Annotated in this window: 36 protein-coding genes and 3 pseudogenes; 11 read left to right on the top strand and 28 right to left on the bottom strand. The window is 72.5% G+C overall.

All coding sequences use genetic code 11. The annotated features are described in order from the left end of the window. The 3 genes from ABT232_RS35455 to thpD all read left to right on the top strand — a co-directional run. Positions 1-410, top strand: a 410-nt coding sequence (locus tag ABT232_RS35455; RefSeq protein ID WP_351848112.1) for an aminotransferase class III-fold pyridoxal phosphate-dependent enzyme, incomplete at its 5' end; no start/stop codon positions are given. Positions 411-458: 48 nt separating this feature from the next. Then, entirely contained in the window at positions 459-863 is a 405-nt protein-coding gene (locus ABT232_RS35450; RefSeq protein WP_351848110.1) for an ectoine synthase, read from the top strand. 7 nt (positions 864-870) lie between these two features. Next, complete coding sequence (thpD, locus tag ABT232_RS35445) at positions 871-1,761, top strand: ectoine hydroxylase (RefSeq protein ID WP_351848108.1); 891 nt, start codon at positions 871-873, stop codon at positions 1,759-1,761. Positions 1,762-1,901: 140 nt separating this feature from the next. Here the strand turns inward: thpD and ABT232_RS35440 are convergent, their stop codons facing one another. The 5 genes from ABT232_RS35440 to ABT232_RS35420 form a co-directional block, all read right to left on the bottom strand. After that, the gene (locus ABT232_RS35440; RefSeq protein WP_351848105.1) at positions 1,902-2,963 is read right to left on the bottom strand and encodes an aminotransferase class V-fold PLP-dependent enzyme; all 1,062 of its coding nucleotides are present in this window, start codon (positions 2,961-2,963) and stop codon (positions 1,902-1,904) included. A gap of 98 nt (positions 2,964-3,061) precedes the next feature. Beyond that, a complete protein-coding gene (locus ABT232_RS35435) occupies positions 3,062-3,775 on the bottom strand; it encodes a DsbA family oxidoreductase (protein WP_351848103.1) in 714 nt (237 codons plus the stop codon). 79 nt (positions 3,776-3,854) lie between these two features. Then, positions 3,855-4,367 carry a GNAT family N-acetyltransferase gene (locus ABT232_RS35430; protein WP_351848101.1) on the bottom strand — a complete coding sequence of 171 codons (513 nt, stop codon included), beginning with the start codon at positions 4,365-4,367 and terminating at the stop codon, positions 3,855-3,857. A 50-nt stretch (positions 4,368-4,417) separates the two neighbouring features. Continuing rightward, on the bottom strand, positions 4,418-5,026 hold the full coding sequence (locus ABT232_RS35425; RefSeq protein WP_351848099.1) for a DUF1349 domain-containing protein: 609 nt from the start codon (positions 5,024-5,026) through the stop codon (positions 4,418-4,420). 36 nt (positions 5,027-5,062) lie between these two features. Then, positions 5,063-6,592, bottom strand: coding sequence for an aldehyde dehydrogenase (NADP(+)) (locus tag ABT232_RS35420; protein ID WP_351848096.1), 1,530 nt, complete (start codon positions 6,590-6,592; stop codon positions 5,063-5,065). A 133-nt stretch (positions 6,593-6,725) separates the two neighbouring features. Between ABT232_RS35420 and ABT232_RS35415 the strand changes: the two genes are divergently transcribed. From ABT232_RS35415 to ABT232_RS35405, 3 genes are all read left to right on the top strand, one after another. Continuing rightward, positions 6,726-7,499: an IclR family transcriptional regulator gene (locus tag ABT232_RS35415; protein ID WP_351848094.1), complete on the top strand. Its 774-nt coding sequence runs from the start codon at positions 6,726-6,728 to the stop codon at positions 7,497-7,499. Positions 7,500-7,502: 3 nt separating this feature from the next. Continuing rightward, positions 7,503-7,976, top strand: a complete 474-nt coding sequence (locus ABT232_RS35410; protein ID WP_351848091.1) for a GNAT family N-acetyltransferase — start codon at positions 7,503-7,505, stop codon at positions 7,974-7,976. 243 nt (positions 7,977-8,219) lie between these two features. Beyond that, the gene (locus ABT232_RS35405) at positions 8,220-9,668 is read left to right on the top strand and encodes a peptidoglycan D,D-transpeptidase FtsI family protein (RefSeq protein ID WP_351848090.1); all 1,449 of its coding nucleotides are present in this window, start codon (positions 8,220-8,222) and stop codon (positions 9,666-9,668) included. A gap of 39 nt (positions 9,669-9,707) precedes the next feature. Here the strand turns inward: ABT232_RS35405 and ABT232_RS35400 are convergent, their stop codons facing one another. Then, a complete protein-coding gene (locus ABT232_RS35400) occupies positions 9,708-11,165 on the bottom strand; it encodes an NCS2 family permease (protein ID WP_351848088.1) in 1,458 nt (485 codons plus the stop codon). A 225-nt stretch (positions 11,166-11,390) separates the two neighbouring features. Between ABT232_RS35400 and ABT232_RS35395 the strand changes: the two genes are divergently transcribed. From ABT232_RS35395 to ABT232_RS35385, 3 genes are all read left to right on the top strand, one after another. Further along, positions 11,391-11,957, top strand: a complete 567-nt coding sequence (locus tag ABT232_RS35395) for a SigE family RNA polymerase sigma factor (RefSeq protein ID WP_351848085.1) — start codon at positions 11,391-11,393, stop codon at positions 11,955-11,957. Further along, complete coding sequence (locus ABT232_RS35390) at positions 11,954-12,835, top strand: hypothetical protein (protein WP_351848082.1); 882 nt, start codon at positions 11,954-11,956, stop codon at positions 12,833-12,835. Before ABT232_RS35395 ends, ABT232_RS35390 begins: the two co-directional genes overlap by 4 nt. Before the next feature lie 144 nt (positions 12,836-12,979). Then, positions 12,980-13,813: a pectate lyase gene (locus ABT232_RS35385; protein ID WP_351848080.1), complete on the top strand. Its 834-nt coding sequence runs from the start codon at positions 12,980-12,982 to the stop codon at positions 13,811-13,813. 175 nt (positions 13,814-13,988) lie between these two features. Here the strand turns inward: ABT232_RS35385 and ABT232_RS35380 are convergent, their stop codons facing one another. Beyond that, positions 13,989-15,143 carry a right-handed parallel beta-helix repeat-containing protein gene (locus tag ABT232_RS35380; RefSeq protein ID WP_351848078.1) on the bottom strand — a complete coding sequence of 385 codons (1,155 nt, stop codon included), beginning with the start codon at positions 15,141-15,143 and terminating at the stop codon, positions 13,989-13,991. Positions 15,144-15,337: 194 nt separating this feature from the next. Between ABT232_RS35380 and ABT232_RS35375 the strand changes: the two are divergent. Then, positions 15,338-17,452, top strand: a pseudogene (locus tag ABT232_RS35375) (glycoside hydrolase family 43 protein); the annotation flags it as partial. Between the two features lie 3 nt (positions 17,453-17,455). Here the strand turns inward: ABT232_RS35375 and ABT232_RS35370 are convergent. The 20 genes and pseudogenes from ABT232_RS35370 to ABT232_RS35275 form a co-directional block, all read right to left on the bottom strand. Further along, a complete protein-coding gene (locus ABT232_RS35370) occupies positions 17,456-18,541 on the bottom strand; it encodes a dienelactone hydrolase family protein (protein WP_351848073.1) in 1,086 nt (361 codons plus the stop codon). Next, positions 18,534-19,556: a pectinesterase family protein gene (locus ABT232_RS35365; protein ID WP_351848071.1), complete on the bottom strand. Its 1,023-nt coding sequence runs from the start codon at positions 19,554-19,556 to the stop codon at positions 18,534-18,536. Before ABT232_RS35365 ends, ABT232_RS35370 begins: the two co-directional genes overlap by 8 nt. Before the next feature lie 2 nt (positions 19,557-19,558). Next, positions 19,559-20,689, bottom strand: a complete 1,131-nt coding sequence (locus ABT232_RS35360; RefSeq protein ID WP_351848068.1) for a pectinesterase family protein — start codon at positions 20,687-20,689, stop codon at positions 19,559-19,561. Positions 20,690-20,800: 111 nt separating this feature from the next. After that, a complete protein-coding gene (locus ABT232_RS35355; protein ID WP_351848065.1) occupies positions 20,801-22,123 on the bottom strand; it encodes a pectate lyase family protein in 1,323 nt (440 codons plus the stop codon). Between the two features lie 31 nt (positions 22,124-22,154). Continuing rightward, positions 22,155-22,955, bottom strand: coding sequence for a rhamnogalacturonan acetylesterase (locus ABT232_RS35350; protein ID WP_351848063.1), 801 nt, complete (start codon positions 22,953-22,955; stop codon positions 22,155-22,157). A gap of 119 nt (positions 22,956-23,074) precedes the next feature. Beyond that, entirely contained in the window at positions 23,075-24,418 is a 1,344-nt protein-coding gene (locus ABT232_RS35345) for an ABC transporter substrate-binding protein (RefSeq protein ID WP_351848060.1), read from the bottom strand. 277 nt (positions 24,419-24,695) lie between these two features. Further along, positions 24,696-25,886 (bottom strand): annotated as a pseudogene (locus ABT232_RS35340) (pectate lyase family protein); the annotation flags it as partial. 33 nt (positions 25,887-25,919) lie between these two features. Further along, positions 25,920-27,431, bottom strand: coding sequence for a glycoside hydrolase family 43 protein (locus tag ABT232_RS35335; protein WP_351848058.1), 1,512 nt, complete (start codon positions 27,429-27,431; stop codon positions 25,920-25,922). Continuing rightward, the gene (locus tag ABT232_RS35330) at positions 27,428-28,273 is read right to left on the bottom strand and encodes a DUF6807 domain-containing protein (protein ID WP_351848056.1); all 846 of its coding nucleotides are present in this window, start codon (positions 28,271-28,273) and stop codon (positions 27,428-27,430) included. The genes ABT232_RS35335 and ABT232_RS35330 overlap by 4 nt, the downstream gene beginning before the upstream one ends. Beyond that, on the bottom strand, positions 28,270-29,427 hold the full coding sequence (locus ABT232_RS35325; RefSeq protein ID WP_351848053.1) for a Gfo/Idh/MocA family protein: 1,158 nt from the start codon (positions 29,425-29,427) through the stop codon (positions 28,270-28,272). Before ABT232_RS35325 ends, ABT232_RS35330 begins: the two co-directional genes overlap by 4 nt. Further along, positions 29,424-30,719: a pectate lyase family protein gene (locus tag ABT232_RS35320; protein ID WP_351848050.1), complete on the bottom strand. Its 1,296-nt coding sequence runs from the start codon at positions 30,717-30,719 to the stop codon at positions 29,424-29,426. The genes ABT232_RS35325 and ABT232_RS35320 overlap by 4 nt, the downstream gene beginning before the upstream one ends. Then, positions 30,716-31,612, bottom strand: a complete 897-nt coding sequence (locus tag ABT232_RS35315) for a carbohydrate ABC transporter permease (protein ID WP_450872009.1) — start codon at positions 31,610-31,612, stop codon at positions 30,716-30,718. Before ABT232_RS35315 ends, ABT232_RS35320 begins: the two co-directional genes overlap by 4 nt. Continuing rightward, positions 31,609-32,544, bottom strand: coding sequence for a carbohydrate ABC transporter permease (locus tag ABT232_RS35310; protein ID WP_351848047.1), 936 nt, complete (start codon positions 32,542-32,544; stop codon positions 31,609-31,611). The genes ABT232_RS35315 and ABT232_RS35310 overlap by 4 nt, the downstream gene beginning before the upstream one ends. A gap of 123 nt (positions 32,545-32,667) precedes the next feature. Continuing rightward, a complete protein-coding gene (gene araD, locus ABT232_RS35305) occupies positions 32,668-34,401 on the bottom strand; it encodes an L-arabinonate dehydratase (protein ID WP_351848045.1) in 1,734 nt (577 codons plus the stop codon). Next, positions 34,398-35,306 carry a dihydrodipicolinate synthase family protein gene (locus ABT232_RS35300; RefSeq protein WP_351848043.1) on the bottom strand — a complete coding sequence of 303 codons (909 nt, stop codon included), beginning with the start codon at positions 35,304-35,306 and terminating at the stop codon, positions 34,398-34,400. The genes araD and ABT232_RS35300 overlap by 4 nt, the downstream gene beginning before the upstream one ends. Beyond that, entirely contained in the window at positions 35,303-35,971 is a 669-nt protein-coding gene (locus ABT232_RS35295) for a GntR family transcriptional regulator (RefSeq protein WP_351848041.1), read from the bottom strand. The genes ABT232_RS35300 and ABT232_RS35295 overlap by 4 nt, the downstream gene beginning before the upstream one ends. A 130-nt stretch (positions 35,972-36,101) precedes the next feature. Then, entirely contained in the window at positions 36,102-36,854 is a 753-nt protein-coding gene (locus tag ABT232_RS35290; RefSeq protein WP_351848038.1) for an MBL fold metallo-hydrolase, read from the bottom strand. Positions 36,855-37,158: 304 nt separating this feature from the next. After that, positions 37,159-37,749 carry a TIGR03086 family metal-binding protein gene (locus ABT232_RS35285; RefSeq protein WP_351848036.1) on the bottom strand — a complete coding sequence of 197 codons (591 nt, stop codon included), beginning with the start codon at positions 37,747-37,749 and terminating at the stop codon, positions 37,159-37,161. A gap of 939 nt (positions 37,750-38,688) precedes the next feature. Continuing rightward, on the bottom strand, positions 38,689-39,855 hold the full coding sequence (locus tag ABT232_RS35280; RefSeq protein ID WP_351848033.1) for a hypothetical protein: 1,167 nt from the start codon (positions 39,853-39,855) through the stop codon (positions 38,689-38,691). Continuing rightward, a complete protein-coding gene (locus tag ABT232_RS35275) occupies positions 39,852-40,793 on the bottom strand; it encodes a 5-dehydro-4-deoxyglucarate dehydratase (protein ID WP_351848032.1) in 942 nt (313 codons plus the stop codon). The genes ABT232_RS35280 and ABT232_RS35275 overlap by 4 nt, the downstream gene beginning before the upstream one ends. 234 nt (positions 40,794-41,027) lie before the next feature. Here ABT232_RS35275 and ABT232_RS35270 point away from each other — a divergent pair, with 234 nt between their 5' ends. Then, positions 41,028-41,837, top strand: a complete 810-nt coding sequence (locus ABT232_RS35270) for an NAD-dependent epimerase/dehydratase family protein (protein WP_351848030.1) — start codon at positions 41,028-41,030, stop codon at positions 41,835-41,837. Between the two features lie 44 nt (positions 41,838-41,881). Here ABT232_RS35270 and ABT232_RS35265 read toward each other — a convergent pair. Beyond that, positions 41,882-41,960, bottom strand: a pseudogene (locus tag ABT232_RS35265) (superoxide dismutase, Ni); the annotation flags it as partial.

The raw sequence follows: 41,960 nt of genomic DNA, 5'->3' as shown, positions 1-41,960 counted from the left end.
AGCTGGACGTGTGGGAGCCGGGCGAGCACAACGGCACCTTCCGCGGCAACAACCCGGCGTTCGTCACCGCCACCGCCGCCCTGGAGATGTACTGGACCGACGGCTCCGCCATGGAGAAGCAGACCCGGTCGCGCGGCGAGCAGGTCGAGCAGGCGCTGATCTCCATCACCGAGGAGAACCTGGCCGACGTCAAGGAGTACCGCGGCCGGGGCCTGGTGTGGGGCCTGGAGTTCCACGAGAAGGGCCGGGCCGAGCGGATCGCGCGGCGCGCCTTCGAGCTGGGCCTGCTGATCGAGACCTCCGGCCCGGAGAGCGAGGTCGTCAAGCTGCTGCCCGCGCTGACCATCACCCCGGACGAACTGGACGAGGGGCTGACCATGCTGGCCCGCGCCGTCCGCGAGACCGCCTGAACCACCACCGCGATCATCCGATCCGCTAGCTAGGAGGCATCGCAGCACGTGATTGTCCGTTCCTTCAAGGACATCGAAGGCACCGACCGGCATGTGAAGGCCGCGTCCGGGACGTGGGAGAGCAAACGCATCGTCCTCGCCAAGGAGAGGGTCGGCTTCTCCCTGCACGAGACGATCCTGTACGCCGGCACGGAGACCTCCATGTGGTACGCCAACCACATCGAGGCCGTGGTCTGCGTCGAGGGCGAGGCCGAGCTGACCGACCACGAGACCGGGCAGGCCTACACGATCACGCCCGGCACCATGTACCTCCTGGACGGCCACGAGCGGCACACGCTCAAGGTCAAGGAGGACTTCCGCTGCGTCTGCGTGTTCAACCCGCCCGTCACCGGCCGGGAGGACCACGACGAGAACGGCGTCTACCCGCTGCTCACCGAGCCCGAGGAGGTGTGACATCACCATGACCACGACCGTCACCGATCTCTACCCCACCCGAGGCACCAGCGAGGTGCTGATCCCCCGCCAGGACCCGGTCGTCTGGGGCGCGCCGGACGCGCCCGGCCCGATCGACCCGACCGGCCTGGAGTCCTTCGAGCGCGACGGCTTCCTCGCCATCGACCAGCTGATCACCGAGGACGAGGTCGCCGTCTACCGGCAGGAGCTGGAGCGGCTGGTCACCGACCCGGCGATCCGCGCCGACGAGCGCTCGATCGTCGAGCCGCAGTCGAAGGAGATACGTTCCGTCTTCGAGGTGCACCGGATCAGCGAGGTGTTCGCGAAGCTGGTGCGCGACGAGCGGGTCGTCGGCCGGGCCCGGCAGATCCTCGGCTCGGACGTCTACGTCCACCAGTCGCGGATCAACGTCAAGCCCGGCTTCGGCGCCAGCGGCTTCTACTGGCACTCCGACTTCGAGACCTGGCACGCCGAGGACGGGCTGCCGAACATGCGGACGGTGTCCGTCTCGATCGCGCTGACCGAGAACCACGACACCAACGGCGGGCTCATGATCATGCCCGGGTCGCACAAGACCTTCCTGGGCTGTGCGGGCGCCACGCCGAAGGACAACTACAAGAAGTCGCTCCAGATGCAGGACGCGGGCACGCCCTCCGACGAGGCGCTGACCAAGCTGGCCTCCGAGCACGGCATCCGGCTGTTCACCGGCAAGGCGGGCTCGGCGACCTGGTTCGACTGCAACGCCATGCACGGTTCCGGCGACAACATCACGCCGTTCCCGCGCAGCAACGTCTTCATCGTGTTCAACAGCGTGGAGAACGCGGCCGTCGAACCGTTCGCGGCGCCGGTACGCCGGCCGGAGTTCATCGGCGCGCGGGACTTCTCGCCGGTGGGCTGAGGTAGAACCGGCCGGGGGTGCGGGGGTGGGTTGCCCCCGGAAGACACAGCATCGGCGCGCGGGACTTCTCGCCGGTGCGCTGAGGCGTCATCACACGGGAGCGGGCGGTGCCTTCGGGCACCGCCCGCTCCCGTGTGCGCTCAGTCCGCCAGGGCGTCCAGCAGACGGTCCACGTCGGCGGCCGTGTTGAACAGGTGGAAGGCGGCGCGCAGATGGCCCGCGCGGTCGGAGACCTCGATGCCCGCCTCGCTCAGCTCCGGCTGCCGGGAGCCGAGGCCGGGCACCGAGACGATCGCCGAGCCGGGGGCGGGCACGGGCTGGTGGCCGAGTGCCGCGAGCCCGTCCCGGAACCGGTCGGCGAGCGCCACGTCGTGGGCGTGCACGGCCTCGGGGCCCAGTTCCTCGATCAGCTCGAGCGAGCGGCGCAGCCCGGCGAAGGTGAACAGGGCGTGGGTGAGGTCGAACCGCCGCGCGCTGTGGGCCAGTTCGGCCACCGGGCCGTAGCAGCTGTCCCACGGCTTCTCGGCCGCGACCCAGCCCGCGAGCCACGGGGTCAGCCCGCCGAAGTCCTCGGGCACGACGAGGAAGGCCGTGCCGTGCGGGCCGAGCAGCCACTTGAAGGAGACCGAGGCGGAGAAGTCGTGGGCGCCGGCGTCCATCGGCAGCCAGCCGGCGGCCTGGGAGAAGTCGACGTAGGTGCGCGCCCCGTGGGTGCGGGCCGCCTCGCGCAGCGCGGCCAGGTCGGCGATCCGGCCGTCGGCCGACTGGACGGCGCTGACCGCGACCAGCGCGGTGCCGGGGCGGACCGATTCGGCGATCCGCTCCAGCGGGACGGTGCGGACCTTGAGGTCGCCGCGGACGTGGAAGGCGTTCAGCACGGAGGTGAAGTCGTCCTCGGCGGTGAGCACCTCGGCCCCGGCCGGCAGGGCGGCGGCGATCACTCCGGTGTGCGCGGCGACCGACGCGCCGACCGCGACCCGGGTCACCGGGACGCCGGCCAGCCGGGCGTAGGCGGCGCGGCAGGCCTCGACGTCCTCGTACAGCGGGGTGAGGGGCCTGCCCTCGGCCCGCAGCAGCGCCGCCTCGTGCAGGGCGGTGACGGTGCGGGCGGGGAGCAGGCCGTTGCTCGCGGTGTTCAGGAAGGTGGACTTCGGGGTGAACTCGGCGCGGACGAGGCGGTCGAACGTCTCCGTGGTCTCCATGGCTCCACTGTGCGGCCCGGTGACCTCGCAGTCCATCGCGAATTTCTGAGGACGACGTCTCAGGAACGCTTATACATCCGCTCCGGCCTGCGGTTTCGTCAGGACTGCGGGACCGCGCACCCGTCCGGACCGCAGACGTCGGCGTCCCCCTGGTCGAGGAGGGTGAGCGGCGAGCGCTCGCCCCACGCCTGGGTGAGGGCCTGCGTGAAGACCTCGGCGGGCTGGGCGCCGGAGACGCCGTACTTCCGGTCGAGGACGAAGAACGGCACGCCGTTGGCGCCGAGGTCGGCGGCCTCCTGCTCGTCGGCGCGGACCTCGGCGGCGTAGGCCTCGGGGTCGGCGAGCACGGTGCGGGCCTCGTCGGCGTCCAGGCCCGCGGCGGCGGCGATCTCCACCAGCCGCTCGGTGTCGTCGAAGACGGACCGCTCCTCGGCGAAGTTGGCCTCGTACAGCAGCTGGATCAGCTCGCCCTGGCGGCCGTACTCCTTGGCGTGGTGGAGCAGGCGGTGCATGTCGAAGGTGCTGCCGTGGTCGCGGCCGTGGGTGCGGTACGCCAGGCCCTCGGCGGCGGCCTGGGTGCCCAGGTTGTCCTCGGCTGCCTGGGCCTGGGCCTCGGACATGCCGTACTTCCGCGCGAGCATCGGGATCACGGGGCCGGTGTCCCCCTTGGCGCGGCCGGGGTCCAGCTCGAAGGAGCGGTGCACCACCTCGACCTGGTCGCGGTGCGGGAAGGCCGCGAGCGCCTTCTCGAAGCGGGCCTTGCCCACGTAGCACCAGGGGCAGGCGATGTCGCTCCAGATCTCGACGCGCATGTTCTCGGCTCTCCAGGTCGTGCGTGCTCGGTGCGGAGCGTTCCTCCGCGAAGGTAGGTGAACCTTCAACCGGCCGGATTCATTCCCCGCCGACCGGGAACCGCAGCCGCAGGTGGTGGCCGGGCGGGTCCTCCGGGTCGGGTGTCCAGCCCTGGCGGGCGTAGAAGGCCTGGGCGCCGGCGTTGCCGGTGTGGACCTCCAGGACGGCCGTCCGCCGGCGCTCGGCCCGCCACTGCTCGACGCAGGCGGCGTGCAGCGCGGTGCCGACGCCGGTGCGCCAGTGGCCGGGGTCGACGTGGAACTGGAACAGCTTGACCGTTTCCGCACCGGCGCCCTCCGGGGTGCGGAAGGAGGCGAGGCCGACCACCCGCCCGTCCGTGACGGCGCACAGCACCTGTCCGTCGGGCCGCTCGATGGCGGTGCGCCAGGCGGCGGTCCAGTCGAAGCCCTCGTCGGGGAACCCGTCGGGGTGGTAGGTCGCGCGGGCCCGGGCGTGCAGCGCGGCGACGGTCTCGGTCTCGGCGGGCACGGCGGTGCGGATCACCAGGCCGGTCCGGGTCGGCGGCCCGGTGCGGGCTCGATCGCTGGTCATACGTCGGAAGACGTGATTCCGCAGGGCCCGGTTTCAGCCGCCGTCCGGTTTCAGCTCCCGTCGCGCAGGTCGCCCGGCCATGCCGCCCGGAACTCCAGGTGGTCGTAGGTCACCACGCACCCCTCCCCCAGCGGCGACTGCGTCATGAAGCCGACGAGCGCCGCCCCGGTCTCCTTCTCGTCGCCCAGCGTGAACAGCCGGACGAAGGTCCACCGCTCGCCGTCGCGGGAGGCGTGGAAGGCGAAGGCCCGGCCGGTGCGGCTGACCCTCAGCCACACCGACGTGCCGTCCACGGTGAAGGAGTTGGCGTCGTCGGAGTGTCCCCGGGTGACCACCGTGCAGACGGTGGGCACGTCCGGGGAGTACTCCAGGCAGAGCTTGGCCCAGGCCCGCTCGCCGACGTGGACGTAGAGCACCCCGGCGTCGAACGCCCCGTTGAACCCCACGGTCACCCGGGCGATCAGCTGGAAGTCGCCCTCCGGCGCCCCGAGCAGCCGGGGCGCGTCGGCGGCCGGGTCCAGCGCCTCCCCGGTGGGCGGCACGAACCGGTCCTGCCGCGGCCCGGCCCACCCGGTGAGCACCCCGTCCTCGTAGGACCAGTGCCCGTCGGGGCCGTAGGTGCGGAGCGGGAACGGCAGTTCGGGAAGTTCGGTGTCCATGGCCGGCATCCTCTCAGGCCCGGGCAGAAGCCCCGGCTAGCGCTCCAGCACGCCGTTGAAGCGGCGGGGCAGCCCCAGCGGGTTGTCGTCGCGCAGCTCCGCGGGAAGCAGCGCCTGCGGCGTGCCCTGGTAGACCACGGGCCGCAGCCACCGCTCGATCGCCGTCCCGCCCACCGAGGTGGAGGTGGAGGTGGTCGCCGGGTACGGACCGCCGTGGTGCTGTGCCGGCGCGACGGCGACGCCCGTGGGCCAGCCGTTCACCAGCACGCGGCCGGCCAGCGGGGTCAGCTCGGCGAGGATCTCGGCGCCCCGGCCCTCGCCGGCGGCCTCCTCGGACGACAGCTGGACGGTCGCGGTGAGGTTGCCCGGCAGCCGCGACAGCACGGCCTTCGCCTCGTCCTCGTCCTGGTAGCGGGCGACGACGGTGACCGGTCCGAAGCACTCCTCCAGCAGCAGGTCGTGCTCGCCCTCGCGCGCCAGCTTGCCGGCCGGCACGGTCAAAAAGCCCGGGCTGACGGTGTGCTCGTCGCCCGCGCCGGGCGTCACCGGCGTCTCGACGTCCGGCAGTCCGGCGCGCTCGGCGACCCCGGCGACGAAGTTGTCCCGCATCCGGTGGTCGAGCAGCACCCCGGCGTCGACGGCGCTCACCGCGTCGGCGAGGGTCTTGACCAGCTGGTCGCCCGCGGCGCCGGCCGGCGCCAGGACCAGGCCCGGCTTCACGCAGAACTGCCCGACGCCCAGGGTCATCGACCCGGCGAGCCCGGTGCCGATCGCCTCGGCGCGCTCGGCCGCCGCGGCCTCGGTGACCAGGACCGGGTTCAGGGAGCCCAGCTCGCCGTGGAACGGGATCGGCACGGGGCGCGCGGCCGCCGCGTCGAAGAGGGCGCGGCCACCGCGGACGGAGCCGGTGAAGCCGGCGGCCGAGACCAGCGGGTGCCTGATCAGCTCGATGCCGGCCTCGAAGCCGTGCACGAGACCCAGCACGCCGGCCGGGACGCCGTGTTCGGCGGCGGCCTCCCGCAGCACCTCGGCGACCTGCTCGGACAGGCCCGGGTGGTCCGGGTGGGACTTGACGACGACCGGGCAGCCGGCGGCCAGCGCGCTCGCCGTGTCGCCGCCGGCGACGGAGAAGGCGAAGGGGAAGTTGGACGCCGAGTAGACGGCCACGACGCCGAGCGCCACCTTGTAGCGCCGCAGGTCCGGGACGGGCGGGGTGGCGGTGTCGTCGGGGTGGTTGATGACGACGTCCAGGAAGGCGCCCTCGTCGACGATGTCCGCGAACGCCCGCAGCTGGTAGCAGGTGCGGGCGAGTTCGCCGGTCAGCCGGACCGTGCCGAGCGCGGTCTCGGCGTCGGCGGTCGCCACGAGCCGTTCCTTGGCGGCGTCCAGCCGCTCGGCCGCGGAACGCAGGAAGGCGGCGCGGACCGTGCGGTCGGCCAGGGCGCCGCGGGCCTCGTGCGCGGCGCGGACGGCGCTGTCCACCTCCTGGGCTGTGGCCTCCACCGCAACCTGCTCACGCTGCTTCCCGGTACGGGGGTCGACACTCCAGACTGGTGCTGCTGCCACCGCGGGTCCCTCCACACATGTATTGCCGCAGTACTGGGGTCATCCACCAGGGCGTTCGATATACTGAACGCTGTCTCTGATGATGAATACGCTGTCGGAGACTATTTCCCGTCGAACGAAGGGGTCAAGGGCGATGTCGGCAGGCGAGACGGGCGGCGGGGCGCAGGTCAAGTCGGCGGTGAGAACGGTCGAACTGCTCGAATACTTCGCCGGACGCCCCGGGATGCACTCCCTCGCGGCCGTTCAGGAGGCCGTGGGGTATCCCAAGTCCAGCCTGTACATGCTGCTGCGCACCCTGGTGGAACTGGGCTGGGTGGAGACCGACGCGACCGGCACCCGGTACGGCATCGGCGTACGGGCGCTGCTGGTCGGCACCTCCTACATCGATGGCGACGAGGTGGTCGCGGTGGCCCGGCCCACGCTGGACCGGCTGTCCGACGACACCACCGAGACCATCCACCTGGCCCGCCTCGACGGCACCAACGTGGTCTACCTCGCCACCCGCCAGTCCCAGCACTACCTGCGCCCGTTCACCCGGGTCGGCCGCCGCCTCCCGGCGCACTCGACCTCCCTGGGCAAGGCCCTGCTGAGCACCTACACCGACGAACAGGTCCGCAAGCTGCTCCCGGAGACGCTGCCCGCGCTCACCGAGCACACGATCACCGACCGGGAGAAGCTCATCGAGGAGCTGCACCAGGTACGGGAGCAGGGCTACGCCGTCGACCGCGAGGAGAACACGCTGGGCCTGCGCTGCTTCGGCGTGGCGGTCCCCTACCGCACCCCGGCCCGCGACGCGATCAGCTGCTCCATCCCGGTCGCCCGCCTCACCCCGGCGCACGAGCAGATGGTGAAGGACGCCCTGTTCGACGCCCGTGACCGGCTGACGCTCGCCACCCGGAGGCTCTGAACCGTGCAGATCGTCCTCCGCCCCGTCCACGACAGCGACCTGCCCGTCTTCTACCGGCAGCTCAACGACCCCGAGTCCCTGCGGATGGCCGCCTTCACCCCCGAGGACCCGGCCGACCGGGACGCCTTCGACGCCCGCTGGCGGGCCATACGCGCCTCCGCCGACGTCCACGCCCGGACCGTGCTGCTCGACGGCGACGTGGTCGGGAACGCCGCGGTGTACGGCGTGCCCGGCGAGCGCGAGGTCACCTACTGGGTCGACCGCGCCTACTGGGGCCGCGGCGTGGCCACGGCCGCCCTGCGCTCCCTGCTCGCCGAGGTCCCCGAGCGCCCGCTGTACGCCCGCGCGGCGGCCGACAACGCCGGGTCGCTGCGGGTGCTGGAGCGGTGCGGATTCCGGCAGACCGCGTGGGAGCGCGGGTACGCGCAGGCGCGCGGCGAGGAGATCGACGAGGTCGTCCTGCGGCTGGAGGGGTGACGCCCCGGCTCCCGCCCCGGCTCCACCGCACGGCGGAGCCGCGCACCGGGGCCGCGACGCCTGGGCCGCCGGCCGGGTGACACGGCTCGCGGTCCGGCGGAGCGAGGTGCCGCGGCACAGGAGGGACGGGCTCACCCAGGCCGAGACCGTCCGGCGACGGTGCGTCCGGGCCGTCTGAGAACGGGATGAGAAAACGGGTGGAAGGGAACGATCCGGTCGCCTTCGCTCGTCTCTCAGAGCGCGATGAACAAGACGATCAGGCGCGCGTCGGTCTTCACGCTGCTCCTGGTGCTCGCCCTGCTGGTCAGGGCCACCTGGGTGCAGTTCTACCAAGGCCAGGCGCTCGCGGACGACAAGGACAACCGGCGGAACGCGATCGAGCTGTACAGCGAGCCGCTCGGCAACATCGTCGTGGGCGGTGAGTCGGTGACCGGCTCGAAGCGCACGAAGAGCGGCGACCTGAGGTACAAGCGGACCTACGAGGACGGCGAGCTGTACGCGGCGGTCACCGGCTACAGCTCGCAGGTGTACGGCGCCACCCAGCTGGAGGGCATCTACCAGGACCTGCTGGACGGCACCGACACCCGGCTGAAGACGGTGATGGACACGGTCACCAGCAAGCGCTCCGACCCCGGTGACGTGATCACGACGATCGACCCGGACGTGCAGCGGGCGGCCTACGAGGCGCTCGGCGACAAGAAGGGCGCCGCCGTCGCGATCGACCCGTCGACCGGCAGGATCCTGGCGGTCGTCTCCACCCCCTCGTACGACCCGTCGCGGATCACCGCGGGCGACTCGGAGGCGTGGACGCAGCTGACCGAGAACGCCGACAAGCCGATGACCAACCGGGCGCTGCGCCAGCCGCTGCCGCCGGGCTCCACCTTCAAGCTGGTGGTCGCGGCGGCCGCGCTGGAGGACGGGTTGTACGCGTCGGTGGACGAGCGGACCGACAGCCCCGACCCGTACCCGCTGCCGCAGTCCTCCGACGACCTCACCAACGAGAACCCGAACGCGCCCTGCGAGAACGCCTCGATCCGGGTCGCGCTCCAGTACTCCTGCAACAACGTCTTCGGCAAGATGGCCGTCGACCTGGGCCAGGACAAGGTCCGCGCGACGGCGGAGAAGTTCGGCTTCAACGACGCCGAGCAGGACGTCCCGGTGCGCGCCTACGAGAGCGTCTACCCGAAGGACATGGACGAGGCGCAGACGGCGCTGTCCGGCATCGGGCAGTTCGACGTCACCGCGACACCGCTGCAGATCGCGATGGTGTCGGCCGCCCTTGCAGGCGGCGGCGAGCTGGTCGAGCCGCACATGGTTGCGCAGATCACCGATCACAGCGGCGATGTGCTGGAGGACTACGACGACCGCGCCTCCGGCAAGCGGATCGTCAGCTCCGAGACCGCCGAGCAGCTGCGGTCGGCGATGGAGACGGTCGTCGAGGAGGGCACCGGCACCAACGCGCAGATCTCCGGTGCCACGGTCGGCGGCAAGACCGGCACGGCCCAGCACGGCGAGAACAACAGCAAGACGCCGTACGCCTGGTTCACCTCGTTCGCGAAGTCCGACACATCCGACCGGCAGGTGGCCGTGGCGGTCGTGGTCGAGCAGTCGGACGCGGCGCGCTCCGAGGTCAGCGGCAACGGCCTGGCCGCGCCGGTCGCGAAGGCCGTCATGGAGGCCGCCCTGCGGTAGGCGCGCGGGGGCGGCCCGGCCGGGGCCGCCCCCGTGGTGTCACCTCACGCCCAGCAGCTGTTCGACGGGGTCGATCGCGAAGTACACCAGGAACAGCGCCGAGGTCCCCCACAGCAGCCAGTGGACCTCCTTCGCCTTGCCGAGCACCGTCTTGATCAGCACGTAGGCGAGGAAGCCCGCGCCGATGCCGTTGGTGATGGAGTAGGTGAACGGCATCACGGCGATGGTGAGGAAGGCCGGGACGGCGATCTCGTAGCGGTCCCAGTCGATCTGCTTGACCTGGGTCATCATCAGGAACCCGACGGCCACCAGGGCCGGGGCCGCCGCCTGGAGCGGGACCATGGTGAGCAGCGGGGTGAAGAACAGTGCGAGGGCGAACAGGCCGCCGGTGACGAGGTTGGCGAAGCCGGTACGGGCGCCCTCGCCGACGCCGGCGGCCGACTCGATGTAGGAGGTCGCCGAGGAGGCCGAGGCGGCGCCGCCCGCGACCGCCGCGGCGCCGTCGACGAGCAGCACCCGGCTCAGGCCCGGCACCTTGCCGTCCTCGTCGAGGAGTCCGGCCTCGGTGCTGACACCGACGACCGTGCCCATGGTGTCGAAGAAGTCGGACAGCACCAGGGTGAAGACCAGCAGGACGACGGTGATCACTCCGACGCCGGGCGCGCCGAACGCGCCGAAGAGGCTGAAGTCGCCGACGAGCCCGAAGTCGGGGGTGTCGACGACCCGGTCGGGCCAGGCGGGCGTGGTCAGGCCCCAGCTGTCGACCTCGGCCAGCGAGTCGATGACGATCGCGACGACCGTCATGGCCGCGATGCTGATGAGCAGGGCGCCCTTGACCTTGCGGGCGAGCAGTCCGATGGTCAGCAGCACGCCGAGACAGAAGACGAGGACGGGCCAGCCGCCGAGGCTGCCGGTGCCGCCGAGCTGGACCGGCACGGTGGTGTTCGCGGCGTCGGGGACGCGGCTGACGAAGCCGGCGTCGACGAAGCCGATGAAGGCGATGAACAGGCCGATGCCGACGCTGATGGCCTGCTTGAGCGGCTGCGGGATGGCGTGCATGACGGCCTCGCGCAGCCCGGTCAGCACCAGCACGCAGATCAGCAGTCCTTCGAGGACGACCAGGCCCATCGCGTCGTCCCAGCTCATCAGCGGGGCGATCTGGAAGGCGACGACGGCGTTGAGGCCGAGTCCGGCGGCGAGGGCGAGCGGCAGATTGCCGGCGACGCCCATGACGACCGTCATGACCGCGGCCACCAGGGCGGTGGCGGTGGTGAGTTGGACGGCGTCGAGGTGGTCGCCGTTCCGGTCCTCGGCGCTGCCCAGGATGATGGGGTTGAGCACGAGGATGTAGGCCATGGTGAAGAACGTGGCGAGGCCGCCGCGTATCTCCCGACCGACGGTGGACCCTCGCGCGGTGATCCGGAAGAACCGGTCGACGCCGTTCGCCGCCGGTGGTGGGCCACTTGGCCGGTCGGCCGCCTTCTGCACTGTGGACACGACGGACACTCCTCGCTGCCTGGTGATCGGTGCGGATGCTGGCTGGATTGTTCCCTCGTCGAACCGGGTTCAGGTTTTCGCCGTGTTACGGAATCGGGCCGCGGGATCCGGTTCGGTCCGCCACACGGCATTCGAAACCCCGTACGACTCGCTGGTACAGTTCCGAAACTCGTCCTGGCGTACGGCTGTTCGACGCCGGGGAATCGCTGCGAGGAGAGACCGCCCGTGGGCACAGTCGTCGACGACGCCGCCTCCGTGGAGTTCCATGCCTTCTTCGAGCGCCATTACGCCGAACTCGCCCGGCTCGCCCATCTGTTGACGGGTGAGGCGGACGCCGCCGACGATCTCGCGGCGGACGCGCTGCTGGCGCTGTGGCATCGCTGGGACCGGGTGCGGGCGGCCGACCATCCGGTGGCGTACGCGCGCGGGGTGGTCGCCAACCTGGCCCGCACCCGCATCCGCAGCGCGGTCCGCGAGCGGCGCCGGGTCGCCCTGTTCTGGGCGCGCGGCGAGGAGCGGACCGAGAACCCGGACGTGGCGGGGGTGGTCGACGTCCAGGGCGCGCTGCGCCGGCTGCCGTTCCGCAAGCGGGCCTGTGTGGTGCTGCGGCACGCCTTCGACCTCTCGGAGAAGGACACCGCGCTCGCCCTCGGTGTGTCGGTGGGTACGGTGAAGAGCCAGACCTCGAAGGGAATGGCCGAGCTGCAGAAGCTGCTCGGCTCACAGCGGGCTCCGCTGACGGTGCACACGGCCATGGCCCGCACCGGCCAGTCCGCGGGAAGGGACCGATGACGATGCGGCGGGACGTGCACGACGAACTGCGCGCCCGGCTGCACGAGGCGGCCGAGGCGCACCAGCCGGACCGCGCGCGCATGCTGGCGCGGATCGAGCGCGGCATGACCGGGGAGGCCCGCGGCTCCGGCCACCGGGCCCAGCAGCCGCCGGTGTGGGGCTGGCTGCGGGTGGCGGGGGCCACGGCGGCCGTCGCGGGCATGCTGGCGGTCGGCGGGTACGCGGTCGCGTCCGCGGTGAAGTCGGACGACGCTCCTGCGCAGGGCACGGTCACGGTCACCGGGACGCCCACGCCGTCGCCGGAGGCGACCAGCAGGCCGTCCGTCTTCCCGGTGGACCCGACGCCCGGCACCACGCCCACCCGGCGCGACGAGCCGAGTTCACCGCCGCCGTCGTCGCCGAGCGGCCGTCCCTCGGCGTCCGCGCCCGTGCGGCCGTCCGCCGGTGCCGGCGCCGGCGTGGAGGACGGCCCGCTGTGGTCGGACGGCTCGGTCGACCCGCACAGCAACGAGTTCTGGGCGCAGAGCAACATCACCTTGAAGACCTCCGAGCAACTGACCTCGCTGACCGTGGAGTTGAAGGTGGCGCAGACCGGCGGGGTGTCCAGCACGGGCGCCTGGCGCTCGCTGCCGGAGGAGGACTTCGCGCTGACGGTCGGCGAGCGGGACGGCTTCCTCGTCTACACCTGGCAGCTCAAGGAGGGCCGTACGGTCCCGGCCGGTGAGTGGGTGTTCGCGGGGCAGTACGACCATGAGCGCGGCGGCCGCGACGCGAAGGACGACGGCTACGCGGCGACCGCCCGGACGGGTGGTCAGGAACTGTCCGTGTCCGGCGACTTCGCCCGCCACGACGACGAGGGGGCCGGGGACGACTCCTGACGGACGCAGGGCAAGCCGCCGGGAGAACCGCCGAAGGACCGCCGAAGGACCGCCGGGAAAAAAGTTTCGGTGACGCGGCAACCCTTTCCCGGCCGGTGGCGACCAGGAGACGCAAGGTTCCCCTCCCCCACGCAAGGAATGGGCATGACAGCACGAGCAGAACAGCGCGTCCGGCACCGCCGCCGGGTCACCGGACGACGGGCGGCGATCGCCGGCGCCACCGCTCTGGGCCTCACCGGAGCGGCGATCGTCACCACGACGATGCTGTCCTCCGCGGGCGCCGCCTCCGCCTGGCCGACCGCCAAGGGCACCAAGGCGGTCAGCAGCACCATCTCCGTCTCCGGCACCTACGACGGCGGCCACCAGCGCTTCCAGGGCAGCGGCGCGCTCGGCGGCACCGGCCAGGACGAGGGCCAGGACCCGATCTTCAAGCTCGCCGACGGCGCGGTCCTGAAGAACGTCATCCTCGGTTCCCGGGCCGCCGACGGCATCCACTGCCAGGGCAGCTGCACGCTCCAGAACGTCTGGTGGGAGGACGTCGGCGAGGACGCCGCCACCTTCAAGGGCAAGTCGTCCTCGGCCGTCTACACGGTCTACGGCGGCGGCGCGCGGAAGGCCGACGACAAGGTCTTCCAGTTCAACGGCGCGGGCAAGCTGGTGGTGACCAAGTTCCAGGTCTCCGACTTCGGCAAGCTGGTGCGCACCTGCGGCAACTGCTCGACGCAGTACAAGAACCGTCAGGTCATCATCAACGACGTCGATGTGACGGCGCCCGGCAAGTCGATCGTCGGGATCAACTCCAACTTCGGCGAGACGGCGTCCCTGCGCAAGGTGCGCATCCACGGCGACAGCGCCAAGAAGATCAAGCCGTGCACCCGCTTCCAGGGCAACGACACCGGCGCGGAGCCCAAGGAGCTGGGCACCGGCCCGGACGGCACGTACTGCCGCTACACGGCCTCCGACCTCACGTACCAGTGATCCACACCTAGGCGCCGAGCGCCCGAGAGCCGCCGGTCCGAGCCCCCCTCGGACCGGTGCACCGGTCCGAGCCCCCCTCGGGCCGGTACCCCGCCGGAGCGGGCCCCCACCCGCCCGGCGCACAGAACGCCCCCGCCGGTGACGACCGGCGGGGGCGTTCGGCGCTCTGCGGCCGTCAGCGCATCGTCGCGCCGACGGTGCCGGAGCCGGTGGTGAGGAAGGCGGTCGCGGGCAGCGAGCCGTCGGCGCCGCGCGGCCCGCGGACGCCCGTGGCGCGGGTGGAGACGAACTCCGGGGTGGCCACGTCGGCGTCCCAGCTGTTGCCGGCGGAGACGGTCGAGCCGCCCGGCTCCGGCGGGCCGCCACCGTCGGCCACGGCGAGGTTGCGGGTGAGCCGGGCCCGGCCGGCCGGGAAGTGGAAGCCGTCCCCGGTGTTGGCGTAGGCGGTGTTGCGGTCCAGCGCGACGGCGCCGGTGCCCGAGTTCTCGGTGAAGCCGTGCAGGGCGTTGTCCCAGGCGGCGTTGGAGCGCACCCGGTGGGCGGCCGAGGCGCCGCCGCCGCCCAGGGCGAAGCCGTTGCCGCCGCCCTCGAAGGCGGTGTCGTCCCAGCGGTTGCGGCCGTTGCCGAACGCCCAGGAGTTCTCCACGGTGACCGGCGAGGAGAACTGCCACAGGTCGAGGCCGTCGCCGGAGTTGTCGTAGAGGCGGGCGCCGTCGAGGACGTTGCCGGTGCCGGAGCCGAACTTGATGGCGATGCCGTCGGCGTTGCGGCCGTGGGCGGCCGGGTCGTGGTTGCCGTGACTGTCCAGGTTCCGCACGAGGTTGTCGACGGTGCCGTCGCCGCGCAGGGTGAAGCCGGAGTCGCCGTTGTCGGCGGTGACCAGGTTCTCGAAGACGCCGCCGGTGGAGGAGGTGACGACGAGGCCCTGGGCCGGGGCGTTGCGGAAGGTGAGGTTCTGGACGGTCCAGTAGCTGCCGCGGATCTCGGCGAGCCGGGAGCCGTCGGGCAGCCGCCCGCCGTCGATCCGTACCCTCTCGCCCTCGTGGGCCCTCAGGGTGATCCGGCGGGCGGCGGTGCCGTCGGCCGTGGCGGTGAGGGGGGCGGCTGGCCGGTAGGTGCCGCCGCGGACCTGGATGACCGTCCCGGCGGTGGCGTTCCTGACGGCGGACTCCAGCTGGGCGGTGGTGGAGACGGTCACGGTCGCCGACGCGGCCCGGGCGCCGCCGTCGGACAGACCGAGGAAGACGCCGCCCGCGCCCGAGGCGACGGCCACCGCCGCGGCGATCGAGAGGGTGCGGGCCCTGCGGTGGCGTCCGGTGCTCTGACGCACGGAGACATTCCTTTCCTGGGGGACGGGACATCCAGCGGTCGCCGCCACCGGCCGGAGGGTTGCCGTGATCGCCCGAAAACCTCCGAAACTTTCGCTCCCGCCGCTCCCTCATCCACCGATTGACCGGCCGTCCTCCCACCGATGACACTCCGAAGACCCCTCGTGATCCCACAGAATCCACCAGACTTCGAACCACCGGAGCACCGTCCGTGAAGGACCCCGAGTACGCCGGCTACCTCTTCGCCTACTTCACCGGCGAGACGACCGCCGACGGCGAGCAGATCCGCTTCGCCCTCAGCCGCGGCAACGACCCCCTGCACTGGCGTGAACTGAACGCCGGCCGGCCGGTCCTGACCTCCACCGCCGGTGAGCGGGGCCTGCGCGACCCGTTCGTGATCCGCTCCCCCGAGGGCGACCGCTTCCACCTGATCGCCACGGATCTGCGGATGTACGGCGGCTCGGGCGGCTGGGACCGGGCGCAGCGGCACGGCAGCAGGTCGATCATGGTGTGGGAGTCGACGGACCTGGTGCACTGGACCGACCAGCGCCTGGTGCGGGTCTCCCCCGACACCGCGGGCAACACCTGGGCGCCGAAGGCCCACTGGGACGAGACGCTGGGCGCCTACGTGGTCTTCTGGGCGTCGAAGCTGTACGCCGAGGACGACCCCGGCCACACCGGACCGACGCACCACCGGATGCTGTACGCGACCACGAAGGACTTCCGCGTCTTCAGCGAGCCGGCGCTCTGGTACGACCCCGGCCACTCGGTCATCGACTCCGTGGTCGTCGCGCACGAGGGCACCTACTACCGCTTCACCAAGGACGAACGCGACCCGAGCGGCTCGGCGCCCGGCGCGAAGTTCATCACCGTGGAGAGGTCGGCACACCTCACCGGCACCTCGTACGACCTCGTCGCCGACTGCGTGGGCGGCGGCGCGATGGACCGCGGCGAGGGGCCGACGGTGTTCAGGTCGAACACCGAGGAGAAGTGGCACCTGTTCATCGACGAGTACGGCGGCCGCGGACATGTGCCGTTCGAGACCACCGACCTCGCCTCCGGGACATGGGTCCCCTCGGAGCACCACCAGCTGCCCGCGGGCTCCCGGCACGGCACGGTCCTCCCGGTGACCCGGGAGGAGTTCGACCGCCTGCTGGCCTCCTACCCGCCGGCCCCGGCGTCGGTCGTGGACGCCACGGCGAGCGGCCAGAAGGGCTACGCCGTGATCACCGAGGCCGCCTCGAAGGTGGTCCTGCCGATGGCGCCGCACATCGATCTGCGGGAGCTGGCACCGGAGTTCGCCGTCGGCGCGGGCGCCACTCTCACCCCGCCCTCCGGCACCCGCCGGGACTTCCGCACCCCGCGCACGTACACGGTGACGGCGGCCGACGGCACCGCCCGCACCTGGACGGTCGAGGCGGTCCCGACCCGCAGCCCCGTACTGCCGGGCCTGTACGCGGACCCCGACATCCGGTACCTGGACGGCCGCTACTGGCTCTACCCCACGACGGACGGCCACCGCGGCTGGGGCGGCACCCGGTTCAAGGCCTTCTCCTCCGAGGACCTCGTCCACTGGGAGGACCACGGCGTGATCCTCGACCTGGGCCGGGACGTGGCCTGGGCGGACCACCACGCCTGGGCGCCCGCGATCGCCGATAAGGACGGGAGGTACTGGTTCTACTTCTGCGCCGAGCAGCAGATCGGGGTCGCCGTCGCCGACTCCCCCGCGGGCCCCTTCGAGGACGCGCTGGGCAAGCCGCTGATCGAGAGGACGCGGTTCGCCGGCCAGATGATCGACCCGGCGGTGTTCACGGACGACGACGGCACGTCGTACCTGTACTGGGGCAACGGGCACGCGTACGTGGTCCCGCTCGACGACGGCATGGTGTCCTTCGACCCCGCGCGGGTGAAGGACATCACCCCCACGGACTTCCGTGAGGGCTCCTTCGTGGTGAAGCGCCGCGGCACCTACTACTTCATGTGGTCCGAGGACGACACCCGCAGCGAGGACCACCACGTGGCGTACGCGACCGGCCCGAGCCCGCTCGGCCCGTGGACCGAGCGGGGCACGATCCTCGCCAAGCGCCCGGAGTACGGCATCCTCGGCACCGGCCACCACTCGGTGGTCCACGTGCCCGGCACCGACGACTGGTACGTCGTCCACCACCGCTTCGGGTTGAACGGCCCGGGCCGGTCGGGCGGGGACGGCACCCACCGGGAGATCACGGTCGACCGCCTGGTCTTCGCCGCCGACGGGACGATCGAGCCGGTGGTGCCCACCCTGGAGTCGGTCCGCCCGGTGCGGCGGTAGGCGTCACAGGACGGCGTCGAGCCAGGCGAAGACCTCGTCCTGCATCCGGTCGGTGAAGACATGGCCGAGGGCCGGCCAGGTCTTCAGCAGGAGCCGTTCCTCGGCGCCACGGGATCGCCAGACGGCGCGCAGCCTGTCGTGGGCGACCCGTACGCCGTCGGCGGTGAAGAGGGTGTCCCGGCCGCCGTGGAAGAAGAGCATCGGCCGGGGCGCGGCGATGCTCGCCACGTCGGGCAGGTCGAGGTGCCGGGCCAGCCCGGGGTGGAGCATGTGGTAGGCGGACTGCCCGCGCAGGGTGTTGCTGCCGGGCACCAGCATCTCCTTCAGGCCGGTCATCCAGCACACGCTCGCGGCGGCGGCGATGTCGTCGCTGAGCGCGGCCGTCTGCCAGGCCCGGTAGCCGCCCATGGAGAACCCGAGGGCGGCGACCCGGCGGGCGTCCACCCGGTCGAGACCGGCGAGGAAGGCGGCGGCGCGGGCGTCCTCGCGGGCCATCAGACCGGCGAGGGAGGAGCCCAGGTGGTAGAGGTTGGAGGCGAGCGCCTGCTGCTGTTCGTAGGCGAGCGGCCCGCGGTCGCCCCAGCCGAGGGCGTCCAGGCACAGCACCGCGTAGCCGCGCCGGGCCAGTTCGTCGCCGATGAACCGGCCGCTGAAACACCGGTCGGCCCAGGCCTGGGCGGCGGCCTGCCGGGTGTCGTCGGTCCAGGGCCTGACCAGCTTCTCCTTGCCGATGCCGAAGGTGGCGCCGTGGTCGTGCAGCAGCAGCACCGCCGGGAACGGTCCGGGGCCGTGCGGGGTGAGCAGGGCGCCGCGGACGCGTTCCCAGCGGGTGAGGGAGAGGGTCACCGACTGCCGGGTGCAGCCGTCCCCTTCGGCGGTCTCGCCGTACTCGGGGGCGTACGGGAGGTCGTCCTGCCGTCCGACGAGCAGATGCTCCTCGACCACCGCGCGGGCGGCACGGCGCCAGGCGTGGAAGTCGCGGACGGGCGAGGTGCCCCAGGCGAGCGGGAAGGTCAGCTCGTCCTTGAGTGCCTGGTGGAAGCCGGGCAGGCTGCCCGCCACGAGACCGCGGGCCGGCGGCTCAGGCACCGGGCCGCCAGTCGCCGAGGTAGGCCCGCCCGGTGTGGGCGCGGGCCTCGGCGTCCGTGAGCTGCGGCCGGTTCCCGGGCACCGTGACGGCCGCACCCGGCCCGGTGTTGCGGTACTCCCGAAAGCGCATGGCCTGCCAGGGGTGGGCGTCCCGCATGTTGGTGTACGGCGTCACCGCGTCGATGCCGGCCCCGATCCAGGACTCCCGCACGACCAGCGAGGGCCAGGCGGTGGTCTCGTACGACGGCACCCACGGCCGGGCCAGCTTGTACGCGCCGTCCTCGGCGCCGGAGGTGATCCGGCAGCGGACGGCGAGGAGGCCGTGGGGGTTGGCGCGGGCGGTGGCGGGGGCGAAGACCATGCCCTTGGGGGTGAAGGGCACGTCTCTCGGCAGGGTGTGGAAGCGGCAGTGCTCGAAGACGGCGGTGGCCCGGCCGAAGACGAAGTCGACGTCGCCCTCGATGTGGCAGCGGTGGAAGTACTGCCGGTCGAAGGAGCCGAGCGCGGTGGTGTCGGCGAAGAGGGTGTCCTGGTGGCCCAGGAAGCGGACGTTCTCGAAGTGGGACCGGTCGCCGGTGACATAGGCGGCGACGGCCTGGGTGCCGGTGATCTCGGGGTGGTCGGCGCGCAGCCAGTCGTTGGCGAGGGTGAGGTCGCGGACGGTCAGTCCGGGGGCGGCCGAGGTGAAGGTGGCGGAGCCCGCGGTGCCGTAGGTGGTGCCGTCGGGTCTGGTGGTCCCGTTGGCGCGGTCGAGGACGAGGACGGTGTCGCGGGGGTCGCGGGTGGCGCCGCGTATCGTCAGCTCGGGCTTGGTGGGCGGCACGTCGACGGCTTCGCGGTAGGTGCCGGGGTGCACGACGATCGTCCGGCCGGGCCCGTCCACCAGGTCCACGGCGGCCTGGACGGAGTCGCCGGGCCGCACGTGCAGCACCCGGGGGCCGTGGGCGGACGCGGGCCGGGCGCCGGCGGCCGCCAGCCCGACGGTGAGGCCGGTGAGGAGGGTGCGGCGCCGCATGTTCAGCACGTCTCCTTCCAGGGCCGCCAGTCGCCGAGGTGGGCGGCGCGGGTCGCCGACTCGGCCTGCTCGGCGCTGAGTTGCGGCCGGTTCTCGGGGACGGTGATCCGGGCGCCGGGGCCCAGGTTGCGGTGTTCGGCGAACCGCTGGGCCTGCCACGGGAAGGCGTCGGACATGTTGGCGTAGGGCGCGACCGCGTCGATGCCGGTGCCGAGCCAGGTGTCCCGCACGACGAGGGACGGCCGGGCGGTGGTGTCGGAGCTGGGCACCCAGGGGCGGGCCAGCTTGTAGAAGGCGTCGGGCGCCTCGCTGGTGATCCGGCTCCGGGTCACCAGGTAGCCGCGCGGGTTGGCGCCCGCCGTGGAGGGGGCGAAGACGAAGCCGTAGGGGGCGCCGGCGAGGTCGGCGCGGTCCAGGGTGCGGAAGTGGCAGTGCTCGAAGACGGCGGTGGCCCGGCCGAAGACGAAGTCGACGTCGCCCTCGGCGTAGCAGTGGGAGAAGTACTGGCGGGCGAAGGACGTCAGCGCGACCGAGTCGGCGTACAGGGTGTCCTGGTGGCCGAGGAAGCGGCAGTGGTGGAAGGCGGAGCGGTCGCCCATCACCTTGAGGGCGACGGCCTGGGTGCCGGTGATCTCGGGGTGGTCGGCGCGCAGCCAGTCGTTGGCGAAGGTGACGCGGTGCGCGGTGAAGCCGTCGGCGCGGACGGTCGTGGTGGCCGAGCCGGTGGTGCCGTAGGTGCCGCCGCCGGGCTTGGCGGTGCCGGCCGCGTTGTCGTACACGATCACGGTGGCGCGCGGGTCGTCGGCTGCGCCGATCCAGGTCATCTCGGTGCGGGTGGCGTCGACGGAGACGGTCTCCCGGTAGGTGCCCGGCGCGAGCACGAGGGTCCGGCCGCTGCCGGTGGCGGCGGTCACGGCGTCCTGGACGGTGGTGAAGTCGCCCCGGCCGTGCGGGTCGACGTACAGGGTGGCCGGGGTGAGGCGGTCGGCCGGGGAGCCGTGGCGGCCGAACGGGCGGGTGCCGCCGGCGGCCCGCGCGGGCGTCGAGGTGAGGCCGAGCGCGGCGGCCGCGCCGGCGCTCGCCAGCAGCAGGCCTCGTCTGGACAGGGGCTGGTGGAGGTGGGGCGAGGGCATGCGGGTGCTCCTTCGGTGTGCGGCCGGTGCGGTGGTGCGGGTGTTCCTCGCCGTGGGGGGTGCGGGGCCGGGGCGGCGGTGCGCCCCGGCCCCGTGGTGCGTGCCGGTGGGTCAGCGCAGGCGGCCGGCGCCGGCGCGGTGGTCGACGATGCCCGGGACGGCCCGGGGGTGGTCGACCCTGGTGCGCAGGGTGGGTGTCCAGCCGGCGCCGGACTGGAGGGTCTCGGCGGGGATCTCGGCGTTGTGCACGGCGATCAGATCGGTGAGACGGCCGTTGACGTAGTTGTTCTCGGCGGTGAGCGGCGCCTCGCTCCACTTCTTCAGCACCTTGCCGGTGCTCACCCCGTCCGCCAGGGTGAAGGCGTTGTGGGTGGCGTGCAGCCGGGAGTTGGCGCCGATGCCGAAGACGTAGCCGAACTTCTGGCCGGCGGTCACCACGAAGTGGTTGTTGTACGAGTCGACCTGCCCGAAGCGGACGCGCGGCGCCCGTTCGACGATGCCCTCGAAGCGGTTGTGGTGCAGGGTGACCCGGAGCTTGCCCGTGTCGGTGGCGCCCGCGCCGTCGCTGTTGCCGATGAGCATGGTCTTGTCGTGGTCCTTGAAGGAGTTCCACGACACGGTGACGTAGTCGCCGCCGCGCACCACGTCGACCAGTCCGTCGTGCTGCTGGTAGACCTTGCCGAAGTAGGTGGGCAGGGAGCTGTCGGGGTAGCGACCGTCGGTGAGCGTGTTGTGGTCGATCCACACGTGGGTGGAGCCGTACACCACGACGCCGTCGTACTCGGAGTTCCAGGCGCCGGTCCTGTTGTCGTCGGTCGGGTCCCACTGCGGGAAGCAGTCGAGCGGGGCCTCGATGGTGAGGTTGCGGATGATGACGTTGTCGACGCCCTTGATCTGGAGGCTGCCGCCGCGGATCCCGGAGTGGCGGCCGACGCCGACGATGGTGGTGTTCGCCGGGATGTTCGCCTTGATGGCCTGGTCCTGGTTGGCGGCGGACGCGGCCCGCAGTTCCTCCTGCTCGCCGCTGACCGGGGTGTCGTGGCCCCAGACGGCCGGGTCGTAGTCGGCGAGGTACTGCTGGAAGTCGTAGCCCTCGGCGGCGAGCGCGTCGCAGCCTTCGGACACGGCGTCGATCACGCCCTTGACCTTGATGATCCTGGGCGCGGTTCCGCCTTCCGCCAGGGCGGCCTTGAACTGGGCCCAGGTGGTGACGGTGAAGACGTGCGCGGCGTCGGCGGCCGAGCCGCCGGTGGTGCCCGTGCCCTCGGAGGCCCAGCCGTCCCCGGCGGCCAGCACCTGGCGGCCGAGGTCGCGGGAGCCGGGGTGGGCGGTGGCGGTGCCGGTGACGCCGAGGACCAGGGCGACGCAGCCGGACAGTGCGACGGCCTTCACGGCCGTTCTCGTGGCATGCCCATGCCATCTCTGTGCGTTCATGGTGCGGCTCTCTCTTCTGCGGTCGGGTCGGTTACGCGGCGGCCGGCGGCCAGGTGATCCAGGACTCGGGGATCTCCTCGTCGAGCCGGCGCACGTCCTGCGGGCCGAGCACCCGCGTGCGCAGCAGCTCCCGCACCACCAGCCGCGCCACGGCGATCGCGCCGGGCGGGTTGAAGTGCGTGTTGTCCTGCTCGGTCGCCGTCCAGTTGAAGTACTTCTTGGTCTGCTCGACTCCCAGCTCCTGCCAGAGCGCGAGCGACAGCGCCTGGACGTCCAGCAGCGCCACGCCCTCCTCCCGGGCGAGCGCGCGCATCGCCGCCGGGTAGTCGCCGTGGCTCGGCAGGGCGGTGCCCTGCGCGTCGAACCGCCGCCGCTCCACGGCGGTGGCCAGCACGGGCCGGGCACCGCGGGCCCGCGCGCCGTCGACGTACAGACGCAGGTGGTCCTGGTACGTCGTCCAGGGCTCGGTGTACCGGGTGGGGTCGGCGCTCTTCTCGTCGTTGTGGGCGAACTGGACGATCAGGAGGTCGCCCGGCCCGATCTCCCCGAGGATCGCCGCCAGGCGCCCCTCGTCGACGAAGCTCTTGGAACTGCGCCCGTTCACCGCGTGGTTGGCGACGGGCCGGTCCTTGTGCAGAAAGAAGGGGAGGGCCATCCCCCAGCCGGTCTCCGGCGCCGCGTCCGCGTACTTCTGCGCGGCGGTGGAGTCCCCGGCGATGTAGACGGTGCGCCGGCGCCGGCCCGCGGAGGCCCGCGCGGTACCGGTCGCCCCGAGGGCGAGAGGAACGGCGGCCAGAGCCGCCGAGGTGACCTGTCTGCGGGAGAGGGACACGCGGGGTGCCTTTCGGACCGGGGACGAGACGTCCGGAGCGGGGGCGCGGGGACGTGCGCGAACGACCAGGGACGGCCCGCCGCCCGCGCACCGCGGACCGCCCCACCACGAACCCGGGCTCAGCCGTTGCGCTGCGCCCACTCCGCCTGCGCCTCGTTCAGCTGCTCCGCCAGCGTGTCCAGGAAGTCCTTCGCGCTCATGTCACCGAGCAGCACCTTCTGGAAGTTCGGCTCGTTCTCGGCCTTGGAGATCGTGTTCCAGTCCGGCAGGTAGTACGGCAGCTGCACGATCGTCGTGGACCCGTCGCTCAGCGCCTCGGCCGCCAGCTTCGTCGGCTCCGCCTCGGAGACCCAGGCGTCCTTCGCCGCCTCCGTGTTCGCCGGCACCTGGCCCGCCGACTCGTTGAACTTCGAGTTCTCCTCGTGCGAGAGCGCGAACTCGATGAACTTCCAGGCGGCGTCCTTGTTCTTGGAGCCCTTGAACAGGCCGAGCCCGTCCACCGGGTTGGACACCTGCACCCGCTTGCCGCCCGGGCCGGTCGGCTGCGGGATGCCCCGGAACTTGTCGGCACCGAGCGCCTTCACGTGGTCCTGGTAGGAGCCCAGGTTGTGGTTGAGCATGCCGATGGTGCCGGAGTCCCACTGCGCGACCATCTTGGTGAAGTCGTTGTTGAGGTCGGCGGACGGGGTGACCTTCTTGAACAGCGCCGCGTACTTCTCCAGCGCCTCGACGTTCTTCGGGTCGTTGACGGTGGTCTTGTCGCCCTCCCAGAACGTGGTGATCCCGCTCTGCCCGTACATCGCGTCCAGCGCCTGCGCGATGGACCCGGCGCCGCCGCGGATGGTGTAGCCGAACTCGTTCTTCTTCGTGTCGGTCAGCTCGTCGGCCGCCTTGAAGAAGTTCTCCCAGGTGGTCGGCTCCTCCAGGCCCGCCTTCTTGAACAGGTCGGTGCGGTAGTAGAGCACGCCGTTGTTGGCGGAGGTCGGGATCGAGTACAGCGTGCCGTCGCCGCCGCCCGCGGCCTTCATCGACTCGACCATGTCCTTGTTGAGCTTGCCGTTCAGCGAGGACTTGGCGAGCCGCTCGTCCAGCGGGTCCAGCGCGCCCTGCGCGGAGAAGCCGGCGAGCATCGCCGCGCCGACACCGCCGACGTCCGGCAGTCCGCCGCCCTGGATGGCGGTGTCGACCTTGGACTGGTACTCGGTGGACGAGATGCCGACGTACTCGACGTCGATGTCCGGGTTGGCCTTCTCGAAGTCGGCGATGATCTCCTTCCAGATGTCGGTGCGGACACCGCCGTTGTTGTCCCAGAAGACGATCTTGCCCTTGCCGCTGCCCTCGGAGCCCTCGCCGCCGCCCCCGCCGCTGCCGTCGTCGCCGCAGGCGGTGGCGGTGAGCGCGAGAACGGAACCCAGGGCGACGGCTATGGCAGCGCGCCTGCTTCTGCGGATGCTGATCTTCATTGGTCGGCTCTCTTCTTCTGGTTCCAGCGGAGATATGAAGTTGTGGGGGGTCTGTCGGCGCCTGACCGGCCCCGGTGGCGGGCCCGCGGGGCCCGGCGGCCGGTGCGGTCGGTGCGCTCGGGGTGATCGGCGACGGGACGCGTCCTCGCGTTCCTGTCGCTCGGTTCGCTCGGGTCGCCCGGCCCGCTCAGCCGGACCGCGGGGCGGCTTCGGGCCGGGACCGGCTGGGGAGGATGTCGACGCCGCCCTCGCCGCCGGGGTGTTCCCCGGCCGGGTTCCGCACGGTCGCGCTCCCGGTGGAGCCTGCGTACGCGGCGGGCGTGCCGTAGACGATGACGGTGCCGGAGCCGTCCTGTCCAGTCCCCTGCGCCACGTTCTCCGGCCCGTTCTCGCGGCCGCCCGGCACGGCGCCGATCCGCCGCTGCGGCCCGGAGAAACGCGTGACGAGGGCCGGCACGGTGGCGGCCGGGTCCAGCCGGTAGGCGTAGAAGTCCCGCGGTTCGAAGGCGGTGCCCCAGGCGTCGTGGCGCCCGGTGGTGTTCCTCAGGATCGAGCCGCGCTGCACCAGCTCGGCGGTGGCGTCCGCCTGGTACGGGTGCTGGACGTCCTCGTAGTACGAGTTCTCGATGACCATCTTCGTCCGGCCGCGCGACCAGTTGCCGTACGTCCACACGGGATCGCCGGGGTCCGCCTGGGCCGTCAGATAGTTGTTGTACAGGTGCGCGTAGGCGGCGTTGTCGACGGACGGATTGCGCTGCTTGGTGTTGCGGAACCAGTTGTGGTCGATGGTGATCTGCGTCTTGACGCCGGTGGTCCAGCCCAGGCCGAAGGTCTTGTTGTTGTTCTCGAACCGGTTGTAGGAGACGGTCACGTACTCGCTGTCCTTGCGGATGTCGAGCTGGCCGTCGCAGATGCGCGAGAAGCGGTTGTGGTCGATCCAGACGTGATGGACGGTGTCCATCTGGATGCCGTCGAAGTCGGTGTTCTTGCAGTCCCAGTCGCCTTCGACGGCCGAGTCGCGGATCGTCAGATTGCGGATGATCACGTTGTGGGTGCCGGGTTCGAGACGGAGCTCCCCCCGCACCAGCTCGCCGGTCGTCCCGACGCCGACGATGGTCTTGTCCGAGGCGACCGTGACGCTCGCGCCGAACGGCTCGGCGGTGATCGTGCCCGCGACCCGGATGACGTACGGCTCGGGCGCGGCGGCGTACTTCGCCAGCGCGGCCTGGTCGGTGACGGTGACGACCTCGCCGCCGGCGCCTCCGGTGGTGCCGCCGGCGAGGGAGGCGAAGCCGTGCGGGCGGTCGTCCCAGCGGGACGGCGGGGCCAGGTCCCGCGCCCGGACGGCGGGCGCGGCCTGGGCCTCGCCCAGGGACCCGAGGCCCAGCGCGGTGACGAGGCCGATGACGGCGGCCACCACCTTGCCGTGCCCCGGTCTCGACAAGCGCTTGCCAGGGGGGTACGTCATTGCGGCTCCCAACAGGCTGACGAAGGGGGTGGTTCAGAGCGCGGTGATACGGAACTGCGTGAACGTCGCCGCGCCCGCGTGCCCCTGCCCGTCGCTCGGGGTGAGCGCGAACAGGCCCAGCAGGGCGCCGACCCAGCGCCAGGGCGTGGCGGCGAAGACCTGGCCGGAGGGGCGCGGGCCGTCGCCGAGGTCGTAGTGGAAGCGGCAGCGGGCGCCGGGCCGGATCTCGATGCGCAGCGTGGCCCGGCCGTCCGGGGCCGGCCTCGGGTGGTCGGCGTCGCGTTCGCGTTCGGCGACGGACTCGGCGAACCGGTGCACCAGCTGGACCGTCCCGTCGGCCCGCCGCTCCAGCCCGATCCAGCCGAACGCGTCGCCGAGCACCGCGAGCCCGGCGCGGGCGCCCGGCTCCTCGCTGTCCAGGCGCAGCCCGACCTCGACGACCGAGGGCATGCCGGGCAGCCGCTGGGTGAGGACGTTCGGCAGTCTGCGCAGGTCGTGCGCGTCGGCCGAGCGGACGCAGCTGAGCCGGAGCCCGTCGCCGGAGTGCTGGGTGGCCCAGCCGTCCGCGGGGTTCGCGGTCCACTGCCACTGGCGGCCGAACCGCCCGCCGGGGAAGTCGTCGTCGGTGGCGGGCGCGGCGGGCGGCTGCGGCGGCAGGGCGGGCCTGGGGTGGACGGCGACGGGGGCGCCGTCGTCGCCGAGGACCGGCCAGCCGTCGGCACCCCAGCGCATCGGCTGGAGGTGGACGACCCGGCCGTAGGCGCCGCGCTGCTGGAAGTGCAGGAACCAGTCCTCACCGGCCGGGGTCCGCACCCAGCCGCCCTGGTGGGGTCCGTTGACGTCGGTGTCCTTCTGCTCCAGGACGACCCTCTCCTCGTACGGCCCGAAGAACCCGCGGGAGCGGAACGCGCCCTGCCAGCCGGTCTCCACGCCGCCGGCGGGGGCGAGGATCCAGAACCAGCCGTCGTGGCGGTAGAGCTTGGGGCCCTCCAGGGTGAACCAGCCGGGGATGCGGTCCGCGTCGACGATCACCTTGCCCTCGTCGAGCAGGGAGGTGCCGTCGGGGTGCATCCGGTGGCCGGTGAGGCGGTTCTTGACGCCGGAGCGGGACTTGGCCCAGGCGTGCACCAGATAGGCCTCGCCGGTCTCGTCGTCCCACAGCGGGCACGGGTCGATCAGCCCCTTGCCCTCCTTCAGCAGGTGCGGGGCGGTCCAGGGGCCGCGGATCCGCGGCGCGTTGATCTGGAAGATGCCCTGGTCGGGGTCGCCCCAGAAGATCCAGAAGCGGTCGTCGTGGTGCCGGAGCGACGGCGCCCAGACGCCGCAGTCGTGGCGCGGCACCGCGAACTCCGCCGCCGGTTCCAGCCGTTCCAGGGCGTGGCCGACCAGTGTCCAGTTGACCAGGTCCCGGGAGTGCAGCAGGGGCAGTCCGGGGACGCGGCCGAAGCTGGAGGCGGTGAGGTAGAAGTCGTCGCCGACGCGGACGACGTCCGGGTCGGACCAGTCGGCGTCCAGGACCGGGTTGGTGTAGGTCTCGTCCGTCACGGGGCGACCGCCTTGCGGACCAGGGCCGCGGCCTGCGCGCGGTCGAGGCGGCCGTCGGCGACGACGGTGACGACGCGGCGGACCACGGTCTCGCCGGGCGGGACCGCCAGCCGTTCGGTGTGGGCCAGCGAGGAGCCGACGCCCGGGTACTCGGCGGTGCGCACGAACCACGGGTCGCGGCGGGTGGCGTCGGTGGCGCCGGCGAAGACCAGCGTCCAGGACGAGCCGGCCAGCGCCAGCCAGTCGGCGGGCCGGCCGTGCGCCGCCGCCTCGCCCTCGGTGTCGGCGGTGAAGACGTCCGGTGCGCTCGCCTCCTTGCGGGCCCGCCAGAAGAATCCGCCGTACGCGGCGCCGGGGCGGCCGTTGGTGGCGGGGCTGCCGATGCTCAGCGGCTTCGCGGTGGTGTTGGTGACGGCGAAGGTGAGGTCCAGCGCCCAGGCGGTGGCGGTGAGCGCGGTGGCGGCGACGGTCCGGCGCTCGTGCAGCAGCTCGGCGCCCGCGGCCACCCAGCGCAGCTCCTCGACGAAGCCGTCCGGGTCGCTCAGCTGGAAGGCCACGTGCCGCTGGGCGCCGTGGTTGGCCAGCTCGGTCGGCCCCTGGTCGCGCACATAGGTGCGACCGCCCCAGAAGTTGTGCCCCTCGACGTCGGGAACGGCGACACCGACGCCGAGGTGGTGCGGATGGTCGGCGGGACTCAGCTCGGTGACCGAGACGCCGGACAGGGTGGTGACGGGGTGCAGATAGGGGCGCGGGGAGAGCCGGTCGGGCAGGGCCGGCCGGATGACGTACCGGCCGACCGGTCTGCCGGCGACCCGCAGAACGGGGGTGTCGCTGCTGGTCATCGGGTGCTCACCTCTTTCGGCGGCGCGGTCGGGGCGGTCCAGGGGGCCGCCAGTTCGGAGTAGAGCGCGAGGGTGTCGGCGGCGGCGGCGACCAGGCCGTCCACGCCGGGCACGACCCGCCGGTGCTCGCCGGGCGGCCGGTGCCAGGCGGACGGCGGCAGCGGGGCCGGGTCGGGCGCCAGCCGGATCGCCTCCACGACCTTCATGAAGGCGCCGGTGGTGTCCGGCGGGACCAGCAGTCCGGCGCCGTTGGCCAGGTGGTCGGCCAGGTTCTCCAGCAGGTCGGTGCGGCCGTACTCGGTCTCCTCGGGACCGTGGCCGGCGCGCTGGAGCAGCACCCGGTCCTGCTTGTACCAGAAGGTGATCCGGCCGCGGCTGCCGTGCACCAGGACGTACGGCTCGCCCGGGTGCTCGGCGCACAGCGTGGCCGCGACGGTGACCGGGCGGCCGGCGGCCGTGGTGACCCGGACGCAGGAGGTGTCGTCGGACTCGATGGCGTTGGCCCGCCACAGCTCGGTCTCGATCGCGGTGACGTCCTCGGCGCGGGTGGCGCCGCCGAGCGCGAGGGCGGTGGCGACGGCGTGCGCGAGGGGGTTGGTGAGCGCCCCGTCGATCACGTCGACGCCGTTCAGGCGCCGCCGGCCCGCCCACGGGGCGCGGCGGAAGTAGGCCTCGTCCCGCGACCAGGCGCCGGCTCCGCCGATGCCGGTGACGGTGCCGATCGCGCCGTCGGCGATCAGTTCGCGGATCGCGGGCACGGCGTGCGAGCCCAGCGACTGGAAGCCGATCTGGCAGGACACGCCCGCCTCGGCGACCCCGTCGGCCATCCGCCGGAACTCGGCGTAGGACGGCGCGGGCGGCTTCTCCAGCAGCAGGTGCACGCCGCGCCGGGCGGCGGCCAGCGCCAGGTCGGTGTGGGTGGGGATCGGGGTGCAGATCACCGCGGCGCGGGCGCCGGTGGCGTCCAGCAGGCCGCCGAAGTCGGCGGACTGGGCGGGCAGTTCGCCGCCGAACTCCTCCTCGGTGAGCGGCGTCAGCTCGCAGATGCCGACGAGCCGGACGACGCCCGCGTCCTGGAGGCGGCGGATGTTCGCCACGTGCCAGCGGCCGTGGCCGCGGGCGCCGGCGAGGACCAGCGGCAGGGGTTCGGTCATCGGATCCTCCCCGCTCCCGCGCCGCGCGCCACCGCCCGGTCGGCCGTCGCCGCGTCGTCGACCGGGCCGTGCAGGACGGGCGTCCAGCCGACGTCGGGGGTCAGGTCGCGCTCGCTGCCCGAGTTGTAGGCGTTGTGGAGGGTGAGCAGGTCGACCGGGTAGCCGTTGAAGAGGGTGCCGCTGTCGTGCAGGGCGGTGCCGTTCCAGCTCTTGACCAGGTCGGCGGCCTCGATGTGGCTCGGCGTGTGGAAGGCGTTGTGCTCGGCGTGGACGGCCGACTCGGTGCCGACGCCGATCGAGTAGCGGTGGTCGTGGGCGTCCTCGGGGACGACGTAGCGGTTGTTGTAGAGGTGCACCTGGCCGAAGCGGACGCGCGGGGCGCGCTGGACGACGGACTCGAACTCGTTGTGGTGCAGGGTGACCCGCAGCCTGCCGCGGTCACCGGTGACCGTGTCGCCGTTGCCGATGAGCATGGCCTTGTCGTGGTCGGCGAACCGGCTCCAGGAGACCGTGACCAGGTCGGAGCCGTTCGTGATGTCCAGCAGGCCGTCGTGGCGCAGGTAGTTGCGGGCGAAGTAGGTCGGCTCGTCCTCGTCCGGGTGGCCCTTGTCGCTCAGGGTCACATGGTCGATCCAGACGTGGCTCGCGCCGCGCAGCCAGATGGTGTCGTACGCCGCCTTCCAGTCGCCGAGGCCGCCGGAGTTGGGCTGCCAGACGGGGAAGCAGTCGTAGGCGTCCCGGATTTCGAGGTTGCGGACGATGACGTTGTCCGCGTCGCCGATCTGGAGGCCGGCGCCCTTGAGGACGGCGTCGTCGCCGAGGCCGACGAGCGTGGTGTTGGAGCCGACGCGCAGTTCGATCCGCTCGGCCTGGCGGGCCGCCGACGCCTTGCGGGCCTCCTCCTGCGGTCCGCTCGGCCTGGCGGAGCCCCAGGTGCGGGGGTCGTAGGCGGCGAGGTAGCGCTTCAGGTCGTAGCCGCCGGTGGCGTAGTCGTCGCAGTCCAGGCGGCGGCCCCGGTCGTCGGTGTTGACGTCGATGGTCCCGGCGATGCGGATGATCTTCGGGGTGGCGCTGCCGCCGTCGAGGGCGCGGACCAGTCCGGCCCGGTCGGTGACGGTGAGGACATGCGCCTCGTCGGCCGCCGCGCCGCCGGTGGTGCCGCCGGCGGCGGACGCCCAGCCGTCGCCCGGGGCGAGGGTGTCGCGGCTGATGTCACGGGCGTCGTCGGCGTGCGCGGGCACGCACAGCACGCCCAGCAGAGCGGCCGCCAGGACCGCGTGCCGCAGTCTCATCCCTTCACCGCCCCCGCGCTGAAGCCGGTGATCAGCCACTTCTGGATGAAGGCGAAGACGATGACCACCGGGACGGCGGCGATGATGCCGCCCGCCGCGAGGGCGCCGAGGTCGACGCTGTCCGCGCTCATCAGGGTGTTCAGGCCGACCGGGATGGTCTGCTTCTGCTGGTTGTTGAGGAACATCAGGGCGAACAGGAAGTGGTTCCAGGAGTGCACGAAGGCGAAGGAACCGACCGCGATCAGCCCGGGGCGCAGCAGCGGCAGCACGATCACCCGGAAGGCGGTGAACCGGTTGCAGCCGTCCACCCAGGCCGCCTCCTCCAGGGAGTACGGCACGTTCTTGATGAAGTTGCTGATCAGGATCATCGACAGCGGCAGCTGGAAGACCGTCTCGGCGAGGATGACACTGCCCAGCGAGTTGATCATGTTCAGTTCGGCGAAGATCTCGAACAGCGGGACCAGCAGCAGCGCGCCGGGCACGAACTGGGAGCAGAGCAGGGCGAGCATGAAGCCCCGCTTGACCTTGAAGTCGAACCGGGCGAGGGCGTAGCCGCCGGCCAGCGCGACGCCGGTGGTCAGCACCAGGGTGGCGACGCCGACGAGCACGCTGTTGCCGAAGTAGGTGCCGAACTGGCGCTCGGTCCACACCTTCTCGAAGTGCTCGAAGGTCATCGGCCAGGGCACCAGCGAGGTGGAGCCCGCCGGGCGCAGCGCGAAGAGCAGGATCCAGTAGAACGGGATCAGGGTGAAGACCAGGTAGATGGAGAGCGGCAGATAGACCTGCCAGCGGGGGACCTCGTCCCAGCCGCGGCGCTTGTTCACCGGGCGCGGCGGCGCGGGAACCGTACGACGGGGCCGGGAGACGACCGGGGCCTCCTTGATGGTGCTCACTTGGACTCGCCTCCGAACTTGCTCAGCCGCAGATAGACGATCGAGCAGAAGAGCAGGATCACGAACGCGACCGTGGTCAGGGCCGACGCGTAGCCGAAGTCGTGGGCGTCGACGCTGGTGTTGGCGATGTACAGCGGCAAGGTGGTGGTCTCGCCGGCCGGTCCGCCGCCGGTGAGGGTGTACAGCAGGTCGACGTTGTTGAACTCCCACACCGCGCGCAGCAGCGTGGACAGGACGATGGCGTCCTTCAGATGGGGCAGGGTGATGTGCCAGAACTGCTTGAGCCGGCTGGCGCCGTCGACCTCGGCGGCCTCGTACAGGTCCTTCGAGACGGACTGGAGGTCGGCGAGGATGAGGATCGCGAAGAAGGGCACGCCCCGCCACAGGTCGGCGACGACCACCGCCGGGAAGACGGTCGAGGTGTCCGACAGCCAGCTGGTGCCGTAGGAGCCGATGCCCATGTCGGCGAGGTAGCGGGTGATGCCGGTCTGGGAGTTGTAGAGCAGCACCCAGATCGCGGAGGTCAGCACGCCGGAGACGGCCCACGGGGAGAAGACCAGGGCGCGTCCCAGGGCACGGCCCACGAAGGTCTGGTTGACGATCAGGGCCAGCGCGAGGCCGAAGAGCAGCTGGAGGCCGACCTCGACGAAGACCCACTTGGCGCTGAAGGTGAGGGTGTCCCAGAAGACCGGGTCGTCGGTGAAGGCGTGGACGAAGTTGTCGAAGCCCGCGAATCCGTTCCGCCACGGCTTGGTGGGGTTGTACTCCTGGAGGCTGTAGTAGAAGACGCTGATCACCGGGTAGGCGATGAATCCCAGCATCAGCAGGGCCGCCGGGGCGATCAGCAGGTACGGGAGCCTGCGCGGCGTGGCGGAGGCACGGCGTCGCCGGGGTGGCGTGGGCGGTTTCGCCACGGCTGCGGCTTGGGCCATGACTGTTCTCCGTTCTCAATGCGTCTTGTGCGTCGCGTACGTGCGGGGAAGCGCTTTCTCGATGGGCGGAGCGGTGCGATGGTTCGTCCGTGCGGGATGTCACGTCGTACGGTGCGGCGGTGGTCAGCCCGCGTACGGGTCCGGCACCTTCCCCGGACGCGCCAGGAACTCGAAGTCGCAGCCGGTGTCGGCCTGGGTGATCTGCTCGTTGTAGAGCGCGCCGTAGCCGCGCTCGTAGCGGGCGGGCGGCGGGGTCCACTCGGCGCGGCGGCGCGCCAGCTCCTCGTCGTCCACGTCCAGGTGGAGCGTGCGCGCCTCGACGTCCAGGGTGATCAGGTCCCCGGTGCGCACCAGCGCCAGCGGCCCGCCGATGTACGACTCCGGCGCCACGTGCAGGACGCAGGCGCCGTAACTGGTGCCGCTCATCCGGGCGTCGGAGATCCGCACCATGTCCCGCACGCCCTGCTTCAGCAGATGGTCGGGGATCGGCAGCATGCCGTACTCGGGCATGCCCGGCCCGCCCTTGGGGCCGGCGTTGCGCAGCACCAGCACGCTGTCGGCGGTGATGTCCAGCGCCGGGTCGTTGATGGTGCGCTGCATGGTCCGGTAGTCGTCGAAGACGACCGCGGGGCCGGTGTGCCGGAGCAGCTGCGGCTCGGCGGAGATGTGCTTGATGACCGCGCCGTCCGGGCAGAGGTTGCCGCGCAGCACCGCGACCCCGCCCTCCTCCGCCACCGGGTTGTGCCGGGGCCGGATGACGTCGTCGTCGTGCACCCGCGCGCCGGCGAGCTGCTCGCGCAGGGTGTCGTACGAGACCGTCGGCCGGTCCAGGTGCAGCAGGTCCGGGATGCGGGAGAGGAAGCCGGGCAGGCCGCCCGCGAAGTGGAAGTCCTCCATGAGGTACTTCTGGCCGCCGGGCCGTACGTTCGCCAGGACCGGGACGGTGCGGGCGATGCGGTCGAAGTCGTCGAGGGTGAGCTTGACGCCGGCGCGGCCGGCCATGGCGATCAGGTGGATCACGGCGTTGGTGGAGCCGCCGAGGCCCAGCACGGTCGTCACCGCGTCCTCGAACGCCTCCGGGGTGAGGATGTCGCTCAGTCTGCGGTCCTTGTGGACCAGTTCGACGATCCGCAGACCCGCCGCGGCCGCCATCCGGTCGTGTCCGGAGTCGACGGCCGGGATGCTGGAGGCACCCGGCACGGTCACGCCCAGCGCCTCGGCGGCGGCGGTCAGCGTGGACGCCGTGCCCATGGTCATGCAGTGGCCGGGCGAGCGGGCCAGGCCGCTCTCCAGCTCCTGCATCTCGCAGTCGCCGATCAGGCCGGCACGCTTGTCGTCCCAGTACTTCCACATGTCGGTGCCGGAGCCCAGCACCTCGTTGCGCCAGTGACCGGGCAGCATCGGACCGGCCGGGACGAACACCGCCGGCAGGTCGACGCTCGCGGCCCCCATGAGCAGGGCGGGCGTGGACTTGTCGCAGCCGCCCATCAGCACCGCGCCGTCGACCGGGTAGGAGCGCAGCAGCTCCTCGGTCTCCATGGCGAGCATGTTGCGGTACAGCATGGGGGTCGGCTTCTGGAAGGTCTCGCTGAGGGTGGAGACCGGGAACTCCAGCGGGAAACCGCCCGCCTGCCACACCCCGCGCTTGACCGCCTGGGCGCGGTCGCGCAGATGGACGTGGCAGGGGTTGATGTCGGACCAGGTGTTGAGGATCGCGATGACGGGCTTGCCGAGGTGCTCCTCGGGCAGATAGCCGAGCTGGCGGGTGCGGGCCCGGTGGCTGAAGGAGCGCAGCCCGTCGGTGCCGTACCACTGGTGGCTGCGCAGTTCCTCGGGGCGCTTGCGGGGCTCGGTCATATGGACCACCCTGCGGCGATGGCGGCGACCTCGGACCGCTCGCTCTCCGGCAGCGGCCTGCTCGGCGGGCGCACCTCGCGGCGGCACAGACCGAGCGAGGCCAGCGCCTCCTTGACGACGGTGACGTTGTTGGCGGAGCCGTTGGCGGCGCGCAGCTCCTCGAAGCGGCGGATCTGCTCCCAGACCTTCATCGCGGCCGGGTAGTCACCGGATCGAAGCGCCTCGATCATGTTCAGCGAGACGGCCGGGGCGACGTTCACCAGGCCCGAGGTGAAGCCGGTGGCGCCGGCGGAGAAGTACGACGGGGCGTACGGCTCGGCGAGGCCCGCCACCCACACGAACCGGTCCAGGCCCGCGTCCCGGGCGAAGGCGGCGAACCGCGCGGCGTCCGGCACGGCGTACTTCACGCCGATCACGTTCGGGCAGGTGTCGGCCAGCTCGGCCAGCCGGTCGCCGTGCAGCTGCGCGTTGCGGATGTACGGGACGACACCCAGCTCGGGCACCGCCTCGGCGATCGCCCGGTGGTAGTCGACCCAGCCGCTCTGCGAGACGTACGGGTGGACCGGCTGGTGCACCATCACCATCTGCGCGCCGAGCTGCCGGGCGTGCCGCGCGGAGGCCACCGCGGTCGGCACGTCGTGGCCGACGCCGACCAGGATCACCGCCCGGTCGCCGGCCTCCTCGACGGTCAGCTCGGTGACCAGCTGCCGCTCCTGGGGCGTCAGGGCGTAGAACTCGCCGGTGTTGCCGTTGGGCGTGAGCGTCCTGACCCCACCGTCGAGCAGACGACGCAGCAGGGCCCGGTGGGTGTCCTGGTCGACGGAGCCGTCCTCGGCGAACGGTGTCACCGGGATCGCGACCACGTCGGCCAGGGCCGCCCGCTGGGTCTCGAACGTCGTTGTCATGCCTGACCGTCCTCTCCCTGGGCCTCGACCTGTATGTCGGGGAAGGCCCGCTCGACAAAGGACGCGATATGGGCGTGGAGGGCGCGCGCCGCGCCGTCGGCGTCGCCGTCCAGGGCGAGCCGCAGGATCTCGCGGTGCTCACTGGCCTCGCGCTCCCAGGAGGGATCGGCGGCCCAGGCGACGGCCGAGACGAGCGCCGCCTGGTCGCGGACCTCGTCCAGCATCCGGCCGAGCAGCGGATTGCCGCACGACACGTACAGGGCGCGGTGGAACTCCCGGTTCGCCAGCGACCGTTCGGCGGTGTCCGTGGCGTCGTCCGCCCGGGTCAGCGCGGACCGGGCGGCGTCCAGGGAGGTGCCGCGGCGCACCGTGCGGCGCAGCGCCTCGGGCTCCAGGAGCAGTCGCACGTCGTAGACCTCGCGCGCCATGTCCGCGTCGACCATGCGCACCGTGACGCCCTTGTACTGGCTCATCACCACCAGTCCGGTGCCGGCCAGGGTCTTCAGCGCTTCGCGCACCGGGGTCTTGGAGACCCCGAACTGCGCGGCCAGCTCGGTCTCGACCAGGGCCTGACCCGGCGTCAGCTGTCCGGTGAGGATGCGGTGTTTGATCCCTTCCAGCACGTATTGCGTGCGGGAGGGGATCGGCGTGGGCACAGAGGTCATGCGCGCCTCTCGGATATCGCGTATCGCGTCTCATATATGACGTACGAAGTACGACGGGTTGAAGGTAGGAGCGCCCCCGTGTTTCGTCAATGCTTCTGACAAAGGAACTTGAGGTTGCCTGGTGGAGCCGTCAGAGACGGTGGACGGCGCCCTCCCGCGCGGTGCCGGTGACCCCGCCGAAGGCGGCGGCGGCCCGGGCGGTCGCGGACTCGGGGGACAGCGTGGGCCCGACATGAGTGATCAACAGCCGCCGTACGCCGGCCTCGCGGGCGGCGGCGCCGGCGTCCTCCGGGGTCAGATGCACCTGTTCGCCCTCGCGATGCGCGTCGATGTCCGCCTCGCACAGGAACAGGTCGGCGCCGCGTGCGAGCCCGACGAGCGCGGGGCAGGGACCGGAGTCCCCGGAGTAGGCCAGGACACTCCCGTCCGCCTCGGCGCGCAGCCCGTACGCCTCCACGTCGTGCACCACCGCGCGGGAGGTGAGGCGCAGCGCGCCGTGGCGGGCGGTGTGGCCGTCGGACAAGGGACGGAAGTCGAAGACGTCGGCGAGCGAGGCGGGGTCGGGCCGGCCGAGGAACGCGGCGATCCGGCCGGCGCAGCCGGCGGGCGCGTACACCGGTATGGGCGCGGGCGGGGTGAGGCCGCCGTACGCGAACGCGTAGAACGCGGCGAGCAGATCGGCGTTGTGGTCGGCGTGCAGATGCGAGACCCAGATCGCGCTCAGCCGCGCCGGGTCCGTGTGCCGCTGCAACTCCGCGAAGGTCCCGGTCCCGGCATCCACCCACACCTCGGCCCCACCGCCACGCAGCAGATGACCGGAACAGGGACGCCCGGGGGCGGGATGCGGGGAGGCGGTACCGAGAACGGTGAGCGTGAAGGACATGCGGGGAGGCTATGTCTCACCTCCCGGCGCCCGCAGCAGGGTGCATGCGAGCGGGACCGGGGTCAGCCCGCGGGACGGCACCGGGGGGCGGTGAAGGTGAGCGGGCCGGTGCTGGCGGGTCCACGGCACCCGGCTCGGCGGCTCGAAGCCGGAGGCAGGGTACGGGCCGGCACCGGGGACGGTGAACACGGCCGAGGCCGCCGCTCGCAGGATTACGGCACCCAGCCCGGCGGCCCGAAGCCGGAGGCAGGGTACGGGCCGGCACCGGGGACGCTGAACACGGCCGAGGCCGCCGCTCGCAGGGTTACGGCACCCAGCCCGGGTCCCGCCCGCTCAGCCCCACCGCCCGGTCCAGGAGCGGAGCGTCGGACGGCACGGGCACGACGGGCCCGAAGATGCTGCTCCGGCCGGGGTCGTCGACGGACTCGGCGAGGAAGGCGTGGCAGGCGCGCAGCGCGGCGGGGTCGGGGGCGTACTCCTGGCCGGTCGCGCGGGCCAGGTCCCAGCCGTGCACGACCAGCTCGTCGACGGCGACCAGACCGGCGACCTCGCCGGGCAGGTCCACTCCCCCGGCGCGGGTCATGCCGGTCCAGGCGGCCGGGTCGCGCCACGCGTCGGCCAGCTCGTCGAGCGTCTTGGGCAGCTCCTCGCGCCAGCCCGGTCCGATGTCGGGCACGGCGGTGTCCGGGGCGGTGTCGGTGGTCGCGCCGAGGTCCTTGCGGCCCGCGTCCCGGAAGGCGACGACGAGCCCGGTCAGGTGGCCCATCAGATTGCGCACCGCGTAGCGCGGGCAGGGCGTCGGGCCCGCCAGCCGGTCGTCGGTCACGCCGGCGGCGAGGCGGGCCAGGACCGCCGTCTGCGGTCCGAGGTCGAGGGGCGGGGGCGTGTCGGTCATGCGGTGCTCCTAGCGCGGGATCCGGCTCCTGGAGGGTTGACCGGCCCCGGCCCCGAAACTCATCGCCGGGGCGGGCGGCTCATCCGCCCGGCTCCGGCAAGCTGACGCGCGCTGCGGGAGGACGGCGGCAGCCGAGCCGACCGCCCGCCGTCCACTGCCGCCGGGAAGCCGCGCCGGGGGCGCCGTCACCCCCACTGTCCGGCCCTCGGCGGACACCGCGCGGCCCGACCGGTTCGGACGAGCGACGTCACCGCTGACACCCATCTGCCTGCCGCCGGCGGGCACGGGAGCCGCGCCCGGGGGGCCGTCGCCCCCACCGTCCGGCCCCCGGCGGACACCGCGCGGCCCCCCGACCGGCTCGGACGAGCGACGTCACCGCTGACACCCATCTGCCTGCCGCCGACGGCCACGGGAGCCGCGCCGGGAGCGCCGTCGCCCCCACTGTCCGGCCCCCGGCGGACACCGCACGGCCCGACCGGCTCGGATGAGCGGCCTCACCACCATCACCCACGCTGTCTGCCGCCGTCGGCACGGCTTGTGCCGGCCGTCGAGCCGTCGGCCCGGGTGCCGTAGAGCGGCGAGCGGCGGCCGGCAAGCCGTGCCGACGGCGCCGTCCGCCCCACAGTTCGGCCTCCGGCAAGCACCATGCGCAGCGCGACCAAACCGGCTCACTCGGCCTCCGGCGGACACCGAGCGGCCCGACCGGCTCGCCTCGGCGGCCCTCCGGCCCCCGGCGAGGGCGTCAGGCGAGCGCAGGCACCGGCCACAGCGCGGCCGGGCCGCCTGCACCCCGACAGCACACGGCCACAGCACGGCCGGGCCACACCCCGACAGCGCACGCACCGGCACGTTCCGAGGGCGGGACCCGGCCGCAGCACGGGCAGGACCGGCCACTGCACAGCCCAGGGCCCGCCCGCCCCGTCGATGCCCGCGTCGCGTTCAGCTCGTCCCGAGCGCCGCCCGTACCGCCTCCAGGTCCGTGTCCGATGCCAGGCCGGCGTGGTAGAGCCGTACTTCCGTCGCTCCCAGGTCGCGGGCGTGGGACACGTCCGTGGCGAAGGTCGCCGGGCTGCCGCCCATTCCGGAGACGACCGTGAGGTTCGCGGCGAGGACGGTGTGCTCGCGGGCCCGGTCGGCGAACGGGGTGAGCAGGGCCGGGCCGCCCGTGCAGGGGACGACCACGCCGTCGGCGACGGAGAGGATGTGCGCGGGGTCGACGCCCGCGTTGGCGCCGCAGTGGTAGGAGACCGGGTCGGCGTGCAGGAGTACCTGGAAGCCGGCCGGCGCCTCCGCGCGGACCGCCGCGACGGCCGCGTTCTGGAGGGTGCGGGCGGTGTCGTCGCGCCACGCGCGCGTGGCGTTCGCCGTGGTGTCGCCGAGGAGTTTCTCGACCGCCGCCCAGCCCCCGTCCGAGGGCGCCCCGCGCCACAGCGGTTCCAGCGCGGAGCGCACCGCGGCGGCGAGTTCGTCGGCGTCCAGGCCCTGTCCGGCGTAGCCCGCGCGGCAGTCGGCGCAGAAGCACAGGGACATCAGGTACTGGCCGGCGTCCCCGAGGCCGACTCCGCCGATCTTGTCGTGGGCGTGCAGATGGGCGAGTCCGTACCAGCCGAGGGATTCCAGTTCGGTGCCGCGCGCTCCGGGCCGTACCGCCGCCTCGGCGGCGAGGTCGACGAGGTACGCGCGCGTGGCGGGCTGCGCGATGCAGGGCGCCCAGGGGTAGCGGTCGCCGTAGGCGTTCACGACCGAGGTGTCCGGGTGCTCGGCGCCCAGGCGGGAGTTGTGCGCGAGGACCACCCAGGAGTGCACCTCCAGGCCGGCGTCGGCGAGGGCCGCCGCGGCCTCGCCGTAGGCGTCCGCCTCGGGCGCCCACGCGCCGGCCGGGTACGGCCGCAGGGTGCGGCCCTCCCAGCGGGCGCCGAGCGGGTAGAGCGCGGCGGCGTGTTCGGCGGTGACGACGCGGTGGCGGGGGTGGCGGGGCGTCAGGGCGCGGGTGGAGTGGTAGGCGGAGGCGAGTGTCACCTGGCGTATGCCCAGTTCGGCCAGGTGTGCCGGGGCCGCGGGGTCCCCGTTGACGTCCCAGGGGTAGACGAACGCCGACGCCTTCACGCGGTCTCCTCCAGCAGCGCGTATCCCCGCTCGATCAGCTGAGCGAGCTGCTTGACATGATCGTCGCTCGGCTCGTGCAGCGGGGGCCGAACCTCGCCGACGTCCAGTCCGCGCAGCCGCACGCCGGCCTTGACCAGGGCGACGGCGTAGCCGCGGCCCTGGGCGCGGAGTTCGACGAAGGGCCGGTAGAAGCCGTCGAGGAGGCGGTGCGCGGTGGTGTCGTCGCCGGTGCGCAGGGCCTGGTGGAAGGCGAGCGCGAGTTCCGGCACGAAGCAGAAGACGGCGGAGGAGTAGAGGGTGATGCCGATGCCTCGGTAGGCGAGCTGGGTCTGCTCGGCGGTGGGCAGGCCGTTGAAGTACAGGAAGTCGCCGGGGACCTCGGTGCGCACGGCGCTGACGATCCGCTGCATGAGGTCGAGGTCGCCGAGGCCGTCCTTGAGGCCGATGATCCCGTCGGTGCGGGCGAGTTCGACGACGGTCTCGGGGGTGAGGACGGCGTTGTCGCGCTGGTAGACGATCACGGGGAGAGCGGTCGCCGCCGCGAGCTCGCGGTAGTGCCGCAGCAGTCCTTCCTGCCCGGCGACGACGAGGTACGGCGGCATGGCGAGCAGTCCGTCGGCCCCGGCCTCCTCGGCGAGCCGGGCGTACCGCACGGCGAGCGCGGTGCCGTAGCCCGCCCCGGCCACGACCGGTACCCGTCCGGCGGTCTCCTCGACCGCCGCCCGCACGCAGCTCTGGAACTCCTCGGGTGTGAGCGCGTGGAACTCGCCGGTGCCGCAGCAGGCGAAGACCGCCGCGGCTCCGGCCTCCACGCCCCGGCGCACATGGGCGCGGAGGACGTCCAGGTCGACGGTGCCGTCCGGGCCGTAGGCCGTGACGGGGAAGAACAGCGGCCCGCTGGGGACACTGAGGCGGGCGGCGAGAGGGGCTGACGTCACGGGCGCTCCCGAGGTCCATATTCTTGATCTGCGTCTACATTTCTGAACTTGCTCACGCTAAGACGCCTCCCGGAGGCGGGTCAAGCGCCACAACACGCGACACACCAGCGGATTCAGCGCGTTCGCCGGACACTTGACGGGCGTCGCACCGCCTCTTAGCGTGTCCACGAATATGAATGCCGTGCGCACATATGCACGGCTGCGGCCCGGCTGCCGATTCAAGGAGACCCGAGGATGCCCGCTCCCCGCACCGTTCTGCTCACCGGCGCCGCCGGCGGCCTCGGCACGCTGATGCGGGACCTGCTGCCCGCCTTCGGCTACGAACTGCGGCTGCTCGACCTGCGCCCGATCGAGGGCGAGCCGGACGCGGTCGTCGCCGACCTCGCCGACAAGGAGGCGGTCCGGGAGGCCGTCCGGGGTGTCGACGCGATCATCCACCTCGCGGGCATCTCCCTGGAAGCCCCCTTCGAGAAGATCCTCAAGGCCAACATCGAGGGCACGTACAACGTGTACGAGGCCGCCCGCGAGGAGGGCGTCCGCCGGATCGTCTTCGCCTCCTCCAACCACGCGGTCGGCTACACCCCGCGCCCGCGCGACGGCGAGCCGCTGATCCCGATCGACACCCCGCGCCGCCCGGACACCTTTTACGGCCTGTCCAAGTCCTTCGGCGAGGACCTGGCTCAGTTCTACTGGGACAAGCACGGCCTGGAGACCGTCTCGGTGCGCATCGGCTCCTGCTTCCCCGAGCCGACCAGCGTGCGCATGCTCTCGGTGTGGATGAGCCCCGCCGACGGCGCCCGCCTCTTCCACGCGGCCCTCACCGCCGAGGGCGTCGGCCACACCGTCGTGCACGGCTCCTCCGCCAACACCCGTCTGTGGTGGGACCTGACCAGCGCGCGCGGCCTCGGCTACGACCCGCAGGACGACTCCGAGCCGTACGCCGAGAAGCTGATCGCCGAGCAGGGCGAACTGGACCCGGAGAACCCGGCGCACGCCTGCCTCGGCGGCCACTTCGTGACCGAGCCGCCGATCTGGCCGTACTGAATCAAGCCACTCACGGCGGCGGGCGGGCACCGAACGGGCCCGCCCTGCTCCTTGATGACCGTGGCACGCGCCTGGAAGTGCGGGTCGTCGTTGGCGGCCATCTTCTCCTGGACGGCCTTCACC

This window comes from Streptomyces sp. NPDC001532, assembly GCF_040298625.1.
In the GTDB taxonomy this organism is placed as follows: domain Bacteria; phylum Actinomycetota; class Actinomycetes; order Streptomycetales; family Streptomycetaceae; genus Streptomyces.
Note: the sequence above shows the minus strand (reverse complement) of the source record. Positions and strands in the feature narration are given on the sequence as shown.

What these genes read in the sequence shown, in the direction of transcription:
- ABT232_RS35355 (WP_351848065.1), bottom strand. Translation starts at nt 22,123, where the DNA reads ATGAACGCACAGAGATGGCATGGGCATGCCACGAGAACGGCCGTGAAG.
- ABT232_RS35430 (WP_351848101.1), bottom strand. Translation starts at nt 4,367, where the DNA reads ATGACCAGCGATCGAGCCCGCACCGGGCCGCCGACCCGGACCGGCCTG.
- ABT232_RS35295 (WP_351848041.1), bottom strand. Translation starts at nt 35,971, where the DNA reads ATGACCTCTGTGCCCACGCCGATCCCCTCCCGCACGCAATACGTGCTG.
- ABT232_RS35360 (WP_351848068.1), bottom strand. Translation starts at nt 20,689, where the DNA reads ATGCCCTCGCCCCACCTCCACCAGCCCCTGTCCAGACGAGGCCTGCTG.
- ABT232_RS35345 (WP_351848060.1), bottom strand. Translation starts at nt 24,418, where the DNA reads ATGAAGATCAGCATCCGCAGAAGCAGGCGCGCTGCCATAGCCGTCGCC.
- ABT232_RS35385 (WP_351848080.1), top strand. Translation starts at nt 12,980, where the DNA reads ATGACAGCACGAGCAGAACAGCGCGTCCGGCACCGCCGCCGGGTCACC.
- ABT232_RS35405 (WP_351848090.1), top strand. Translation starts at nt 8,220, where the DNA reads ATGAACAAGACGATCAGGCGCGCGTCGGTCTTCACGCTGCTCCTGGTG.
- ABT232_RS35285 (WP_351848036.1), bottom strand. Translation starts at nt 37,749, where the DNA reads ATGACCGACACGCCCCCGCCCCTCGACCTCGGACCGCAGACGGCGGTC.
- ABT232_RS35270 (WP_351848030.1), top strand. Translation starts at nt 41,028, where the DNA reads ATGCCCGCTCCCCGCACCGTTCTGCTCACCGGCGCCGCCGGCGGCCTC.
- araD (WP_351848045.1), bottom strand. Translation starts at nt 34,401, where the DNA reads ATGACCGAGCCCCGCAAGCGCCCCGAGGAACTGCGCAGCCACCAGTGG.
- ABT232_RS35325 (WP_351848053.1), bottom strand. Translation starts at nt 29,427, where the DNA reads ATGACCGAACCCCTGCCGCTGGTCCTCGCCGGCGCCCGCGGCCACGGC.
- ABT232_RS35330 (WP_351848056.1), bottom strand. Translation starts at nt 28,273, where the DNA reads ATGACCAGCAGCGACACCCCCGTTCTGCGGGTCGCCGGCAGACCGGTC.
- ABT232_RS35300 (WP_351848043.1), bottom strand. Translation starts at nt 35,306, where the DNA reads ATGACAACGACGTTCGAGACCCAGCGGGCGGCCCTGGCCGACGTGGTC.
- ABT232_RS35425 (WP_351848099.1), bottom strand. Translation starts at nt 5,026, where the DNA reads ATGGACACCGAACTTCCCGAACTGCCGTTCCCGCTCCGCACCTACGGC.
- ABT232_RS35320 (WP_351848050.1), bottom strand. Translation starts at nt 30,719, where the DNA reads ATGAGACTGCGGCACGCGGTCCTGGCGGCCGCTCTGCTGGGCGTGCTG.
- ABT232_RS35290 (WP_351848038.1), bottom strand. Translation starts at nt 36,854, where the DNA reads ATGTCCTTCACGCTCACCGTTCTCGGTACCGCCTCCCCGCATCCCGCC.
- ABT232_RS35435 (WP_351848103.1), bottom strand. Translation starts at nt 3,775, where the DNA reads ATGCGCGTCGAGATCTGGAGCGACATCGCCTGCCCCTGGTGCTACGTG.
- ABT232_RS35310 (WP_351848047.1), bottom strand. Translation starts at nt 32,544, where the DNA reads ATGGCCCAAGCCGCAGCCGTGGCGAAACCGCCCACGCCACCCCGGCGA.
- ABT232_RS35415 (WP_351848094.1), top strand. Translation starts at nt 6,726, where the DNA reads ATGTCGGCAGGCGAGACGGGCGGCGGGGCGCAGGTCAAGTCGGCGGTG.
- ABT232_RS35440 (WP_351848105.1), bottom strand. Translation starts at nt 2,963, where the DNA reads ATGGAGACCACGGAGACGTTCGACCGCCTCGTCCGCGCCGAGTTCACC.
- ABT232_RS35390 (WP_351848082.1), top strand. Translation starts at nt 11,954, where the DNA reads ATGACGATGCGGCGGGACGTGCACGACGAACTGCGCGCCCGGCTGCAC.
- thpD (WP_351848108.1), top strand. Translation starts at nt 871, where the DNA reads ATGACCACGACCGTCACCGATCTCTACCCCACCCGAGGCACCAGCGAG.
- ABT232_RS35365 (WP_351848071.1), bottom strand. Translation starts at nt 19,556, where the DNA reads ATGCGGCGCCGCACCCTCCTCACCGGCCTCACCGTCGGGCTGGCGGCC.